Here is a 57,671-nt window from a genome sequence, read left to right on the forward strand (position 1 = left end):
GTTGGACCGCATCGTAATAACCGAGAAGGTATTCCGTAATGCACGCTTCGAGGAGGTGTTAAATTATATTTTAAAAGGTACAGACATACAGTCCAAGAAAGTCTCTGGAGGGATTGTCCTTGTTAGAAATGCAGGTAAACAAACATCATATCCGCTGAAACTACAGATTCTGAATGTAGACCATCAACCAATAGCTGGTGCTTCAGTGCAAGTACTCCAGATGGAGCAGAGTAACTTGACTAATGCAAAGGGGGAAGTAACGATTAAACTGCCTGCCGGTGAATATCAGCTCATGATAACACATGTTGGATATGAGAAAAGAGAGCTCCACCAGGTAAAGCTGGACGGAAACAATACGGCCGTACGACAGGTGGTCTTAAAAGGAAACAATAATGCGCTGGATGAGGTCGTGGTGACGGCACTTGGGATCAAACGTCAGGACCGTTCCCTAGGCTATGCTGTCGGCAAGATCAAGGGCGAGGATCTCAACCGTGTTAACAATGATAATTTCTTAGTGGGTATGGCTGGTAAGGTTCCGGGAGTCTCGATCAGTTCGACAGGGCCAACAGGCTCGACGGTCAATATGGTCATTCGCGGTGCGTCTTCCTTAAGCACCGACAATCAACCTCTTTTTGTGGTGGATGGGGTACCATTAATGAATAGTTTGAACAACATTGGGCAGATCGGGGATGACAATAAAGTCGATTATGGTAATGCAATTGCCAATATCAATCCCGAAGATATCGAGAATATCTCCATATTAAAGGGACCAAGCGCCGCTGCGCTTTATGGTTCCAGAGCTGGAAATGGTGTCGTGTTGATAACGACCAAGACCGGAAAGAATGCAGAAAAAATGACCATTGCAGTCAATAGCAACACCGTATTTGATATCCCCTATAAATTTATCGACCTGCACAATAAATTCGCAAGTGGCACCATGCCCTGGAGACCTGGAGACCAGCCCGGAAATTTAATCATCGAAGAGGAATCGAGTGCGATGGTTGGGCCTGCTTTGGATAAAGGATATAAAGCTGTTCAATGGAATAGCCCACTTGATGCAGAGGGTAAACCGATCCCAACGGAATTGAAATCATATCCAAACAACATCAAGAATTTTGTACAAACGGGTATCACAAGCTCCAACGGTATTTCGCTGAGTAACCGCAGCGAAAGATTAGATTATCGTTTCTCGTACTCTAACATGGCAAATAAAGGAATTATTCCCAATTCGGACCTTTTTCGAAATACATTGAATATCAATTCGACTATGCGGCTTCGGAATAGCCTCACTTTGGGCCTTTCATTGGATGCCAGTAGAAATAATTCAAATAACAGACCTGCTGGAAACCGCGGCACGAATCCCATTCAGGCAGCCTATGAAGTCGCGCCGCATATCAATATTCTCGAACTAAAGGATTATTGGCTCCCCGGACAGGAACAAATACAACAGCGTTCGCAGTCAATAGGCAATCATAACAATCCCTATTTTCTGGCCTATGGTGTTACAAATGCTTTTACTCGTGACCGGGTATTTGGCAATCTGCGGTTGGATTGGACGATTAAACGAGATTGGACAGCGATGTTGCGGTATGCCACAGATGTTTATTGGGAAAATAGGGAAACAAAAATCCCATATAGTTACACCAACGAACCCCGAGGTGCCTACGGTATAGTCAATCTGATGAATATGGAACAGAATATTGATTTTCTTACCACTTATACACGGAAAGAGGGCGATTTCAATGCGACAGGTTCACTGGGAGGCAATTTGCGCTACAACCGTGCTAAGTCTGTTCAAAACACATCAAAAAATGGTGCCGGGCTGATCACGCCGGGACTATATACCTTGGCGAACATCAGTCCGCTGAATCTGGACTTTTATAGTTCAATCTCAGAAAGAGCGATAAACAGTATATATGGATTGGTGAATCTAAGTTACAGGGATATGGTTTATCTGGACCTAACGGGGCGTAACGATTGGTCAAGTACACTTCCGATAGACAATCGGTCCTATTTTTATCCTTCGGCGTCTTTAAGTATATTGGCCAATCAGGTGTTGAAGTTGCCCAAAACCTTCAATTTGATGAAATTGAGGGGTGGGATTGCACGCGTCGGAAACGATACCTATCCCTATAACCTGTCCAATGTACTGGTCAATCCAGGAAGTTGGGGGGATGTTCTGCAGCTGACGCGTTCCGGAGCACTTTTGGTGCCGAACCTGAAGCCCGAGATCGCGACCTCGTATGAGATGGGTCTGGATCTCGGCTTGTGGAATAATCGCTTAAAATTTGAAGGAACCTATTACAAGCTGGAGAATAAGAACCAGATTATCCCCACGACACTCCCGAGCTCAAGTGGGTTCAATTCCAAAAATATCAATGCTGGACTATTGAGCAGCCGTGGCATCGAACTAGCCCTTTCGGGAGGACCTATTGCCAAGGAACATTGGTCTTGGGATCTCGGTATCAACTGGCACCGCAACCGTACCCGTATCGATGAGTTATCCGAAGGTGTAGAGTTCTATACCTTCTGGACCGACGGAAGAGGGGGAGCGCGCACCTATGTTGGTGAAGAAATTGGCGATTTATACGATTCAAAACTGGTGACTGTCGAAGATCAGTCCTCACCATATTACGGATTTCCTATACTGAACAAAAATGGTTCTTGGCAGGCTGTCCGAATCAATAATAGCAGGAATAAGATCGGGAACTTTAATCCGGATTTTACCATGGGGCTGCAATCCAGCTTACGGTATAAGAAGTGGACTATGAACATTGCTGCAGATATGCGTTTTGGTGGTAAGTTCATGTCGCAAACTTATCGGTATTTTGAATCTAACCTGACCACACAACGTTTTCTTGATCAGTTGATCAACCCCAACGGAATGACGGGGGAGACGCTTCGGAATTATTTGATAGACAATAATTTGGTGCGTGTACAAGGAAATCGTTATCCGATTGTTGGTGGGCCGGGTGAAGCCTATGGCGGCTATCCTGTTAATGTAGGCGGTGTCACTGGAAATTTTGGCGTATTTAATCCCGGGGTTATTGCCCAATACGATGATAAGGGGAACATCACAGGATATACTGAAAACTTAGGCGCTGAGGGGACTAAGTATATTGCATACTCCGATAATTATCCCTGGGACTTTATGAATGCGGCGACATTCGATGCATCTTTTATTAAGCTTCGAGAGCTTTCTTTCAGCTATGACATATCGGGGAAATGGTTGAGCCGTCTCGGTATCGCACAAGGAAGCCTGGGTATCTATACACGCAACCTGATCTTATGGACCAAAGCAAAAGTGGGGATAGATCCAGAAATGGCTTTCCAACCAGAAACGGGCATTGGATTTAAACAAGGGATTGAGCGCTATAACGTCACCCCTTGGTCAATGCCGATAGGATTTAAAATAAATGCGACATTTTAATATTTGTAACAACGATGAAAAATCAGCTGAAAACATTAACGAAAATGATCATTGCTCTGGGGATGATCCTCAATATTTCTGCTTGTAAAGACTTGACAGAGCTCAATATTAATCCGAATGGAGTGAGTGAAGAGGATGCAAATCCCAATCTGCTATTGCCAACGATCCTGACAGGGACCGCAAAAAAATACAATGAATTAAGTTTCTCCGATCTTGGAGGAGTGATTCAGCATACACAATTCGACGCCTGGTTCAACGCGCACAATGATTATGAATGGACCGGGGGGATTTTGAGCTGGGATAGCTATTATGGCTATCTCCGGGATAACGAATTAATGCGTAACCGTGCCGAGAAATTAGGACTGGATTTTCATCAGGGTGTTGGCCTGGTGATGCGTGCTTACCTGTTTGGATTGATCACGGATTTATGGGGCGATGCACCCTATACAGATGCGTTGAAAGCAGAACTTGGGGATACAAAATATAATTTCCCAAAATACGATAGCCAGGAAGTGATCTACAAAGGGATTATCGAAGAACTAAAACAGGCAAATGAATTGCTGTCACGACCGGATGCATCCTATGAAGTATTGGCAGGTGCTGATGTGTACTTTGGTGGTAAAGCCTCCAAATGGCGCCGTTTTGCCAATTCCTTAGCCCTGCGGTATTATATGCGTATTTCGGAGAAGGCGAATGCTTTTGCCAAGCATGGGGTTGAAAACATAGTGGCCAACCCCGATAAGTTTCCGCTAATCAGCAACCCTGCAGATGAGGTACTGATGGATTTTGCTGGGAATAACGCGGCTGACTCCTGGCCATCCAATACTGTATATGATGCCAGTGGAAGCAATTTCAGGAGGATGAAAATGTGTGCGACACTTGTTGACCGACTTCAGGAATTAAGCGACCCACGGCTGGCTGTGTGGGCAAAGAAGGTAGAGATACCAATCGAAGTAAGCAATACCGTACCTGCTGGTACTGATAAAATCGTCAATGGTGTCCGTATCGTGTCACCGGATGTGGTTAAGGGGATATCTATTGATACAGACAAGGACTATGTCGGTTTACCAGCAAGTGGATCGAAAAATCCATCGGCCTACAATTTGAATCCGACACCGGGACAGACTTCCATTAATCCACATGTTTCTTACCTCAATGAAATTTATCGTTCGGCCAAAGGAAGCTTGCTCAAAGCAAGGTTGTTAACTGCCGCTGAAGTGGAGTTTATCTTGGCAGAGGCGGCTTGGAAGGGTTGGGCTCTGCCGGAGACGGCGCGTGCATATTATGAACGTGGTATTCAAGCCTCGCTGACAAGCTGGGGAAAGGCTGCGGATTACGTAGATTATATCCGCCAAAAGGGCGTAACATTTGAAAATACACAGGTACAGATTATGGAGCAAAAATGGATTGCAAGTTGGTCTACCGGTGCACAAGCCTGGTTTGATTATCGGCGAACCGGTTATCCGAGGTTGAAAGCTGGTCCAGCGGCAATTCGGACACAGCTTCCGGTACGTGTACCCTATATGCAGACAGAGATGAGCGTGAATCAAAAGAATGCTGAAGAGGCATTACGTCGCATAGAGAAAACAGCCTATTCACAGGCCGATAACGAAAATAGTGCCTGGTCTAAACCTTGGCTATTGCAAGGAACGGGCAAACCTTGGTAAAATAATACATAGATTAAAATAGAAATCCAATGAAAATAAACTCTCTTTTTTTTGTAATAGCGTTATGCTGTTCCGTGGCGCAGAGCCGGGCTCAATCAGAAGCTGTAAGCAAACAGCCGGATCGGATTATGTTGACCTGGTCAGATGATCCTAGCAGTACACAGTCGGTCTCTTGGCGGGCAACTGCTGCCGGAGATAAAATAATAGGGCAGATTGCCGAAGAACAAAGCCGTCCCGATTTTGAAACACAGGTACAGACGGTTGTGGGGATACGCCAATATCTGGCGCGCGGCGAACAGCAGGATGCCTACAATCAAGTAAACTTTACAAATCTGAAACCTGGAACCACCTATACCTATCGTGTCGGCGATGGTACATACTGGAGCCCCTGGAATCAATTTCGAACGGCAGGAAAATCGGGAGATTTTTCTTTTATCTACCTGGGCGATGCACAGAATGACTTACGTTCGCGCTGGTCAAGGACGATCCGGCGTGCTTTTCAGCAGGAATCAAACGCGCGATTTATTGTTCACGCGGGTGATCTGATCAATCGTTCGAATACAGATGAAGAATGGGGGGAATGGTATGAGGGGGGAGGTTTTATTCATCAAATGATACCCGCTATCCCTACTCCCGGAAATCATGAATATCGACGAGACTCAACCGGAAGCCTAGTTTTGGATCCGCATTGGAAGGTGCAGTTTAACCTTCCTAAAAATGGGCCTGTTGGTTTGCAGGATGCCGTCTACTACTTAGACTATCAGGATTTAAGGATTGTTTCACTGAATTCCCAATTAATTATGTTGGATTCGTTGGCAGCTAATAAGCAAGAAAAGTGGTTGGAGAGTGTGCTGGCTTCTTCTACGAAAAAATGGAATATCGTCGTGATGCATCATCCTGTATATTCTACGGCAAAAAAACGTGATAATACGATCTTAAGGGAACGATTCAAACCTATTTTGGAGAAATATGGTGTTGATTTAGTTCTGCAAGGCCATGATCACACCTATGCACGTGGCAGTCTTGGAAGAAAACGACCTGTATACCTGCTCTCAGTAGCCGGACCGAAGATGTATGAATCCGATTCTGATCGATGGATGGATGTTGCTACAGCACAAACACAACTATATCAAGTGATAAAACTAACGACAGATAGACTCTATTTTGCCAGTTACAAGCTCAATGGACAATTGTTTGACTCGTTTGAACTGTCAAAAAAATAAAAAAAATATCTGTCTACTGATGAAAAAGATGCTATTTTCTAGAATATTACTGAGTGTAATAATAAGTTCTACCGCAAGTGTATATGGTCAATCGATCGAGTTATTAAAAAAGCTGGATCAAAAAAGTTTGCATATTGTAGCACATCGTGGAGCACACCTGGAGCAGCCAGAAAACTCGATCGCTGCTATTGAAGAAGCCATCAAGCAAGGAGCTTCGGTGGTTGAGCTTGATGTGAGAGCGACCAAAGATGGCGTACTCGTGCTTATGCATGATAAAACCCTAAACCGAACCACGACTGGAGAAGGCGAGGTAGCTCAATACACCTTCGCGCAAATTCAACAGCTGTACTTACGTGAAAAGGCCAACGGCAAAGCTTCAGAGCAGATGATACCGACACTAACAGAAGCTTTACGGATAGCCAAGGGTAAAATAATTGTTGATCTGGACTTTAAGGAAGAACGAAAAGAGTTCATTAAGAAAACCTATAATCTCGTCGAAAAAGAAGAAATGGAAGATCAGGTGTTGTTTTTTCTGTACGATTATAAAGATATGCCTAGGATTTACAAACTCAATCCGCGGGTGACACTCTTTCCACGGGCACGCAGCATGAAGGATTTAAATGCGATTCTACAGATGAAGATAACATCAATCATCCATCTTGATGAGTCGTTTAAGGACATCGAAAAGCTTAATTCCATGCGGCAGCAAGGTGTTTATTTCTGGATGAATAGTCTGGGTGAATATGACGATAAAGCTGCACGGGAAGGAAAAGATGTGTATCGGTCTTTTTTAACGGAATATCCTTTTGTACGGTTAATTCAGACGGATTATCCCAGTCTTTGGCAAGAAGTAATTAAAGGACAATAACGTATTTTTATTTTCTTGGTTGAAAATTAAGTTATTTGTAGTGGTCTTATAAATTTTCAAGACAATCGGATTACGGTTGACAAATAAGTAGTATATTTCCTATAACACTTGAGAAGAAAGACGGCTTGCCGTCTTTCTATTTTGGATAGATACGTTTAATTTTTCCGCATCATAGTCGTATTTTGCAGGTCCGCCATCCGTAAAAGAAATGCTTTCATTGCTTAGTTGACTATGGAAAAGGTTTTGGAAGTGAATTTTACCTTGATTATTGCTGCTAAATCGTTAATTTAGTGTTTTGAAACCGGTTGCATTGATGGTGTGATGCAAAAAATACAGGTCTCGTAAAATACAAAAAATGGAGAAAATAATAATCTACTTATGAAAGTCCGCATATTACTTTTTACAGCAATCGCAACATTGCTTTCGCCAAAAGTTCAAGCCCAAAAAGTTCCTTATAAAGATAGCACATTGCCTACCGAACAACGAGTCAAAGATCTTTTAGGGCGGATGACCGTGGAAGAGAAGGTCGGGCAGCTGAGCAAATTGCTTGGATGGGATATGTATGAGAAAAGGGGCAAGTATGTTGGCGTTAGCGATAAATTAAAGAAAGCGGTAAAGGAACAACATATTGGATTATTGTGGGCAACGTTGCGTGCCGATCCCTGGACGCAAAAAACATTAATTAACGGTCTTAATCCTGTAGAAGCCGCCCGTGCAACTAATGCTATTCAAAGATATATGTTGGATAGCACCCGGTTGGGTATTCCACTACTGCTGTCTGAGGAAGCTCCGCATGGACACATGGCCATAGGTGCTACAGTATTTTCGACCGCGATAGGACAAGCGAGTACCTGGAATCCGGATCTGATTCAACGCATGGCATCTACAATTGCGCAAGAAACCTATGCCGTGGGGGGTAAAAATGGTTATGGTCCCGTTTTAGATCTAGCGCGGGATCCCCGCTGGTCTCGAACAGAGGAAACATATGGCGAAGATCCTTATCTGATTGGACAGATGGGAAGTGCCATGATCCGCGGTTTTCAGGGTGAAAAGCTGGGACAACAAGATAAAATCATTGGTACATTGAAGCATTTTGTTGCTTATGCGGCACCTGATGGTGGACATAATGGTGAGTCTGTATCGTTTGGTGAACGGAGTTTAAGGCAGTATTTTCTACCGCCTTTCGAACGGGCTGTTAAAGCCGGAGCGGGCTCGGTCATGACTGCCTATAATAGTATTGATGGTATACCTTGCTCGGCAAACCCGTGGTTGTTGAAGGATATCCTCCGGAAAGACTGGGGATTCTCGGGATTTGTGGTTTCAGATCTATTGAGTATCTCAGGTCTGAACGGTGGGCATGCTACAGCAGCGACAGGAGAAGAAGCTGCTTCACAAAGTATACATGCCGGATTGGACGTTGATCTGAGTGGCTCGGGATATGGCCCTAATCTTTTGAAAGCCGTACAGCAGGGGATGGTGGAGTCTGCAGTATTGGATACTGCAGTGGCCCGTGTATTACGTATGAAATTTAATCTGGAACTCTTTGACCGTCCCTTTGTGGATGAAAAACTTGTTGCTCAAAAAGTAGCGACAGCGCAAAATCGAGCTGTAGCGCGAGAAGTTGCCCGAGAGTCTATTGTTTTGCTAAAAAATGAGCAAGATATTTTGCCGTTAAGCAAATCCTTAAAACGTATTGCGGTGATCGGACCAAATGCAGACAATGCCTATAACCAACTGGGGGATTATACTGCGCCACAGGCAGAGGGGAAGGTTCAGACAGTGTTGACCGGTATTCGTGCAGCCCTGGGCAAAGGAACGCAAGTTGATTATATAAAAGGTTGTGCTATCCGTGATACAGCAAATTCTGATATCTCTGCTGCGGTAGCAGCAGCACGAAAAGCGGACGTTGTGATCTTGGTGCTTGGCGGCTCTAGCGCCCGGGATTTCAAAACCTCCTACCAAGCGACGGGTGCGGCGAACGTTGACCCCAATACGGTCAGTGATATGGAGAGTGGGGAAGGGTTTGATCGTGTCTCTTTGGATATGATGGGCCATCAATTAAAACTGATGAAAGCAATCCAGGCGACCGGAAAACCTGTTGTGCTAGTGACTATTATGGGAAGGCCACTTAATCTGAACTGGGCTGCGGAACATATTCCCGCAATTGTGAACGCCTGGTATCCCGGACAGGAGGGCGGATTGGCCATTGCTGATGTTCTGTTTGGCGATTATAATCCTGCTGGTCGTTTACCGATTTCTATTCCGCGCTCCGTGGGGCAGCTTCCTGTACATTACAATCATACAAAACCGAAACATCACGATTATGTGGAGATGTCTGCCAAACCTTTGTACGCTTTTGGTTATGGATTAAGTTACAGTAAATTTAACTATAGCAACCTACAGGTCGGACTGACCGAAGGCGCAGATGATTTTGTGTGTACAGTTTCCTTTGATGTCGAAAATAAGGGTAGAGTGGTCGGCGATGAAGTGGCACAGTTATACGTTGTCGATGAGGTTAGTTCGGTAGTAACGCCCATTATGCAGTTGAAACGATTCGAACGTAAACCTATTGCTGCCGGAAAGAAAGAGACTTATACCTTCCAATTGAATAAAGAAGACCTCAAGCTTTGGAATGCTAATAATGCATGGAAAACAGAGAATGGGAAATTCAAGTTGCTGATTGGCGCATCATCCGACGATATTCGATTGAAAGGGGAGATGGAGCTAAAGAAGGATTATTAGCCGCATTATTTGTGGCGAGGGAATAAATCTTCTGTCAGTAGTATTTTGCGCTGTGGGTGGGAGATCTTGCTGCCTGTAACAGACGGCCATCGAAATAAAAAAGTCCCCCGNNCGGGGGACTTTTTTATTTCGACACCTGGCAAAATGACACAAACCAGTGTCGGAACGATTTCCCCTCGTTGGGAAATGGAAATTCCACTTGCCGAAGTATCCTCGACCAAGGCCGAATCTATTTTTCCATGTGACGGAATCAACGTATTGCACCGCGAACTCATACAGCCGGAGTGCAGAACCGTGCTTTTGTTATCCCGAACAATTATTTAACGACTATATGTTTGATATTTTTCCTATTCCAAGTATAGGTGATATGTATTAAACCACTGTTATCTTGTATAATTGTGGGGTAAGAATACTCGTCGCCCTTGACCCCGTTTTCAAGTACAAGAGCGTCTTTCCATTGTAGACCATTTTTGGAGATAGCGACACGGAGCTTTGTACGGCCTTCCCACCAATCTTTCCCTGCTATAGCCGGATTGTAAACGATCATAAACAAACCATTTTTCAATCGAATGGCATCGGTTGCCGAATTCGGATTGAGCAAGTTGGTGGCCTGCCACGGCTCCCAGGTGTTGCCTTGGTCGGAAGAAAAAGCACTCATTACCTTATTTTCTTTACTGCGACAAAGTACTTGAATCCGTCCATTTGAATGTTGGACAATGCTTGGTTGAATTACCTGGATGCTGGTGTCTGGACGTATTTTACTGATGGACCACGTTTTACCCTGATCGCGACTGATTTCTACATGTGCTTTCCAGATTTCGTCTTTTGATTCGGTACTGGAAGGCGAAAGCAGTAATCCATCGCCTAGACTGAGTGGCTTGTTTTTGATTGGTCCCAATATACCCTCAGGTAGTTGTTGAGCAGTAGACCAATGATGACCTTTATCAAGTGAGTATTTAAAATAGCCTTTCCATTCGCGTGGATTAGGACCAATTTTGTAAAATAAATATAGGGTATCATGCTGTGGGGATTGATATAGCACGGGATTCCAGGTTGGATAGCGCTTATCTGGAAGGATCCCATCTGCGATTTGAACTGGGGGCTGCCATTGTCCATTGGCATAGTACGAACTCCATATTACTACATCAGGATTGGATTCATGAGAGCCGCCAAACCAACAGGCCAACAAGCTATCTTTGCCGATGGATTGAATGGTCGAAGCATGGCATTGTTTGAAGTTGACCTGTCCTTCTTGGAAGATCCGCTGTGAAGAGCGGATTCGTGGACTGTAACTTGTACATGAATAAAATATTGCGGGCAACAAAGTTAGAAATAGGGCTATCTGTTTCATTCGGATAGGATAAGCTATTAAGGTCAAACGATATTTTCTATTGATATTATTGAGTTATTCTGGCAAGCATTGAGGCTGTAGATTGGCGTAGCTTAATTTGCTAGCTTGTCTACCGTCAGTGAACAACCGTGAGAACCCGACGTCGATACCTCATGATAGGAGAACAAAAAAGCAGCGGAACTAAGTCCAGCTGCTTTTTTATTATTTGCTTTGCAATTGGATTGCGGTAGCATAGTTGAATCTTGTACCCGGACTTCTCAAGGTGATCTGATTGTCATGTTGCGACCAATCCAAACGACCTTTATGGCCCAAAATTGTGATTTTTTTTACCTTAAAATTGTCTGGAACCTGAAAGACATATTCATTCGGTTGTTGATATTTATCTCCTTCAGAGAGATGAAATACATTGACGATTTTACTGTCCTTACTTCTGGTATAATAGTAATCACCTTGGTGATAAGGAGCAATGGTACGTGTCGCATACACAGCATTCTGATTGATTTTCATCCAAGCAGCCAATTCGTTTAAACGGTCATATGCTGCTTGATCGTAATCCCCTTTTGGGCCGGGGGCGATATTGAGTAAATAGTTACCACCTCGAGCGATAATCTTGACGAGGGTTTCGACGATTTTCTTGGTTGGCTTATAATTATCGTTGGGGACATAGCTAAACGAGTCACCCATGGTAATACAGCTTTCCCAGGGAATGTCCAAGGGATGTTCGGGTATGGCCTGTTCCGGTGTTACATAATTTTCCCAGTTACCAGGAACTGTACGGTCTACGACAATGATTCCGGGCTGATTTTTTCGGGCCATTCCACCGATGCGATCCATGTCAATATCTTGTTCAACTTTGATGGTTCGTTGCCAGTCAACAGATTGATCGATCGTTTTGAATGGACGTACCCAACCACCGTCTAACCATAAGATATCGACCTTGCCATATTCGGACGTAAGTTCATTAATTTGGTTATAGGTATAGTTTTTGAACTTCTCCCAGCGCTCGGGGTGCTTTTGGGGATCGTAGTTTACATTGCGATCTTTTGGTGGGAAATAATTCCACCAGTAATAATCTGTATGCCAATCTGGTTTGGAGAAATATGCGCCGATTTTGAACCCGTCATTGCGAAAGGTATTGAAGATTTCCTTGGTGACGTTTGCCTTTGGATTGGAAGAGAAAGGTGTTTTGGTAGAAGTGATCTTATAATCCGATTCTTTGGTGTCAAACATGGCGAAACCATCGTGATGTTTGGTCGTAAAGACGACATACTTCATTCCGGCTGCTTTCGCGGCATCGGCCCATTTTTGCGGGTTAAAATCCGTGGGGTTGAATGTTGTTTGTAGATTTTCGTAGTTCTTTACGTATTCGTTGTAAGTTGCGCCATGTTCAGCTTTGCGTTGTGTCCAGCCTTCATCTTCCGGACATAAGCTCCAGCTTTCTACGATTCCCCACTGACTATAAGTTCCCCAATGCATGAAAAGACCAAATTTCATGTCTTGCCATTGTTCCAGATTTTCAACCACCAATGGATCGGTAGGTTTCTGATAACCACCAGACACGTTGTGTGCCTGTCCTAAGGCCAAAGTTGAGGTTGTCGCTAGCAATGCGGTTGATATAATAGTTGTCAGTTTTTGCATGTATAAATATAATGAAAATGAGAATAAGAAAGCCACTCGGGAGTGGCTTTCTGTCGGTAGTTGTAGTGTCGATTAATTAACGTCCCAGAATAGCTTTATGTTGGGGCTATCCTGATCTTTAACTTCGTTATAATTTGCTGTGTTATAAGTTGCCTCTGTTTGTGGCAATGTTAACTTAAATGGTATTGTTCTTTGTCTGTCTGAATTGAGTGTTGGAATTGTAAATTTAGGATAATCCAAACGCCTTTGTTCTGACCAGTTCTCTACGGCTTGGAACAAGTTGAAGTGTAACCACTTTTGGGTAGCGATTAACTGGATTTTACTGCTCGCGCCATCCCAGTTGACTGCTTTGACAAAGTTTTCGATGCTTGTTGCGGTCGGTTTGCTTGGACCCGCTACAAGCTGCTCGTCACTTTTTGTTGATATATCGTAGTACAAGTTTACTGATTCTCTTAAACCATTTTCAAATGCCTTTTTTGCTTCAGCATCATTACCCTTTTTGTTGTAATATTCTGCTAGCAGAAAGTTAACCTGTGACGCGCTGATCAAGATCCCAGGAAGGTATTTATTACGTGACAATGTATGTCTATTGTAGAAACTTAATGTTCCTCCACGGGCTAAGTTTGACTGTTCATTTTCGCCTAAACTCTGGTCTAAACCAATATATTTTCCAGCCGATTTTTCACCTTTTTCAAATAAGATAGGTAAACGAGGATCTGTTGTTGCAACCATGGCATCAATCATTGGTTTACTACCGAAGTTTGCATACCAGCCATCTGTTTCAAATGCACCTTTTATATCTTCCGATTTAATATCAGAGTTGATATTAAAAATATCAAGTTGTGCATTGTCTGCGTTAGTAAGTATTAAAGGATTTGTGTCCTGGGCTTCAATGATGCTTGCAATTTCGGTTTGTGCTCTCGCTGCAAATTGGCTGCTTGTGGATACACGAGTCAGCATTCTTAACCGAAGGGAGTTACAATACTTCTTCCATAGCTCCATGTCGCCATTATTGATCAGGTCCTGTGTTCTGAAAGCTCCCGTAAAAGTGGCGGGAATTTTAATTTCATACAGCTCTGCACTAATAGACTTTAATTCGTCTAACATGGTTGTGTAGATATCCGTTGCTTTATCATATTTAGGATAAGAAATAGTATAGTCTCCATTATTGGTGTTTAATAGCCCCGCCTGCGTCCAGGGAATATCGCCAACGAGGTCTACCATTTGTTGCGTCTGATCATAGAATATAACCTTTGCTGCAAGGAGCATGACTCTTTTTTCAGTCTTCTCGTTTTCGGTCTGACTTTCGAACAACCTTAGAAACTCCTTATATTGGGCCAAGCCAGCATAATATTTATTCCAACGCTCTTCAATAGCCGCAGAACCGGGTACCAATTGATTGGCTTGATTGATCGAACCGAGGTTTTGAATGTAAAGATTGATTGTTGGTCTTAACGTTATAAAATAATTGCCATATGTGGGTATAATTAATGCTCTAAAATCATAGATCATGCCAGTGAACTGTTTCTCAATTGATGTTTGAGCCGCCTTTGAAGGATCATTGTAGTACTCACCAAAAGAGCTTTTTTTACAGGATATTATTGTCAATAAGGTGGCTATAGTAAGCCCCATAAATAAAACTGATTTTTTCATTTTCATAAAATTAGAAGCTAGCACGTAGCATTAAACCATAAGTTCTCGTTGCAGGTGAAGTCCCTGCATTCGATACGCTGTTAATCCAGTTAGATCCACCTGTCATTTGTTCAGGATCCAGGTCTTTGATAGATCTATAGATAAAGAATAGGTTACGCCCAAAAGCAGATAACTGGATGTTTTTAGCTTTTAGTTTATTGGCAACAGATGCAGGCAAACGGTAACCAATCGATATCTCCCGCATTTTTACGTAATTGTTCTTTTTGACATAAAGCTCATAACGGGATTGCGAATATTGCGGTCCGCCCCAGTTATAGGTGTTTGCATAATAAGTTGCTTGGGAGATAACGTTTGTATTCGAAGAACCGTCAGCCAATACACCATCTAGAAGCATCCCGTCGTGATAAACTGTTTCGCCATTTGGCCCAGTGGTCTCATTTGTAGCAATACCAACGGTACTACCATTAGCATTCTTAGCTTGGTAGTAACTCATTCCACCGTGCTCTGTATCCATATTATTTAGACTTTCTTCAAGTAGACCACGACTAATCATCCAGTTAGTACCTGTAGGCATAACACTACCGCCAAGCCGGAAATCCATTAGCACATCTAAAGAAAAGTTTTTGTACGAAAAGTTATTGATCAAACCGCCAACAGCTTTCGGCAATGCATTTCCAGCCTTTATCCATTTGTCACCATCTATTTCATAAAGTCCATTTGAGGAAACTACACGGTTGCCATTTTCGTCCATTTTGGTTGGTCTAACCATGATATCGCCCATGGACTGGCCGACATTGGCTACAAGTTGTGCAGCGTTACCATCATAGTCTCTGAGAAGAAGTGTGGAAGCATTGCCCGGAAGAGAAACAACCTTATTATTGTTCATCGAAAAATTAAGCGTTGAGCTCCATTTAAAATTCTCCTTTTGTATCGGTGTTCCATTGATGGCAAATTCCCAACCGGTGTTTCGCAAGGAGCCAACATTGGCGAGTATCGAATTTGAACCGCTTGAAATAGGTAGGGTATAGTTAATGATTTGATCTTTTACTAAACCATTGTAGTATGTCACATCTAAACCTAGACGACCGTTGAGCATTCTGGTTTCTAAACCAAATTCAATCTCATTTTTCGTTTCGGGTTTGATATCTATATTACCAAAACCAGTTGTAGGAAGTGTCGAATAAATAACGGAAGCACCGTTTGTAACCTGTGGGCCCAATGTTTTTACCGTATAGGCAAGGGCGCTTTTATAAATGTCAGGATAACTGCCCACAATACCCCAAGAAGCTCTCAATTTAGCATAATTGAAGAATTCAGGTAATTTAACAGCATCGGATAAGATAAAACTTGAGTTGACTGAAGGGTAGTAAAGCACATTGTTGTCGGGATTCATTGTGGAAATCCGTTCACGACGTATCGTACCCTCCACATTCCAAAATTGTTTCAGGTTAAAATTCAATGTTCCAAAAACAGCATCGCGCAACATATAGTTCCGATAATTGTAACGGTCGTTTCTTATCGGTTGGTTTAATGAAGCGTTGACATCATACCAGTCGCGTACTGTCAAACCACCACTGGTTTCATTTTGGACGTAAGTGTCCTGTGAACGAGTAGCTGTGTAACCGGCAACCACGCCAACCTTAATATCTTCATTGATATTTTTATTATAAGTTGCTAAAAAGTCCGTGTAATAAATATTTGCGTTTTGGTTCCCAAGCGAAAATCCTCCCGAATTTCCGAAAGCCAAAGGAATTTCATTTGGCTGTCTGCTTTCAGTCCGTTGTGATGTGACATCTGCTGATACACGGCCTCGTAGTGACAAGTCATCAGTGATGCTCCATGTTGCTGTATATGATCCGATCAAGCGATTCGAATATTCGTCATATTGTTTTGCTTTCGTATCCCAAAGGAAGCCCAAGACATCGCCACGGTATCCAAAGTAACGGATATCCTCATTTGGAGTGAGTGATTGTGTATTTGGATCTTTAATAACATATTTATAGCCCAAACTTGTTTTGTATTTGTTTAAATACCATTCTGGATTATCAAATGTAGAAATCATACCACCGGTATTATTGATCAATCGGTCTGTCAGAAAAGGCCTATTGTGCGTGTGCTGATTGACGAAATTGACAACTACATCATTTTTAAATTTTTTCCAAAGGGTGAAGCTGGCATTGAGATTGGCAACATTCTTTTTATTATATGAATCCAGCGCCGTCATCTGGTTGTCCTGACGTGTTAGCGAGAACCGTATATTTGAATTCTCGGAAGTATTGCCGATCGCTAGGTTGAATATGCTGTTGTTAGGATTGTTAAAAAATTTGTTATACGAGTTTTGTGCCGAATAGGGTCTAACTTGTCCATCCCATGAAATAATATCTTTACCGTCAAATTTTGGACCGAAGTTCAGGCTGGTATTCATCACGCCACGAGTAATCCCATTGATTTTATCTTCATCACCATAGTAAAAAAATAAATCATCCGCCTGTTTAACATCATTATACGCTTTGGAGTATCCCGGTCCGCGGACATCTTGAAATCGGGGTAGATAAGCAATTTGATCATGGGTATATGTTGCATTAAAATCAACGGAGAAACCTTTGCCGGCCTTCCCTGATTTTGTGGTAACCAAGACAACCCCGTTCATTGCTTCCGATCCATATAAGGCGGCAGCCGATGCACCTTTAAGGATACTGATATTTTCGATATCTTCCGGATTTAAATCCTCCAGACCATTACCTCTGGCACGCTGATCACCCCAGTAATCGGAATTGTTAAACGATGTTTGACGCATTGGTACCCCATCTATAATAACAAGTGGCTGGGAGTTTCCCGTGATTGAATTCGTTCCGCGGATATTGATATTGATACCTGAGGTAGCGCCACCTGGAGCAGCAGAGATGCGCACACCGGGTGCTTTACCATATAATGCTCCAGCAAAGTTGGGAGACCCTGTTTTTGTTAATTCTTTCGAATCTACCGTACTCATGGCATAGCCAAGTTCTTTTGGAGCTCTCTTAATACCCATGGCTGTAACGACAACCTCTTCTAAAGCAGAAGCATCTTCAGTCAATTTAATATTAATTGTTTTAGTTGCTCCAACGACAATCTCTTGAGGTTTGTATCCGACGATGGATACGCGTAACGTTTCGCCCTGTGAGGCTTGAATTGTAAAAGATCCATTTGCTGTGGTTTGGGTACCTCTTGTCGTGCCTTTGATGGAAATCGTAGCACCAGAGATCGGTCCCTTTGCATCTGAAACTATTCCAGTAATGCTCTGCTGCGCATAGAGCGATGTAGCACTGAATAGTGTACATAAGGCCAGTCCCGCAGTTCTTTTGTAAAATAGACTCATGTTTTAGGTATTTGTGTAAAATATTAGTTTATTATGCGTTCGATAAATTTTTCTATTACTAAGGCAGTAGTTCCCACTTGTTGAGCATTCTTATGTAGAGCGGAGATACTAAGTGTCGTTTTTTTAGCAATTTTTGGAATGCAATATTCATTGACAGCAACCTGGATATGCGGTGCCAGAATTTGACCTATCTCTGCTCCTCGACCACTGATGATAATTCGATGTGGATTAAGAATATGAATAAGTGTAGATATTCCTTTTCCTAATAAGTATCCGATTTTTCCAATATTATTAATAGCTACTTGATCCCCAATATGTATGGCCTCTATCAGCGCCTCGACCTTGTTGATATGTTCTTTTTCTAGTTTTCCGTATATGGAGTATTCTCCCTTTTTGATGTCTCTTTGGATATTTCGAATGGCTGCGCTAATGGATGCTTCGACTTCGAGGCACCCTCTTTTTCCGCAAGAACACAAGGTCAACGTATCGGAAAGCGGAATATGACTAAATTCACCAGCATATCCCGATGTTCCCTTAAATATGTCATCGTTGATCAGGATGCCGAGCCCAACACCCCAATTTAGATTGATGACAAGTGAATGATGAGACTCCTGTGCCGCACCGAATTTTTTTTCAGCCCATGCGACACAACGAGAGTCATTGTCAATTACAACAGGGATATTAAACTTAAGTTCGATTTGCTCTCGCAAATTGTATAAAGGAGCCCCTTCGCTGTAGGATTCATTTAGTCCAGTTTCGGAGTTGACGAATCCAGGCATGCTAATTCCAATGCCTATGACTAGATGTGTTTCGATTTGCGCTGAGGCTATAAAATTGACAATTGAATCAATTATCGATTCGGATGCTTTATGATCTCTTAGATCAATAGGAATGTTGTTTTCTGTGTATAAGACCTCTGCTTTTAAATTGGATGAAGCAATGGAGGTGTAGAACTGGTCGATGGCAATGCTTATGACGATATGATTTAAATCTTCGTTTAATGTATATTGAATAGCTTTTCTTCCTCCCGTGGAAGCCGCATACCCGTTCTCTACAATAATATCTTTTTTAAGTAAACCATTTATTTGTTTCGTAACAGAAGGAATACTTCGAGATAATGAATTTGCTATTTCTGCAATCGGTTGCATTGGACGGTAATACAAATTCCTTAAAATATCGACAATCATAAATTAGTTCAAGTTCAGTAAAGTTATTATTCGATTCTATGAGTTTAAATTGATATTTTTTAATATCAAAGTTAGTTTGTGCAATTTTGATCTAAACTAATATTGTTACATCAGATTCGATCATTGATTAAATAAAGATATATAGTATTTGTATTAAGTTCAAAATTCTTTTTAAATTTTTTAAAAAGAATTAATAAAAGCATATGATAAATAGATAAGATTGCGGTTTTTATAGCGAAATCGAGAAATGTATTTGTAACAGTTATATGATAAAGTATGTGATTTGGTGTAGTTCCAAACCATATGACGGCGTTCGGTTATGGTTTAACGATAATGGAATTTATGTGTCTTCGGCACAAACTGATCTTTTCAGAAATGTGCGTTCAATGATTATTCTTTATAATTATTATTTTTCAGAATAATTTTCAATTTTGGTAAGTACGAATTTGTAATTTTGAGAGAGTTTCATTAGTTAGGATCCAAATAAAAAGGAGGTACATTTGCACCTCCTTTTTATTTGGACTACTTGTGAGAAATGTTTATTTCTGCTTTGCCCACCACAATGGTGTTAAAACTTTATCAGAACCTCCCAAAAGAGAGATAGCTTGCTGATACTTGTCAGGGGAAGCTTCTCTGAAAGAAGAAGGATAGTTTAATCGTTGCGGGAAGAATTTGATACTACTAGTCATCATATTATTTGCATTCAGATCTGGCAAGTTCGGTAATGCATTTTCAATTGCTGGATTTTCAAAAAATGGTAATCCCAAACGTCTTTGATCATTCCATGATTCAAGTGGTAACCATGGTAAATTAGCAATAAATTTTTGTGTAATAATTTTTGTTAATAAATCATTGCGTACCGAACCATTTTTATATAACGTGTTGACAGGATATTTTATGCTAACTGTTCCGGGAGCATTAGTATATCCATCAATATAATTCATGCTATGGTTATTACCTGGTTCGGTTGTATGAGTGAATTTTACCGAAGTTCCAACACGATTATAGTTTTCTGAATTTAAATAATTGCTAGCAAATGCACCTACACCCCAGTAATCAAAACTAGCTTTTATACCATTTTCATACGCTTGTTGAGCGCTTGTACCTGTTGACCATCCTCTTACAGCAGCTTCAGCCAGAAGGAAGTATGATTCCCAGTTAGCGAAGAATATTCTACTACTTGTACTTGCTCTAAATTGTTGACTTAATGCTGGAACTTTTCCTACTAAAGTTGAACGTAGCCTATTATTCGTTCCTTTGGCGCCCCAGTCCCCTAGAGAAAAAGCATTCCACGTATATTTTGTGTTTACTTTTATTTGATTAGATCCGTTCACCAAAACTTCTTCCTGTGTTTTCGCGTCATCAGTCCAAGATGGATATAAAGAATAATTGGAATTACTTAAATCTCCTGGAATATAAAATGCTTTGTATGCGCGTGGGTCAATTTTATTAGGAAGTCCATCTAACCAATATCCTGCTGAAGGATCATTTGTTTGTGTAGTGAAATGATTAGAATAGCGTTTGCCAATATAATTTTCGTCTTTAATAGAAGATTTTAGATCCGAGGCAACTAATTGATCAGATTTTATTCCTCCTAAGCCAATATAAAGATTGTTTAAAGTAGCAGATAATGTCTGCGCATTCCATTCTCTGCTCATTACTCCAGACAATGGATCCCATCCTGTTTTTTCTGCAACAGTAAAATTATCCGCAGCAGTTGCAATATATTTATTTGTTGTAGCAGCAGCTTCAAATTCAGCTTTTGCTTTCGCAGCATCTACTTCCGACAAACGCATTGCTAGTCGCATACGCATAGAGTTTGCATATTTGATCCAGCTATCGTATTTAAATCCATATGCTCTGTCAAATTTTAAGACATCTTCAGGTATTTTTACATTCGGGTCAATTTTTGAAATAGCATCTTTTAACTCATCGAATAAATAATAATAAACATCTTTAACAGGTTTGTAATCAGGATTTACGCCTTCGGCATAATCAATTGGAACTGGGCCAAAGTTATCACTTAGTTCGCTGATAAGATAAGCTCTCCATATTCTCGATATTTGAAGGATATTGTTCGTGTAATCTTTTGCTGATCCAGCTTTGATTTCGTCATTGGCAATTTGAATTCCTTTACTTGCATTTTTAATCCATTCTGCTGAATATCTGTAATATTCTTTCGACCAGTCGTCATTCACCGTTCCCAATGCGAGTCCGTTTGTCATATGTTGTCTTCCCGCTGTTTTCCAATCCAACACAAATATTCGTTCTGCTATGTTTGGATCTTGCTGGGCTCCTGTTAGCGAGTTATTGAAAAAATACTCAATTTTAACTTGTGTTTCATTTGCCTTTAAGGGGTCAATATTTATTTCTTCAAATTTTGAACAAGAAGAAAATGTGATAGATCCAAATAATATGGCTATTCCTATTTTTGATTTAAAATTTTTCATTTTTTTAATGTTTAAAAACCTAATGTTACGTTAAAGAAAAATGATCTTGAAGTTGGTGTGGAGAAATTTTCAAAACCTGTCGCATTCGAATTAATCGCAAATACTGATTCTGGATCGACGCCGTTTGCATAGCTTTTTATCATCCAGACGTTATTTGCTGTCACACTAATCTTTGCACGTTGTATAATACTATTTTTTAGTATTGTACTTGGGAAATTGTAACTTAAACTTAGGTTTCTTAATCTAATATTAGTAGCATCATATACATTGGCTTCGCCGATACCAAAGTTTCCAGATGTTGTACCAACTTGATTCCAATATAACTGTTGAGTTGTTTCTACAGTATTTTTTGCATAGCCAGTCCCCGAGCTAACCACACCGTCAACTAACAACTTATCACGTTGGCCATTAGGAGCAGTTACTTCTGCACTACCATTTACTTGCAGGTTCAGGTTTGTCCCCGAGTAGAATTCACCGCCAAATCTTCCATCAACTAAAAAACTCAAACCAAAATTTTTATAGGCAAAGCTGTTTGTCCATCCCACAAGAGCCTTTGGCGCTTGGTTTCCTAATTTTACCATTTGACCATTGGATTGTGGGAGACCATTGCCGCTTAGAAGTAACTGCCCATTATATTCGCTGTTAGCGTCCTCAACCCGAAGAAATTTTGTGCCATAGATGTCCCCATATAAACTTCCCTTTACAGCTCGGACTGCAATATTGTCATAGGATCCTAATGGATAAATATCACTCGCAGCGCTTAAATCAATTATTTTATTTCTATTGTTTGAAAAATTAATGCTTGAGGTCCAGCTGAATCCTTCTCTATTATCAAATATACGACCATCTAAAACAACTTCAATACCGGAGTTTTGGATATTTCCAGCATTGATTTTTTCAAATTCATAGCCACTGAAAGGATCAGCGGGTATATTAATAATTTGATTGGTTGCATTGTTTTTGTACCATGCAAAATCAATTCCCATTCTACTTTGGAAAAATCGAGCATCAAAACCAAATTCTATAGTTTTAATCAATTCGCTTAAGATGCCTGGATTGAATTTAGTGTTTGGCATTCCAGCAGTGGTATTACCGTTAGGATCTTTTCCGATATTAAACACATTGTATAACTGGAATGAACTTAAATCATTACCTACTTGCGCATATGATCCTCTTATTTTGGCAAAACTTAACCATGATGGTAGTTGTCCCCCATTTTTGGTGACCATGTCCGAAATAACTAATGATGTACTGACAGATGGATAGAAAAATGATCTGTTGTTATTTCCTAATGTAGAAGACCAATCATTTCTTCCGGTAAAGTTAATAAACCAATAATTGTCATAGTTTATTTCTCCATTGGCATAAAGAGAATTGATCTGTTTAGTGGCTAGGGATTGGTTTACCACTGGATTTGAAATGCTATTTTGGATGTAGAATAGATTCGGAACTTCCAAATTTCCAGCATTTGCGTCTAATCCAGTTGATTTTTGTTTCATTATTTGCCCAAATAGAGACAATGCTCCACCCCATTTGCCAACTAAATTGTCTTTTTTAGCATTTAAAGCCAAAGTAAAATTGTTCTCAAAAAAAGTGTTTTTACCTAAACCATATTGCCCTGTTGCGCTTATCGGACTTCCTGCATAGGTTTTATTTTCATAATTAGTTGTATATTGATCTCTTCCTAACCTCGCTTCAGCATTTAACCAATCATTGAATTTGTATTGAATGCTTCCATTCATTAAGAAGCGATCACGGATATCTTGATTTAATTTATACTTTGCCAGCCAGTAAGGATTGATAGAATTTGTTGTGCCATACCAATTCATATTGCCCTGCGCATCTATTGGGTTTTTGAAATCTAAGATATTTATTGAACGTGGCATCGTAAATAATGTACTATACATATTTGATGTATTATCGCCTGATGCTGGTCTATTTTTCGCATTGGTATTCATGTATTGTACCTTTACGTCTGTTGTCCAACGATCATCAGGACCAAAAGATGTATTTACTTTGGTCATTAAATTCAGACGTTCTAAGGAAGATCCGGGGATCTTACTTTGATCGTTTAGATAGGTCGCCGAAGTATAGATATTGGTTTTGTTGAATTGTTGTTGGAAAGTTAAATTTTGAGTGTGATTGACACCTGTTTTGAAAAAGTTACCAATATTGTCGTAAGCTTGACTAGTTAGTCTTTCACCCCAATTTTCTGTGCTTGTAGGATTATTGACACCGTCTTTCCCCTGTCCATAGGTGCTTTGCAGCTTTGGCGTCATAAATAGAGTCTCCAGTCCTAATGTTGAGGAGTATGATATACCGGCTCCTTTTTGAGCTTTCCCAGATTTTGTTGTAATAATAATTGCGCCATTACCAGCTCTTGAACCATAAAGAGCTGAGGCTGCCCCGCCCTTAAGGACAGACATACTTTCGATATCTTCTGGATTGATGTCGCCTAAACCGCCTCCCATATCCGTTCCAGGATTCCACATGTCATTATTTGTCTGTCCAATACCATTGGTTGCACCAAGGAAATTGTTTAATGGTACACCATCAACTATAATAAGAGGCTGATTATCCCCTGTTAAGGAATTATTTCCTCTAAGTGTTATTTTTGTCGAGGAAGCTGGACCAGCGGATCCTTTAATTACCTGTAGACCGGATACTTTTCCCGCTAATCCGTTGGCAACATTATTTTCTTTTGCATCAACTAATTGATCCCCCTTGACATCTTGAAAAGAATAACCCAATGTTTTCTTTTCTCTTTTTATACCCATCGCTGTGACAACAACTTCTCCTAAAGTAGCTTCATCAGTTGTTAAAGCAACATTAATCGTTTTAGTTGTGGTGACCACAATTTCTTGGGATTTGTAGCCTATTAGTGAAATGCGTATTATTTCACCTTGAGCAGCTTGAATGTTAAATTTTCCATCTGCTCCTGATTGGGTAGCTCGAGTTGTCCCTTTTACTGAGACAGTGGCACCCGATAATGGCCCCTTGGCATCTGAAACTGTTCCAGAAATGCCTTGCTGTGCAAAAAGCGAGGTGGCACTGAAGAGAGTGCACAACGCTAATCCAGCTGTTTTTTTGTAGAATAGACTCATTGTTTAGTGTTTATTTATTAATAATTATTTAGTTAGGATTTTGCCGATATAGTTTTCTACTACAATAGCAGCAGTACCCTTTATTTGCGCATTTTTATTTAGGTTAGACATTTGGATTTGCGTAGTTTTCGCTATTTCGGGTATACAAAATTCATTGATTGCAATTTGAATTTGTGGATTCAAAATACGTCCTAATTCAGCGCCCCTACCACTGACGACAATCTGTTTAGGATTTAAAATGTGAATTAAAGTTGAAATTCCCTTACCCAACATATACCCTATTTTTCCAATATTATTAATGGCTATTTGGTCTCCCACATTACTTGATTCAATCAAAGCATCTATTTTGTTAAGCTTGCTCTTGACAAATGTGCTGTAAATTGAATATTCATTTTTTTCGATGTCGTTTTCTGTATTTCGAATAGCTGCATTTAACGAAGCTTCTACTTCTAGGCAGCCTCGTTTACCGCAAGAACAAAGCGTATTGTTATCAGAGAGCGGAATATGGCTAAATTCCCCTGCAAAACCCGATTCTCCTTTAAATATAGCTCCATTGATGATAATTCCTAACCCAACCCCCCAATTAAGGTTAATGATCAACGAGTTTTCAATGTTTTTTGCCAAACCGAATTCCTTTTCTGCTAGTGCTATGCAACGCGAATCATTTTCGATTACTGTAGCAATCTTGTACTTTTTCTCTATGTTGTTTTTTATCTTGTAGAGTGGGTGAGTAATAGGATAGGACTCATTAACTCCGAGTTCCGAATTGACAAATCCGGGCATGCTGAGACCAATTCCAATAAGCCTGTCAAGGATTATGTGGGAGGAAGCTAAGATTCTTTCAATTTCTGATAGAAGTAAATCGGAAGAGTGACTAGATTGTAATTCCAACGGAATATCTCTATGCTCAGCAATCGTATTTTGAATCACATCTGTCAATGTAAACGTGGAAAAATATTGATCAGCGGAAATAGTTAATATATAGAAATTTAGTGATGGGTTCAATGCAAACTGGATAGGGCGTCTTCCTCCTGTAGATTCAGCAAATCCACATTCGATAATAATTTTTTCCTCCAAAAGCCGATTGATAACCTTTGTAATTGAGGGAGTGCTCTTTGCTAGTTTCCTTACTAATTCTGCTATAGATAGAGCGGTATCAAAATAGAGGTTTTTTAAGATTTCTTTTTCCATTGGTATTTGAAACGTTCATAAAGTTGGTTAAACTTTTGTTAAAGATATATTAAAAAAAAATTAAGTTCAAAAAACTTTTTAAAATTATTTAATAAGTATGCGTTTTTTTAATGTAAAGCGAGTTAAACTGGCAACTATTGTAACAATTGTTTGTAATAAGGTTTTCTTATTATTGTTATTAACTAAATGCGCCGGGCGCCAAGAACTATTGGATTTTTTGCTTATTGTTGATCCGGGAAAAAATACTCTTTTGTTTCGAGATTGGTACTTTTTCACTATTATTGGCGCAATTTTTAAAATAAAAAAGATCCCCATTTTGGCCTAGACCAAAATGGGGATCTTTTTTACAGGTTATCTGTATAAGGTGCCGATTTTTAATTACAAAATCAAGCTACTCAATAAAAAGGCGGCTCCGACGGTTACGATAACGGCGACAAAACCGGGTAGTAAAAAACTATGATTTATTACAAATTTTCCAATTTTGGTGCTTCCAGTCCGATCAAAGTCCATTGCTGCTACTAATGTTGGGTAGCCTGGTAGTAGAAAATCTCCATTCACAGCCGGGAACATGGCTAGTAAATGTGGGCTAGAAATCCCAAGTGCGATACCTATAGGCATCATTGTTCTCGTGGTCGCAGCTTGGCTAAAGGTGAGTGCCCCCATCAGAAATAACGCAAAAGCAAAAGTCCAAGGATGTGATGCAACGATATCACGAAAGGTGTGTTCTATCAGTGCTTCATTTGAAGCCATAAATGTCGAGCTCATCCAAACTACTCCCAAAACAGAGACGACCGCTGTGGCCATTGAGGTAAATAAACTTGCTTTTGCAACCTCAAGTGCTGGAGTTTTGGTCGCTAATAAAATACAGGCTGAGGCGGTCAACGTGATCATGATAATAAGTGTTGTGAGGTTGATCTGGCCGCTCGAAGTAACGCTGAAACCAGCTTCGCCGCCCACATGTGGGATAATCGCCGGAAAGGCACCAAAAAGAATAATGAGTAGAATGGCAGCTCCAAAAATCGCAACAGCTGTTTTTGCTCCTGGCTTTAAGTTTGAAATACCCTCGCTATTTTTTAAGGGAGGTCCATCAATGGAGTTCGCAAAAATGGGATCTTTCATTTTCTCCAAAAATTCGGGATCTTCATTCAGTTCTATCCCTCGTTTACGTACAAATAATGCACTTGCAAGAATACCAATCAGACAAGAAGGGATACAAACGAGCATGATATCTATTGCGGCTGAAGAATAGGCCAGAACAGCGGCTAACGAGGCGGTAGCAGCACTCATGGGGCTTCCGGTAAGCGATAAATGTGAAGCAATAACGGAAACAGTTAATGGTCTTTCTGGACGGATTCTTTTCTTAGCTGATACTTCGGAAATAATCGGAAGTAAGGAATATACAATATGGGCTGTTCCTGCAAAAAGACATAGAAAATAAGTTGTAAAAGGGGCTATGAAGGTAATATGATTGGGGTTCTTACGGATGATCTGCTCTGCAAGTGCTACTAAATACTGTAAACCGCCAGCTGCCTGTAGTGTGGCAGCTGTGGTTACAATTGCCAGAATAATCAATAATACAGCAACTGGGGGATCGGTGGGCGGCATTTTGAAGACAAAAACAAAAATCATCAATCCGACCATTCCCATAATACCCAGTCCAATGCCTTTCATCCTAGATCCAATAAGGATCATTACCAATAGGATAATAAATTCAACAATGATCATTTTGTAATGAATTTAGGGTCGATGAGATTATCAATTGAATAGATCTCATCCCATTTGGACTGACTAATCAATTTACGTTCATTAACCACAATATCATGGATGGATCTGCCTGTTTTTAAAGCTTCTTTAGCAATAGAAGAACATTCTTCATAACCTAGGATTGGATTTAATTGCGTCACAATCCCAATACTGTTCATGACCAACTGCATGCTATGTTCGCGGTTTGCAGTAATGCCTTTTATACATTTTTCTCCCAGTGCGGCACAGGCTTTACTTAAATATTCTAGCGATGTAAATAATGCAAAACCAATGACAGGTTCCATAACATTTAGCTGCAATTGTCCAGCTTCGGCAGCCATGGTGACCGTCAGGTCTGCACCGATTACATAAAAGCAGGTCTGATTCATCAGTTCTGGCATTACGGGGTTAACTTTACCGGGCATAATCGAAGATCCTGGCTGCATGGCCGGAAGGTTAATTTCGTTAAAGCCACAGCGTGGGCCACTACTCAGCAGACGGAGATCGTTACTAATTTTGCTTAATTTGATCGCACTTCGCTTTAGCGCGCCACTAAGTTGTACAAAAGCTCCCGTATCGTAAGTTGCTTCAATTAGATCTGCCGCGAGGATCACAGGGATACCACTTATTTCAGCAAGGTGTTTTACGCAGAGTTCGGAATAGCCTTCGGGGGCATTTACTCCAGTTCCGATTGCCGTAGCGCCCATATTCACCTCTAAAATCAACTTTTCTGCTTCTCGCAGACGCATTACATCCTCACCGATAGTAGTTGCAAAGGCGTTAAACTCTTGGCCAAGAGTCATTGGTACAGCATCCTGCAATTGGGTACGGCCCATTTTCAACACATCTTTGAATTCTTTTCCCTTGTCATAAAAGATATGCTGTAATTGTTCCAGTGAATCAGCAAAGGCATCAATTTTTAAATAAATTGCCATCCGAAACGCTGTGGGGTAAGCATCATTCGTGCTTTGTGACAAGTTTACATCGTTATTAGGATGCAAATGTTGATAATCACCCTTGGCATAGCCCATATGCTCAAGGCCAAGATTAGCAATTACTTCATTGGCGTTCATATTTGTAGAAGTACCCGCACCACCTTGTATCATATCGCTGATAAACTGATCAGTAAATTCGCCAGCAATTAAGCGGTCACAGGCATAAATGATTGCATCTGCTTTTTCAGTACTCAATATTCCTAAATCTCTGTTTGTCATGGCTGCAGCTTTTTTTACATAACCAAAGGCTTTGATAAAAAGCGGTTCATTCCCGATAGGAATACCGGTAATGTCAAAATTTTCTTTGGCACGGGCTGTTTGTACGCCATAGTAACAGTTGTCATTAATTTCTTTTTCTCCAAGAAAATCATGTTCAATGCGCGTTTTATTCATAATGTACGTTTTAAGGATTTAATTTATCAATCGGTATTTGTTTGTCAACGATAAGGGAGATCATGCCGTCGCCCGTAACATTCACAACTGTTCTTAACATATCTAAAGGCCTATCAATCGCAACAATCAGAGCTATCGCTGCAGGATTTACATTGATGGCTTCTAATACAATAATTAAAGTCATAATGCCTGCCCCAGGAACTGCTGCTGCGCCAAAACCAGCAAGTGCAGCAGTAAATATAAGAGTGATCTGCGTTGAGAAATCTAAGTGGTGGCCTGTTACTTGCACAATAAATATAGCTGCAACAGTCTGATATAATGTAGTGCCATCCATATTAATTGTTGCGCCAACAGGAATTGTAAAATTGCTGACCTCGGGCCTGATTTTTAGTCCTTCCTGGACACATTTTAGTGTTACAGGTAACGATGCTGCGGCCGAACTCGTTGAAAAGGCAATCAATTGTGCGGGAATCATCGCTCTAATGAAAGTCAAAGGTGATGTCCCTCCCAAATACTTTACGAGAACCGGATAAATGACATATAATAATAAAAATAAACCAAGGCCAATGATTACCGTAAGGCCATAAACACCCAGTGCTATAAAAATGTCTGATGATGGGGCCTCCACGATAAGTAATGTCATTAAAGAGAAAACCCCGAATGGGGTCACATACATGATCATACCCACAATTCTTAAAATAATTTCATTACAATCGTCAAAGAATTGCTTCACGACAGATTTTCGTTTATCCGTAATGATGAGTAGTGCTGATCCGAATAATAGAGCGAAAAAAATGACCTGCAACATGTTTGCATTTGAAGATGCAGCGTCGAAGATATTATCGGGTACGATATTAACCAATGGAGAAAGTGGGCCGCTATAGACAGTATTGGTATGTTCGATTTCATTGTCAGAGCTTGACGTATAGTCCGTGATTAGTTTGGTTCGGGTGTCCTCGGAGACGAATAGGCCTGGTCGAATAAGGTTGACGACTATTAAGCCTACCGCTATGGCAATAAATGTGGTAATTATGTACCAGATAAAAGTACGCTTTCCAATTTTTGAAAAACTTCCCATATCTTTCAAGTCAGAGATACCTTTAACGAGCGAAGTGAAGATAAGCGGAACTGCGATTAATTTTAAGGAGTTCATAAACATGATACCCCAAGGTTTAATCCAGTTTATAGCAAAAGACTTTCCTTCTGCTCCAAATTGAACTATTAGTGCTCCCGAAAGTATTCCGAATCCTATTCCGATAATGATTTTCCAATGGTCAGCTATTTTTCTCATTTTTTATGATGATTGAAATAAGAATTGGGAGTTTTCGGACTCCATAGAGGATATTTGAGTGATTCTTTTATACCGTACTCATTTGCTCTGCGAAGCGGTCGTACGATATAAAAGAGTCAGTTGGATTTTAAAACTCAAAGAAATACTGTTGCAATTGTTTCTTATCTGTGGTTTGAGTTAAGCCGAGCATCAGTAGAATACGGGCTTTTTGTGGGCTAAGGTCGTCAGCAACAATTGTTCCTAGTTTGGCATCATCTGTTTCGTCCAATAATGTTACCCGGCCACTGATAATTCGTGAAGCACGTACAACAGTGATTCCATTCTTTACAGCTTCGCTTACGGCGGCTGTATTAGCTTTGTTCAGATTCCCATTACCCAATCCTGCCGTAATAATTCCCTTTACCTTGGCAGCTGCATAAGCATTTATTCCTGTTGCAGGAGCATCTGCAAACAATTCCACCACGGCTACTTCAGGAAGTGAGGTCAATCCAGTTATATCAAAAGGAGTACTTTTATTTGTCTTACGTAATTGAGTTTGGTACATGACAACCTCTCCATCGTATACCTGACCAATAGGTCCAGAATTTGGCGCAGAAAAAGCGCTGACATGTGTTGTGCTGGTTTTAGCAACGTCCCGCGGCGAAAAGATGTTTTCGCTAAATGCCAATAACACGCCGCTATGAGCAGTTTCTTTGGCAGCTGCAACCACAACAGCATCATAAAGGTTTTTGGGTCCATCAGCACTCATGGCTGTAGCAGGGCGCATTGATCCGGTAACTACGACAGGTTTATCGTAACGTACTGTTAGGGACAGGAAATATGCAGTTTCTTCTTGTGTATCGGTACCGTGAGTAATGACTATACCATCAGCTTCGTTGTTTTTAAAAATTTCATTGATACGTCTATTAAGTTTCACCCATATGTCTACAGACATATCTTGGCTACCTACATTAGCAATCTGCTCTCCCGTAATTTCTGCGACTTTCTCTATTCCGGGAACAGCCGCAATCAGATCACCAATAGGTAATTCTCCCGCGGTATAAGCAGATCGATTTGCTGACGCTCCTTGACCGGCTATGGTACCACCTGTAGCTAATATTTTTATTCTTGGAAGCCGTTGTGCGTTTACGGTGAAGGTGGTCAATACGGCCACTAAAAACGATAGAATTACTTTCATCATAAGAATAATAATTTGATAATATTTAAAATTGAATTATTATATAAGCTTTTGGCAAAAAAATTATATAATAATATTGGATAATAACAACAGTGAGTTTTTTTGTTTGCGTTATATTTTTGATTGAGATCAAAATAAATTTAGACAGTAAAAATTTGATATTGGATAGAAATTAGGTTTTAGAATTCCTGTTTATGCCATTATTATAAATATTGTGCATAAAAATGAATTCGTTAATACCTATATTTACGAGCTAATCACTTAATTTATGATGAAACAACGCTATTATTCCTTGGATGTGTTTCGTGGAGCGACTGTGGCGCTGATGATTATGGTAAATAATCCCGGAACCTGGGCGCATATGTTCGCGCCGCTGAAACATGCAGCCTGGCATGGTTGCTCACCAACGGACTTGGTTTTTCCATTTTTTCTATTTGCTGTGGGGAATGCCATGTCCTTTGTGGTCCCTCGATTGCAAGAAGCTGGTCCCGCAGTTTTCTGGAAAAAAGTACTTAAACGTACTATCTTAATATTTGCCATAGGACTTTTTATTAATTGGTGGCCTTTTATTAAATGGGAGGGGGCAGAACTCGTTTTTAAACAATGGGTTGACCCTAACGACCCAAGTCGTGGGATTCGTATCCTTGGCGTATTGCAACGTATTGCCATCGCGTATTGTTTTGCATCTATAATAGCATATTATTTTAAAGAGAAAGCGATTATTTGGATTTGCACTAGTATTTTATTGCTGTATTGGGGTATTTGTGCGATGGCTGGGGGAGCTGATCCATATAGTTTAGCAGGATGGTTTGGAACTAAATATGACATCGCTATTCTGGGGCTGCCGCATGTTTATAAGGGAGAGGGCGTACCTTTTGACCCCGAAGGATTGATGAGTACCTTACCAGCAATAGTGCAGGTCGTGTTTGGTTATTTGGTGGGTGTATTTATCAAAAAGCAAGGCCAGGTAGATTGGCTATGGTCTAAAGTATCTGCTTCAAACGAGCCTCATTTTAAGTTGTTGTCTGGGATGTTTGTTACAGGTTTTATGCTTTTGGTTTTGGCTTGGATCTGGGCACTCGGTTTTCCGATCAATAAAAAGATCTGGACAAGTTCGTATGTCCTTTATACAACAGGGCTTGCTACAATGACTCTTGGCGGTATGATCTGGTTTATCGAAGTGCAGGGCGTCAAAAATAAATTGACTCAATTTTTTGATGTTTTTGGCAAGAATCCTTTGTTTATATTTGTGTTGAGTGGAATTTTACCACGTTTGTTGGGATTATTCCGCATCCAGGATGGATTAAAGGAGGATGGATCACAGAAATATATAGATGCCTTCGGTTGGTTTTACAAATATGTCTGTGCCGAAGTACCTGGTATCCCTGAAGTTGGTTCTTTTGTGTATTCGCTGTGCTTTCTGACACTCATGTGGGTGATTTGTTACTGGCTTGACAAGAAGAAAATATATGTAAAAGTGTAGTGGAATTGAATAAGTTAGGAGCGAAATTTGTTCATCTCAAAAAAAACACTACCTTTGCAGGCAATTAATAAATTTTTTAACGCTTTAATATTATTCAAGAGATGTATTTAAGTAAAGAATACAAAGCTGATATCTTCGCAGAATTTGCTGGATCAGCTACAAACACAGGATCTACAGAAGGTCAAGTTGCTTTATTCACCAAGAGAATTGCTCACTTAACTGAGCACTTGAAAAAGAACAGAAAAGATTTCGGTACACAACGTGCCCTACAAATGTTAGTAGGTAAACGTCGTTCATTATTAGCTTATCTTTACAAAAAAGATATTAACCGTTACCGTGCGATCATTAAAGGTCTGGGTCTACGTGATATTATCAAATAAGCTTTTGTACAAAGGTTTTTAGGAAAGCCATCCAGATTTTGGATGGCTTTTTTTATGAAATATCTCGTCTTAGGCATTATAAATATATGATAGTGTCATTAATAGCTATAGTCACACCTTTATCTTCCCCAAGTGCAGGCTGTCTGTATTACCTCCACCATAGCTCTCTACAAAAAATATATACACTTCATAAGTCGCTTCCTTTCTATGCTCTGGAATATTAACGTCTTGTTTGCCAGATATTAAGCTATTTTTCGAGTCGTTCATCAAAAGTGGATATTCAACCCCATTATCCGCTGGGTTATATAGGAGTAAGAAGGAATCGTAAGACCTTGTGTCAAATTTTTTCTCTAGATAGGTGTCATATTCCCAAGTAACCTGAAGCACGCCGTTTTCTTGATCGAAATCCATCGTGTAGGAAGTGATGGGATTGGGGCTTCCTTTGGCAATCATAAATTTCTGCCAGTCAACCACAAAACCGTCTCCTTCCTGGATAAGTGCTTCGTTCAAATTATAAGACATAGCGACATCGTATGCCCGCCTTGGATAGCTATACGCCTTATAACCTATCTTGATGATCGAATTTAACAGGCTAATATGCGACCGCACAATCTTGAAGCGTGTTCTACTGAGCAGCTGTTCAGGCGTAGGCGCTCGTTTTTTAACGCGCGGGAGAGAACGCACATAATTTCCTGTTTTCGTTAACACAAACACAACGGAACCTGCCTTCCCAGAAACAGTTCCATTAACGCCATTTTTGATGATTGCCATAACTAACTGATTATAATGTGGATAGTTAAGATAGGCATTAAAGCCGAAATATCCTAATACCAGATTATACCTAATAACAATTTTCAATCAATTTTTAGACAGTAATCAGTCATTGGTTATTCAGTCTATACTGAGTTATCACTGAGCAAATACTGAACGAGCACTGAACAAGTACTGTGAAAAGTCCTAATTTGATCACTAGTTGATCCTAATGCTGTCCCCTAAAAATTAAAAGAGGAAAAAAGGGAAGGTGCTACGCTTGTGTAACGAAAATACCCAAATTTAAAATCACAATTTCTGGCTTGATAAGTTAATCTGTTGGTAGGGTTAACCTCCAGCTGATCTAAGCATTATTAAAAGTACCCAAGGCCCAGTCTTTTCTGAATGGGCCGTTGTTATTCGGAAAATGTTCAAAAAATAGCACATATAAAAGCACGCGAAGGTGCTTTTTTTTAGCAAATTTTCAAAGAATGACGACAGTTGCATAACCTCCCTGTGGCCTTAGTATTGGCTTTACGTATTTAGCTAACCGTTAATTGCATTAATCTTAATATTTTAATTTACCTTTGTGCTGAAATCTAACGTATTTAAAATATAGGCCCGCTGCCAACAAGATGAAAAGCGTGTCAAAAACAAGATTAAATGAATTACAACGAAATTAAAACAACCATCGATATGGGTAATGGCACCCAGATCGAATTGTCTACAGGAAAATTGGCAAAACAGGCTGATGGAGCTGTAGTATTAAAACAAGGTGATACGATGTTGCTAGCAACCGTCGTTTCTGCCAAAGAAGCTAAATCCGGTGTTGATTTTTTACCACTTTCAGTAGATTATCAAGAAAAATATGCGGCTACTGGCCGTATCCCAGGTGGTTTCTTACGCCGTGAGGCTAGGTTATCAGACTATGAAGTATTGATTTCTCGTTTGGTAGACCGTGCATTACGTCCATTATTCCCTGAAAACTATCACGCAGATACACAAGTTGCCATCAGCTTGATTTCTGCAGATAAAGATATTATGCCTGATGCTTTGGCAGGCTTAGCGGCATCTGCTGCAATTGCAGTATCTGATATTCCTTTCAATGGTCCTATCTCAGAAGTTCGTGTAGCGAAAATTGATGGTCAATTGGTCATCAACCCAAAATTATCAGAGCTTGAAAATGCAACTTTAGAATTTATCGTTGCCGGTTCCGCGCAGGATATCGGTATGGTCGAGGGTGAAGCGAAAGAAATTTCGGAAGCTGAAATGGTTGAAGCAATCGCTTTTGCTCACGAAGCAATCAAAAAGCAAGTGGCTGCTCAGGTAGAATTAGCTAATTTAGTTGGTAAAACAGTAAAACGTGAATATAATCACGAACCTGAAAACCTTGAATTGAGAGATTCCATTTTTGCTGCAACTTATGATAAAGTATACGCAATTGCAAAATCGGCTTCTGCAAAACATGAGCGTTCGGAGAACTTTGCAAAAATTGCGGAAGAATTCAGAGCGACAATGCCTGAGGAGTTGGATGATGATACCGCATTCTTATTCAAAAAATATTTCCATGATGTTCAGTATGATGCTGTCCGTAATCTGGTTTTGGATGAAGGTATGCGTTTGGATGGCCGTGATGTGCGTACCGTACGTCCGATCTGGTCTGAAGTGGATTATTTGCCAGCGGCACACGGTTCGGCCGTATTCACTCGTGGTGAAACACAGTCATTGACTTCGGTTACTTTAGGCGCTAAAGACGACGAGCAAATGATTGATGGTGCTTTTATCAACGGTTATAACAAATTTATCCTTCACTATAACTTCCCTGCGTTCTCTACAGGTGAAGTAAGACCAAATAGAGGTCCTGGCCGTCGTGAAGTTGGTCACGGTAACCTGGCGATGCGTTCATTGAAACAGGTTTTGCCTGCAGATAGTGAAAATCCTTATACAATCCGTGTAGTTTCCGATATTTTGGAATCTAATGGTTCGTCTTCTATGGCAACAGTATGTGCCGGTACATTGGCTCTTTTGGACGCTGGTGTGAAATTAAAAGCTCCAGTATCTGGTATCGCAATGGGATTGATCTCTGATGAGAAAACTGGTAAATATGCCATTTTATCAGATATCTTGGGTGATGAAGACCACTTAGGTGATATGGACTTTAAGGTAACTGGTACTGAAAAAGGTATCGTGGCTTGTCAGATGGACTTAAAAATCAACGGTTTGAAATGGGAAGTGTTGACACAAGCTTTAGACCAAGCTAAAGAAGCACGTTTGCATATCTTAGGTGAAATGAAGAAAACTATTTCTGCACCTCGTGAAGACTACAAACCACATGCGCCGCGTATCGTTCAATTGTTGATCGATAAAGAGTTTATTGGTGCTGTAATCGGCCCTGGTGGCAAAATTATCCAAGAAATGCAACGTGAGACTGGTGCGACAATCTCCATTGAAGAAGTTGACAATAAAGGTGTTGTTCAGGTATTCGCTGATAACAAAGCTGCGATTGATGATGCTGTTGGCCGTATCAAAGCGATTGCTTCTAAACCTGAAATTGGTGAAACTTATGAGGGTAAAGTAAAATCTATTATGCCATTTGGTGCATTCGTAGAGATTATGCCGGGTAAAGATGGTTTATTGCACATCTCTGAAATCGATTGGAAACGTCTTGAAACAATGGACGGTATCTTCAAAGAAGGTGATAGAGTGACGGTTAAATTATTGGATATTGACAAACAAGGTAAAATGAAACTTTCTCGTAAAGCTTTATTGCCTCGTCCTCCAAAAGAAGATAAACCAAAACAAGATAAGCCAAATGGCGAAGCTCCAGTAGCTGGTGCCGGTCAAGAATAAGCTTGTTCTTTAACTAAATATAGAAAAGCCCGCTGAATAGCGGGCTTTTTTTGTGCACTAAATTTGATTAACTTGGTGCTATACTTTTAATTATGGTCCGAATATATTGTTTTCTATTTTTGTCGGTATTATATCGGCCGGTTGTGGCGCAGGTACCAAAAAATGCTGATACAAGCCATATCTATACGGCCGTGGATATTTTTCTTGCCCCGAAGGAGGGAATGAATAACTTTGAGATCCGTTGGCTAAACTATCTAAACGAAGCTAAGCGGGAAGGCCGGTTGGACAAAGCGATCCATGCTGATCATATATTTGAGGTACTCGTCACAAAAAACGGGGCCCTAATGGACAGGGGAAACGGTTCTAAAGATCTCGTTCTACTTGATTTTCTAAGAATGCAAAAAAGATGGAGTCCGGGGATTCAATCGGGACGCCCGATATGTTATCTTTTGAAACTCAAAGTTCCGAAAGAGTTGTTTGATAAGGTAAAGATGGAAGAGCTGGCTGTTCGTGATGATTTGGTCAAGCAGGAACTTCTTAGGTAGATAAAGTATTTGTCTGGGCAGCTGCAAAAATCGAAAATAATACTATTTTAGTGTCGAATCCAATGATTGATAAACCATTCGCCGTGCGATTCGTCTGGAAAAATTTTTCGCGCCCCAATTTGTATAATCGAGACGAGTTGCCTGCACCCTTTCCGGACAGAGGATTGGGACCATTAGGTATGATAATCGTAGGTATAAACCGTAAATTTTAAAGTATGATAAATTTAAGAATTTCAAGAAGTAACTTATGGGCACTAATGATTTTAACCTGTGTTGTTATACCTATTCAGCTGCGTGGGCAGACGATGGATGAAATGTGGGATAATCGTTCCTCAGAGAAGGAAAATAGCAATATTCAATGGTTTAAAGATGCTAAGTTTGGACTGTTTATCCATTGGGGGCTGTACTCGCATTTAGGGGGAGAGTGGAATGGGAAACGTTATTATGGCAGTGGTGAATGGATTATGAACCAGGCTAAAATTCCGGTAAAATCATATGAGGAAGCGGCGCGATCTTTTAATCCTGTAAATTTCAATGCTGAGGAATGGGCGCAGCTGGCAAAAGATGCTGGAATAAAATATGTGGTGATCACGGCCAAACATCATGAAGGATTTGCCATGTATGATTCAAAAGTAAGTAGATTCGACATTGTTGATGCGACACCTTACAAAAAGGATCCGATGAAGGCGCTTGCCAAGGCTGTTGGCAAACAAGGTATCCCCTTTGGTTTTTATTATTCGCAATTTCAGGATTGGCACGATCCCAATGGAGGTAAAAATACTTGGGATTTTGATGAAACAAAAAAAGACTATCAAAAATATTATCGGGAAAAAGCCGTTCCTCAGCTTAAAGAGCTTATGACGAATTACGGCCCCTTGGGAATTGTATGGTTCGATACGCCCGGTGGAATGACAAAACAAGAGACACAGCTGTTTGTGGAGGGATTACGTTCATTACAACCGAAAAGTTTATTTAGCAGCAGAGTGGGGCATGGCTTGGGGGATTATAAGGATTACGGTGACTCGGAGATGCCAGCTCAACCTATGGGAGGAGCCTGGGAGTCGATCTACACGCATAATGACTCCTGGGGATATATCAGACATGATCTGAACTTTAAGACTCCCGATATCATCGTTCATCTGTTGGCCGAAGCGGCATCAAAAGGGGGCAACCTGATGTTGAATGTGGGACCGGATGGCACGGGGCGTATTCCAGAATACTCAACTAAATTTTTACGCGAAACGGGAAAATGGTTGAAAGAGAATGGGGAGAGTATTTATGGTACCACGCAAGGTCTTATCCCGCAACAGCCCTGGGGAGTGAGCACTTCTAAACCTGGAAAACAGTTTCTACATGTTTGGAATAGACCCTTGAATGGCAAATTATTGGTGCCAGAAATGGATGTCCATGTTACGAAAGCCTATGCTTTGGTCGGAGGGCAGCCCGTAAAATGGGAAAAGAAAGGAAAGGACATTGTGATTGACCTGCCGACTTTGGCCCCAGATGCCATCAATACAGTATTTGTCGTAGAATATAGTGGGCCTTCACCTCGCTATGATGCGAAGGCGCCCATTATTGTCTCCAACCAATTTAAAGAAAACATCATCTATGCGGCAGCGGCTCAAACAAAAGGAAATGCCAGGATAGAAAACTTAACTTATAGTCATTATTATGGTGATTGGAAGCATACCACTTGTGTGGTGGGGATCAAAGATAACAGTACTGATCAAGCTGTATTTCATGTTCGGGTAGTGGAGCCCGGAGATTATCAAGTTGTGCTTGAATATGCCTGTGAGCCGGGAAATGCAAATCAGGAAGGGGTATTGCTGATAGATGGTCAGGAGTTTTTCTTTCGGACACTGCGCACTTCAAATTTCGATAAAAAATATCCCCTACCTTTTATCAGGCACACGGTAGCGACATTATCATTCGATCAGGTTGGAGCGTATGAGTTAAAGATCAAACCACTGATGGGAAAAGAAGAATTATTCAAACTTAAGGCGGTCCAGGTCAACCCCGTAACTTGGTAAATTGACCATTTACATCGAAGGCAATCGTTTTATTGGACTCAATCATGTTATAAAAAAGAAAGNNCTTTCTTTTTTATAACATGATAACACCTTTTATTTTCGCTACTTCTTTGTAGAAGTAAATGACTTGATCTGCATCTTTTACATTTAGACTGACCGTAATCGAGGTGTATTTACCTGTCTTGGAATCCTTGAAATCAAATCGTGCATCCGTATCATCAAATACGCGTTGAATCTGATTGAAATGATCCTGATCTTTCGGTAAGATAAACTTATAGGTATAGTCTTTTGGGAAGGTTTCCAAGTCTTCTAATCTTTCTTTGAAAGTATCATAGAAGTCTTTTGGATTTTCGCCCCCATCAGGGATGTCTTGTATGTTGATGTTTTTGTAATCTGCCATTTTTTGTTCTCCTTAAATTTATATAATAAGGTATTAACAAATATTAATCCATGAATGTTTTGCTGACAATTTTTCAGTTAATTATTGTCAACGCTAGCTGGTCTATCTGCTTTGTTCTTGCCAAAATTTTTATTTGGTGTCGCACTCATTTCAATTTCCATTTGACCGCCTTGCAATAACTGTGCATGCGTAATAAAAGTCTTTGTATAAGGCTTTCCATCTAACTTAATGGATTTGATGTATTGGTTTGCTTTGCCTTGGTTTTTAACGTTAATTGCTAGGGTTTTACCATTTGGTAAATTAACGTTAGCATGTTCCATCATCGGTGAACCAAATACATAAACTCCACTCATCGCATTCAACGGGTAGAACCCCATTGCTGAAAAGACGTACCATGCGCTCATTTGCCCGACGTCATCATTCCCACAGAGCCCCGCTGGAGTATTTGTGTAAAACTCAGTCATCGCTTTACGCGCTAACGCTGCACCTTTCCATGGCTGTCCTGCGTACGCATACAAATAAGGGATATGGTGATTGGGTTCGTTGCCTTGCGCATATTGCCCGATCAATCCCGAGATATCTGGTGAAGCTTCGCCGCCCAAATCCGAGGACATTGTTGTAAAGTAGTCCAATTTTTTCAAAAATTGCTGTTCACCACCAAAAAGATTGATCAAGCCTGTCACATCCTGCGGTACCAACCAAGTGTATTGCCATGCATTACCTTCACAGTAATCATTTTCACGGTGCTTAGCCATTAGCGGATCAAAAGGGCGGCGGAAGTCGCCATTAGCTTTTCTGCCGACAAAGTGGCCAACTTCTTTATCAAAGTATTGCTCGTAAAGCTTATAGCGTTTTTTGAAATAGGCAGCGTCTTCGATTTTACCAAGTTTCTCTGCTATTTTATAAGCACCAAAATCAGCGATGGCATATTCCAGTGCCCAAGCGACCGATTCGTTCGGCATGCTGTCAATAGGGATATAGGTCAGGTCACGTGCGTATTTTAGGCCGTGATCATTGCCCATTGCTGTGGTCTTGACAGCTTCCCATACTAAAGGATAATCTTTCTCGTCAATGATTCCTTTTAAGAATGCATCGGCAATCACCGGAATAGCTGGCAGGCCAACCATTGTATTGGTTTCATTACCCTGCAGATGCCACATCGGTAATTTCCCCTGCTGTTGATAGATGGCAAGCATTGTCTTGATAAAATCCTGATTGATCTTACGGTCCTCAAGGATGGTCATCAAAGGATGAAGCCCGCGATAGGTGTCCCATAAGGAGAATACGGTGTGATTGACAAAATCTTGTTTTTCGTATACTTGTTTATCGGTACCCATATAATCCCCATTTGCATCGTTGAAAATCGTGGGCGCGAAGTAAGTATGGTATAGCGCTGTGTAAAAGATTGTTTTGGTATCCTTATCTGCTTCAAACTGGATCTTGTTTAAGGTCTTGTTCCAGCGTAGATCTGCCTCTTGTTTTACTTTTTCAAAATTCCAGCCCGCAATCTCGGCATTGATGTTATTTAACGCATTGGTAGAGCTAACTGGCGAAATACCAACTTTCAGTTCAATATTTTTATTTTTAGCTGCATCGAAGAAAAGCGCCGCTTTGATTGCTTGTCCCTTGAACGTGGTCTGACCAAGTTTTTCTTCTTTGCCATCAAAAAATCGAACTTTCTGAATAGGCTGCGAAGTTCTTATGGCGAAGTATAGTTTTTGATCAGTTGCCCAACCGGTAGAAAAGCGGTAACCAACGAACGTGGAATCGTTTATTTGTTTAATATAGGTATCTGTCGGTTTATCCCAGTTGATATGATAGCCCAGATCCACCAAAATATGTGCATTGTCTGTTTTTTCGTAACGATATTGATGATAACCGACACGTTCCGTTGCTGTTAGATTCGCCTGGACCTTATAGTCATCCAGATACACACTGTAGAATCCGGGTTTAGCGATTTCATTTTCTTTTTTGAAAGATGAACCATAGCCCGTATTCATTTTGTTGAATTCTGCTGGCGTTAATTGCAGTTTGCCATTCGCCGGAACAATCATAAGATCATTTAGATCGCCAATACCTGTTCCACTCAGATGCGTATGTGTAAAACCTAATATTTCCTGACTTTTGTAATTATATCCACTGCACCAATCCCAACCATTGAATTTGTCCCAAACCTGTGGTATCTGAGTTGGTCCAAGCTGTACTGCACCTAAAGGTACATTGGCTCCGACAAAGACGTGTCCGTGGTCCGCTGAGCCAATAAAGGGATTGACATATTGTGTTAAATTTTGTTGAGCTTGAACGCAAAATGGTAAAATTAGCGTGCCCAACACTGTTGTGATAAGTTTATTTCCTGTCATAGGTGTTGTATTCGGGTGTTTGAAACTGCCTAAAATTAGTAAATAAAACCTTTTAGCGCAATTTTATTATTATTTTAGTAAATTGTCGTTAAATTTTTTACTTTAGTAATCTTCGAAATAAAAACTTAACAAACCTACTCTACATGAAGAAACGTATTCTGATCAGTGATATCGCAAAGGCATTGGGAATTTCTGTAACTACAGTCTCCTTTATTTTGAATGACAAGGCGAAAGAGAAGCGTATCAGTGAAGCGCTGACCAAGCGCGTATTGGATTATGTCAAGAAAGTAGGATATAAGCCGAATGAATTGGCGAAAAGCTTGCGCACCGGAAAAACCAAGATTTTGGGGCTGATTATCGAAGATATCTCGAACCCATTTTTTGGAAATATCGCCCGTCTGATCGAAAGCAAGGTCTACGAGCAGGGATACCGCATTATCTATTGTAGCACAAATAACGATGTAGACAAGGCGAGGGAGTTAATTCAGATGTTTTACGACCGTCAGGTCGATGGCTTTATTATTACACCATCAGATGGTTTGGAAGATACTGTTAAGCAATTGCAGCAAAGTAATATACCTGTTGTACTCTTTGACCGCTATTTTCCAGGATTGGAAACGGACTATGTCGGGGCGGACAATTTTCAGGGAGCTTTTGATGCCACCGACCATCTGTGTCAGCAAGGATATAAACGTATTGGCTTTGTTTCCTTATATTCGGACCAGACGCAGATGAAAGAACGCTCAGACGGTTATCTGAAGGCAATGGATAACAATAAGCAACAAAGCTTCATTCAGAAAATTCAGATGGATGCATCGGATGAGGAGGCAATGGACTCCCTGAAAGATTTTATCTGTGAGAATCGCTTGGATGCTGTGCTATTTTCAACTAATTATCTGGCAATTTCTGGTTTGAAAGCATCAAAGAAATATAATTTTGTTATGCCTGCTATGATTGCCTTCGATGATCATACTGTTTTTAAATTGCTGGAGCCTTCCATCACTGTTGTCTCTCAACCGATCAAGGAGATCGCAGAAAATCTGATTAATATACTTTTGCTTCGGCTGCAGGGCAAAATAAAAGCAACACGTAAGATGGTGTTGCCTTGTGAATTGAAAATTCGTGAGTCGACTAAAGCAAAGGTTACGCTATAGTATCCGCAACGAATTTCATCGAAATCGAGTTGACGCAATGGCGTGTGTTTTTCGCTGTGAAGCCTTCTCCGAGAAAAACATGCCCCAGATGCGCACCACATTCACTGCAGAGTATTTCTGTACGACGACCATCCGCATCCGTAATTCTAGTAATAGCGCCAGGGATCTCGTCGTCAAAGCTCGGCCATCCACAGCCAGATTCGAATTTTGATTCCGAACGGTACAGTGGACTGTCGCAACGCCTACAAATGTAGGTTCCTTTCACTTTATTGTCCAAAAGTGCTCCCGTAAAAGGACGCTCCGTCCCTTTGTGTACAATCACATATTCCTCTTCTTTGCTTAACGGGTTGTGTTTTTTATTCGTTTCCATTTTGTTTTCTGTTTGTGTTCTTCTTCCTGACAGCTAAAGCTGCGAGCAGGATGCTGTTACGTTAGCGATAGTATCGGATTTTGATCCCCATAAAGTTACGGAATTAATATCAAATAGTGTTTTTTCTGACCTTAAATAGGCTTGATATTCAGGTATTTTAAATTGTCATAGTAATGTCTTATATTTGATTGAATGTCGTAATGAAAAGTTGTAGCAAAAGAACTACTTTTTACTATAATAGTGATTTCACGGTGGTTTAAACGCAATTGTTTAGAATGATTATAAATTGATATTAAAGGTCACAAAATTGTCAGCGATTTATTAATAAATCATACTTTTGTGGCATTGTTAAGGGGGTAGTGGCTCCTTTAACCATGGGATTTAATTTTTTACATTCACAAATAAATAGTATAAAGTGCTAAATATGAGAACTATCTCATCCGTTTTGGGAAGCCTTGCGAGGGTGGTGTCAACGAGTTTGATGCTATTATTTGCCGTTACGACGTTGCATGCGCAAGATGTCAAGGAAGGTGAAAAAATCTTCAAATCTAAGTGTACATCCTGTCACGCCATTGACAGAAAAGTAGTTGGTCCTGCATTGAAAGGAGTTCCAGATACAAAATCTGAAGAATGGTTGATTAAATGGATTCGCAACTCTCAAGCTCTAATTGCTTCTGGTGATGCCGAAGCGGTTAAAATCTTTGAAGAGTACAACAAGTCTGTGATGACTTCTTTTACGGATTTATCTGATGATCAGATTAAATCGGTAATTGCGTTTATCAAGGATGCTTCAGTTGAGAAACCGAAAGATGCTGCTACAAGTGGCGCAGCTGCAAAGGATGATAACGCGTCTATGTTCATGATTTTGGGCTTGATCGCAGTTGTTGTTTTAGCGGTTGTAGTGATCGTGGTGTTGAACCGTGTGATCCGTACCTTAGAAAATGTAATTGCTAAGAATCAGGAAGCTATTGCTGCGCAACAAGAACCTGAAGACAATCAACGTTTTGTGAAGTTTGCAAAGGCATTCGTTAAAAACAAAAAATTGGTTGGATTCACCGTGTTGATGCTTGTTGCTTTGTTAGCAGTAGGTGGTTGGAAAACGATGTGGAACGTAGGTGTTCACGAAGGTTACAAACCTGTTCAGCCTATTAAGTTCTCACACCAAATCCACGCTGGTGTAAATAAAATTGAGTGTCAATACTGTCACGGTGGTGCATTTAAATCTAAAAATGCTTCTATTCCATCGGCTAACGTCTGTATGAACTGTCACAATACAATTACAGCTTCTGAGCATTATGATGGCGAGATCTCTCCAGAAATCGCGAAGATCTACCGTGCGCTAGATTGGAATCCTGAGACACGTACTTATGGAAATAATCCAAAACCAATTCAATGGGTTCGTATTCATAACTTGCCTGATTTCGCTTACTTCAATCACTCACAACACGTTGTGGTAGCAGGAGTAGAGTGTCAGACTTGTCACGGTCCGATCCAGAATATGGAAGAAGTATACCAATACTCACCATTGACAATGAAGTGGTGTGTGGATTGTCACAAAAAGACGGATATCAAATCAGATAATAAATATTATGAAGATTTGATCAAGGCACACGAAAGAATTAAGAAAGGTGAGAAAATGACTGCAGCCATGATCGGTGGTCTTGAGTGTGGTAAATGTCACTATTAATAATTATTTGAAATACGCAATCTTATATACAGCTTAAATGGATAGCAATAAAAAATATTGGAAAGGTTTGGAAGAGTTAAATCAAACTCCTGCTTTCGTTGAGGGAAGCAAGGGTGAGTTTGCCGAATCTATTCCTGTAGAAGATGTATTAAATGAAGCTGGCTTGAGTACTAAAACTCCTCGCCGTGACTTCTTGAAAGCATTAGGTTTTGGTTTGGGTGCTGTTTCTTTAGCGGCTTGTAACCGTACTCCTGTGCATAAGGCAGTTCCTTATTTGATTAAGCCTGAAGAAATAACGCCAGGTATTCCTAACTACTATGCTTCGACATTCAATGGTCAGAGTATCTTGGTTAAAACGCGTGAAGGTCGTCCAATCAATGTTGAGCCTAACCCGAACGCAATTGGTTTGAACCAAGGTTTGGATTCAACTACCGCTGCTTCAGTATTGGATTTATACGATGAGTCTAAATTGAAACAGGCACAATTGAAAGGTCAAGATGTAGAGTGGTCTAAATTGGATGGGGAAGTTGTTAAAGCATTAACTGCAGCTGCATCTTCTGGTAAACAAATTACGATCGTTTCGAATACAGTAAACAGTCCTTCAACCTTGGCAGCAATCGCTGCTTTCGCAACGAAATTCCCTACAGTTAACCACGTACAATACGATGCCGTTTCTTACAGCGGTATTATCGAGGCAAATAAAGCTTCTTTTGGTAGAGCTGTAGTTCCTTCATACAATTTTGATAAAGCAAATATTATTGTTTCAGTTGCTGCTGATTTCTTAGGAACTTGGTTGGCAGGTGAAGAACATACACAACAATACGCTAAAAACCGTGACTACAAATCATTGAAAAATGGAAAAATGTCACGTCACGTACAATTTGAATCCGGTCTTTCGATGACGGGTACAAATGCGGATGCACGTATCGCTATCAAACCTTCAGAAGAAGGCGCAACTTTAATCGCTTTATATAATGCAATCACTGGTCAATCACTGGCTGGTGCGACTGCAAACAAAAAAGCACAAAAAGGTGTAGCATTAGCTGCAAAAGAATTGGTGAACAGCAAAGGCGCAGCTGTTGTTGTTGCTGGTTCAAATGATGTGAATGTTCAGGTATTGGTCAATGCAATCAACGTTGCATTGGGCGCTTACGGTACAATCATTGATTTAGATAACTACTCTAAACAATATCAAGGTTCTGATTCATCATTCCAAGCATTCTTGGCAGCTGCTAAGGGTGGACAGGTAGGTGCTGCGTTCTTCTTGAACAGCAACCCTGTTTACGACTACTTCAAAGCAGAGGATGTAAAAGCCGCATTGAAACAAATTCCTTTTACCTTATCATTCGCGCAACGTGCTGATGAGACTGCTTCGGAATTGACAGCGATCGCTCCTGCAAGTACTTTCTTAGAGTCTTGGGGTGACGCAAATCCGAAGGAAGGTTTGTATTCAATCGTTCAACCAACAATCAATCCTGTCTTCCAAACGCGTCAAGTTGAACAAAGCTTGTTGACTTGGGCAGGAAACACAACGGATATGTACAACTTCGTTAAGAACTTGTGGTCTACACAAATCTTAGCTGGTTCTACAAAAACTTGGGATGCTGTATTGCAAACTGGTTTTGAATATAAAGGTGCTAAAGCTGCGACTGCTCCTGCCTTTACAGGAAATGCCGCTGCTGCCGCTTCAGCAATCGAAGCTTCGAGCAAATCAATCACTGGTGAGTTTGAATTGAAACTTTACGAACCTTCTGCTCTTCGCGATGGTCGTTACGCAAACAACGCTTACTTACAGGAATTGCCTGATCCAGTATCTAAAGTAACTTGGGACAACTATGCTGCCCTAAATCCAAAAGATGCTGAAAAACTAGGCTTAGGTGAAGATGGTAAAGTAACTGTAAAAGCAAATGGTGTTGAATTGGAATTGCCTGTTGTACAACAACCAGGTCAAGCACAAGGAACCATTTCAATTGCTGTAGGTTACGGTCGTACTAAAGTTGGTAAAGCAGGTAATGAAGTTGGTAAAAACGCATTCCCATTTGCTTCTATTATCAACGGTACTGTTCAAGGTGTTGCAAAAGCAACTGTAGCGAAAGCTTCTGGAACTTACCAATTGGCACAAACACAAACACACCACACAATCGAAGGTCGTAACGTGATTCGTGAGACTACGTTTGCGAAATATTTGAAAGATCCTAACTCTGAGGCGGGACGCTTTACAGATAATCACAAAACGTACGATTTGTGGAACAAATATGAGCAACCAGGTCACAAATGGGTGATGGCGATCGACTTGAACGCATGTACAGGTTGTGGTGCTTGTATCGTTGCTTGTAACGTAGAGAATAACATCCCTGTTGTAGGTCGTGATGAGGTTCGTCGTCGTCGTGAGATGCACTGGTTACGTATTGACCGTTACTATACAATCGAAGGTAAAGATCAAGATCTTACAAAAGAGAAAGAAATTGCGAAAGCTTCAGCTGAATTAGATTTCGAAGATATCACTGTTGTTCACCAACCAATGTTGTGTCAGCACTGTGGTCACGCACCTTGTGAAACGGTATGTCCGGTATTGGCAACAGTACACTCTTCAGAAGGTCTGAACCATATGGCTTACAACCGTTGTTTCGGAACACGTTACTGTGCGAACAACTGTCCGTTCAAAGTACGTCGTTTCAACTGGTTCGCATACTGGAATGATTCACGTTTTGACAACTACTTGAACAATGAGTTCACACAATTGGTCTTGAATCCAGATGTAGTGACACGTTCACGTGGGGTAATGGAAAAATGTTCAATGTGTATCCAACGTATCCAAGCAGGTAAATTGCAAGCTAAGATCGAAAATCGCAAAGTGAAAGATGGCGATATCCAAATGGCTTGTCAACAAGCATGTTCGGCAAATGCAATCATCTTTGGTGACGCGAATGATCCAGAATCAGAAGTATCCAAAGCATTGCGCAACGAGCGTGTTTATTACGTACTTGAGGAAATCAATGTTCAACCGGGTATCGGTTATATGACAAAAGTTAGAAACACTTTTGAGGCGTAATCTTGTACAATATTTGAAATAAAATTACTATGTCATCGCATAACGAATCAATATTAAGAGAACCATTAATGACCGGTAAAGACATCACGTATGCAAAAATTACGGATGATATCTTACTACCGGTTGAAAATAAACCTAATAAAGCATGGTGGATTGGTTTTACCGTTGCTGTATTGGGAGCTTTATTATGGGTAGTTAGCGTTAGTTATACCTTTTGGACAGGTATCGGCGCTTGGGGTCTGAATAAAACTGTAGGCTGGGCTTGGGATATCACCGACTTCGTATGGTGGGTTGGTATCGGTCACGCGGGTACGTTGATTTCAGCTGTATTATTAATTTTCCGTCAGAACTGGCGTAACTCAATCAACCGTTCCGCAGAGGCGATGACGATCTTTGCGGTAATCTGTGCGGCTACTTACGTTGTCGCTCACATGGGTCGTCCTTGGTTGGCTTATTGGATTTTCCCACTTCCAAATCAATTTGGATCACTTTGGGTAAACTTCAACTCTCCATTGGTATGGGATGCGTTTGCGATCTCAACATACTTCACCGTATCCTTAGTATTTTGGTACTGTGGTTTGTTGCCAGATATCGCGACTATCCGTGACCGTGCTACTGGATTAAAACAAAAGATTTATTCTGTATTATCATTCGGTTGGAATGGTTCAGTTAAGACTTGGCAACGTTTTGAAATCGTGTCATTGATCTTGGCGGGTATTTCAACACCGCTGGTACTTTCTGTACACACCATCGTATCCATGGACTTTGCAACTTCGGTTATTCCTGGATGGCACACGACGATCTTCCCCCCATATTTCGTGGCAGGTGCGATCTTCTCGGGTTTTGCGATGGTACAGACTTTATTGTTGATCTTACGTAAAGTAATGAACTTTGAAAACTACATCACGATGTTCCACATTGAGTCGATGAATATCATCATCATGACAACAGGTTCTATCGTGGGTGTAGCTTACTTAACAGAGTTGTTCATCGCGATGTACTCTCGTTCAGAATACGAAATGTATGCTTTCGAGAACCGTATGTTGGGTCCATATGCATGGGCATACTGGTCGATGATGACTTGTAACGTAATTTCTCCACAGTTATTCTGGTTCAAAAAAATCCGTACAAGTATTCCGATCTCATGGATCTTATCTATCGTGGTAAATATCGGTATGTGGTTTGAGCGTTTCGTAATTATCGTGACTTCATTGCACCGTGATTACTTGCCTTCATCTTGGGCAATGTTCTACCCAACTTGGACAGACGTGGGTATCTTTGTAGGTTCAATTGGATTATTCTTTACGTTATTCTTGTTGTTCTTACGTTTCTTGCCAGGTATAGCAATTGCCGAAGTTAAATTGTTGTTGAAATCATCATCATTACAACATAAAACTAAATTGGCTCAGGAAGGTGCATTCCCTGAAGAGCAAGTTAAGTACTTCCAAGAATCATTGGAGAAATATGATTCAGTGACAGAAGAAGAGATTAAAGAATTATCAGTTAGAAAATAATCAGCAATGAGCAATACAAAATATATATTAGGTAGTTTTGCGGATCCAGATGACATGATGCATGGGATCGACAAATTGCAAGCAAACAATATAAGTATTTATGACTGCTTTACTCCGATGCCTATCCACGGTATCGAAGCGAAGTTAGGTGTGAAACCTTCTCGCTTGCCTATCGCAGCATTTTGCTTTGGAGCATTGGGAACGACATTAGGGTTTAGTTTATTGTATTATACCATGGTATACGATTGGCCAATGAATATTGGTGGTAAACCATCTTTTGCAATGCCAAACTTTGTTCCTGTAACATTTGAGGTTACCATCTTATTGTGTGCTTTGGGTATGGTTGCGACATTTTTCTTCCGTAACCACCTGTTTCCAGGACGTGCACCACGTGTGATGGACTTGCGCGCGACAGATGATCGTTTCATCCTTGCAGTAGATGCCAAAGAAAATGCAGATCACGCTTTGATCGATAGTTTATTGAAAGAAGCTGGTGCTGTTGAAGTTAAGTACAATGATAGAAAATATGTTAGCTATGAATAAGAAGAATTTACTTGGAACTGTATGCGCAGCTGTAGCATTAACAGCACTTGTTTCTTCTTGTGGTGATAAAACAACTCGTAGTACAGGTTTGGAATTTTCCCGTAACATGTACGATCCGCTTGCGTTCAATCCGGATCAACCTAACGCGAATTTTGCTGATGGAAAAACAGCGCAAACTCCGCCAAAGGGTACAGATCCAATTGGATTCACTCGTTTCGAGTATGCCAATACATTAGAGGAGTACGAACGTGCGGGACGGGAAGTTAAAAATCCTTTGGTTGTCAATGCAGAAAACCTTGAAAAAGGAAAAGCATTGTTCACCACTTACTGTTCGGTATGTCACGGACCAGAAGGTAAAGGGGATGGACCACTGACGAAAGATCGTAGTGTAACTGATTCTAGAGGTACCCGTCAATTAGAGAACTTTCCGCCGCCACCGTCTTATCATAGAACAGATGCGGCAAACTCTTCGAGAGGTGGTTTGATGGCTGACTTGACAGATGGTAAAATCTACCATACGATTTATTACGGACACAACTCCATGGGATCGCATGCATCGCAATTGTCTCCAGAAGAGAGATGGAAAGTTGTTATGTATGTTCACGAATTACAAAAGAAATAATCTAACATCAGATATATAAATGGGAACTCACAGTCATCATCACGATTATAATTTCAACGAGCGATACGAGTTTGCTGGCAAAGCTAAATTGTACAGTATTATCGCTGTTGTACTAGGCGTAGCTGCTGTAGCTTTCGGGTTGCTTTCGGGCGATCACGTAACTGTAGAGCGTACTTACGCCAACTTGTTATTGATGGGTTATTACTTTACATGTGTATGCGCAGCTGGAGCATTCTTCGTTGCCTTGCAATATGTAACACAGTCTGCATGGTCTGCAGGTCTGGTACGTATACCTCAGGCTATGGCAGGTGTTTTACCAATTGCATCCTTGATCTTATTAGTTATAGTGGGCTTAGGTCTGACTACACATAACTTGTATCATCACTGGCATGCAGATGGTCTACTAGACCCTAATCACGCAAATTATGACCCTATTATCGAAGGAAAATCAGCTTACTTAAATGTACCTTTCTTTTTGACTCGTCAAATCGTATTCATGGGTATCTATAGTATTTTTGCTGTTGTCCTTGCGAAACTTTCTTATAAAGAGGATTTAGAAGGCGGTTTGACATCTTACAAAAAGTCATTCAAATTGTCTGCAATCTTTTTGGTTATTTTTGGCTTTACTACACCAATCTGGTCTTTTGATACCATCATGTCCTTAGAAGCACACTGGTTTTCTACCATGTTCGGATGGTATAACTTCGCAGCAATGTGGGTAAGTGGCTTATGTGCCATTACCGTAATCGTTGTTGTCTTGAAGAAAGCAGGTTATATGAGCTGGGTAAACGAAAATCATTTACACGATTTGGGTAAATTGATGTTCGGTTTCTCGATCTTCTGGACTTACGTTTGGTTTGCGCAATTCATGTTGATTTGGTATTCAAACATTCCTGAAGAAACAGTTTATTTCTACAAACGTTGGGAGCCTGAATACAAACCTTGGTTTTGGTTGAGTATTATCATTAACTTTGTGGCACCATTGTTACTATTAGTAGATCGCGATGCTAAACGTAAGCAAAACGTCATGTTGTTCGTAGCGATTCTATTGTTGGCTGGTCACTGGCTTGATTACTATATCATGGTTATGCCTGGTACTGTTGCTGAACATAGAGGATTTGGTATCATTGAAATCGGAACTGCACTTGGTTTCTTAGGTTTGTTCATCTTTTTAGTGATGAGTAAATTGAGCAAACAAGCATTGGTGCCTAAAAATCATCCTTTCTTGGATGAGAGTTTACATCACCAAATATAGTTTCACTTTTAAAGGAAGGTTACGTAAAAACGTTATAAAAGAAATGAGCTTTAAATTAAATAATAGATTCAAATCCATCTCGGGTTTTGTGCTTGCACTAGGGCTGCTTTTTGCAAATCCTATTCTTGCAAGTCAACAAGATACAGTAGCATCTGATTCTGCTAAAGCGGCGACTACAGCGGTAGCTGCCCCTGCAGCAACGGATTCGGTTGCAAAAGATACAACAGCGGCAGCAGGTACTGCTGCTGTTGCATCTGCTAGCTCTACTACAGAAGCTAGCGCAGCTGCTCCTGCTGTTGAAGAAGTGAAGCAAATAGACCCTCAGGTTTATAAAAACTTCACGTATTATGTGTTATTGTTTTTAGTCGTTTGTACAATTGTTGCTGTGATTGGCAAGGTACTTTCGATTTATGAATTGACACGAAAAATGAATGGTAGATACAATCCATTTGCGAATAACACATTCCAATCGGTATTGTTCTTTATCTTCTTGGTTGTATTTCTTTACGGTGTTTATTGGACATACGTACATTGGGGAGCAGCTTATTGGCGTTCGGCAGTAACAGAACATGGTGCACGCATTGATACCATGTTTATCATCACAACGGCAATTACAACATTTGTATTGGTGATTACACATATCTTGTTAATGACTTTTACATTTTTGTACCGTATGCGTGCAAAACGTCAAGCGTACTATTATCCACATAACAACGCCATTGAGAAACTTTGGACAATCGTTCCGGCAGTAGTCTTGACAGTATTGGTATTATTTGGCTTCTTTACATGGAGATCAATTACAAATATTCCTGAGGATCTCCAAAAATCTGCATTACAAGTTGAAGTATTGGGCGAGCAATTCCAATGGCAGGTTCGTTATCCTGGTACCGACGGTATCATTGGTAAACGTAATTACAAAATGACGACACCTACGAATCCTTATGGTATCGACTTTAATGATAAAAATTCTTGGGATGATATTCAAGGTTCTGAAATTTGGTTGCCAGTAAACAAGCCAGTTCGTTTCCACATCGTTTCAAAAGATATTATTCACTCTTTCTTTATTCCAGATTTCCGTGTTCAGATCAATGCGGTACCCGGAATGACCAACTATTTCCAATTCACGCCTACTGTGACAACAGAAGAGATGCGTGATCGTTTGGGAGACTATAATTATGATTTCGTGATGTTGTGTAACAAGATCTGTGGATCTGGTCACTACAACATGCAAAAGAAAGTTGTTGTTGTTACTGAGGCACAATATAAAGAGTGGTTAGCTAAGCAAAATAAATATTTTACTGAGGATCTGCAAAAGGAATTCAGTAATAAAACAGCTAACGTAAAAAAGGATAGCGTACAAGTTACAGCATCTTTGAACTAATTAAGAATTTTTGAATATAAAATCGAATATGTCAAGTACAGTAATATCGCATAGCGCTGAACATCACGATTCGCACGGACATCATCATGAGGAATCATTCATCAGAAAGTATATCTTTTCTGGTGACCACAAGATGATTGCCAAGCAATTCTTGATCACTGGTATCATCATGGCAGTTTTTGCGATGCTTTTATCAGTATTATTCCGTATCCAATTAGCTTGGCCGGATAAAGAATTCCCTATATTAGAAGTATTCTTGGGTAAATGGGCTGAAGGTGGCCGTATTAAGCCGGAGTTTTTCCTTTCCTTGGTGACCATTCACGGTACCGTCATGGTATTCTTCGTGTTGACAGCAGGTCTATCGGGTACATTCAGTAACTTATTAATTCCATATCAAATCGGTGCGCGCGATATGGCGTCGCCTTTTATGAATATGTTATCTTACTGGTTGTTTTTCATCGCGTCAGTTATCATGGTTGCTTCTTTCTTTGTGGAGAGTGGGCCTGCTTCTGCCGGTTGGACAATCTACCCACCATTATCAGCTGTACCAACGGCAATCGCTGGATCTGCAACTGGTATGACTTTATGGTTGGTGAGTATGGTTCTATTCGTTGCTTCGCAGTTGATCGGTGGTATCAATTATGTAAGTACGATCTTGAACATGCGTACAAAAGGTATGGACCTTTGGAAAATGCCATTGACAATCTGGGCGTTTTTCTTAACTGCAATCGTGGGTATGTTGTCATTCCCAGTATTGGTATCGGCAGTTGTTCTTTTGATTTTTGACCGTGCCGCTGGTACGTCATTCTATTTGTCTGACTTGGTCGTGCAAGGACAAATTTTACCGAACGAAGGTGGTTCTCCAATTTTGTTCCAGCACTTGTTCTGGTTCTTGGGTCACCCTGAGGTATATATCGTTGTTATGCCGGCTTTAGGTTTGACTTCTGAGGTTATTGCAACAAACTCACGTAAACCAATCTTCGGTTATCACGCCATGGTTTACTCTTTGATCGGTATTACTGTATTGTCCTTTATCGTATGGGGTCACCATATGTTTGTGACAGGTATGAATCCTTTCTTAGGTGGTGTGTTTATGATCACAACGTTGATTATCGCCGTTCCTTCGGCTGTTAAGGCATTTAACTACCTTGCAACATTATGGAAAGGTAATATCCGCTTTACACCAGCAATGATGTTTGCTATCGGTTTGGTATCTTTCTTTATCTCTGGTGGTTTGACAGGATTGTTCTTGGGTAATGCTGCATTGGATATCAATCTACACGATACATATTTTGTCGTAGCCCACTTCCACTTGGTAATGGGATCGGCTTCCATCTTTGGTATGCTTTGTGGTGTTTACCACTGGTACCCTAAGATGTTTGGCCGTATGATGAACACAAAATTGGGTTATTTACACTTTTGGTTGACTTTTATCGGTGCTTACCTGGTATTCTTCCCAATGCACTTTATGGGTATTGATGGTGTACCACGTCGTTACTATGCATTTACGGAGTTTGCCTTCATGGCAAAATGGGTTTCTGTGAATCAATTGGTTACTTGGGCTGCGATCATTGCTGCTTTGGGTCAGGTTGCTTTCTTGTGGAATTTCTTTTACTCGATTTTCTTCGGTAAGAAAGCGCCACAAAATCCTTGGCATTCGAATACTTTGGAATGGACTACTCCGGTAGAGCATATCCATGGTAACTGGCCAGGCGAAATTCCGACAGTACACCGTTGGCCTTACGATTACAGTAAGCCAGGTCACGATGAGGATTTCATTCCTCAAGATGTTCCTTTCTCCCAAACAATGAGCTCGAATTTGCCTCATGATTTTGAAGGGGATGAGGAAGCTGAGCGTATCCAAGCAGAATGGAATGCTCAAAATGGTAGAAAAGACTAATAAAATTTAATGGAATGGAGTAGGACGAGTCCTACTCTATTTTATACAAGTTTGTATTTTAAGAGGTAGGGGTAGTATTATGTTTCCAGCAGCTGAAAAGCGATTTATAAAGACCAATTTTATTACGATTATCGTATTATTCATGGTCATTATTGCTGGAGGTGTTGTACGGAGTACAGGTTCAGGCATGGGATGTCCAGATTGGCCAAAATGTTTTAACCGTATTATTCCACCCACAGATATTTCCCAGCTACCACAGGGATACGAACAACATTATATTGAGGGAAGAGCAAAAAAAAATGAGCGTTTCGCCAAAATTGTAGAATTTTTTGGGGATAAGGAAATGGCTTACAAGCTCCGTACTGATAAAAGTATCTTGCAGCATGAGGATTTTAATGTTGCGAAGACTTGGACGGAGTACATCAATCGTTTGGTAGGCGTTATTTCCGGATTTTGTTTATTGTTTACTGCAATTTATTCCTTTACATATATAAAATCAAAAAGTTCAATCGTTGTTTGGTCAGTGGTTAATCTTTTTGTTGTGGTCATTCAAGCATGGTTAGGTTCGATCGTCGTATCAACCAATTTGATGCCTTGGATTATTACAGTACATATGCTTTTAGCATTGGTAATTGTGTGTATCAGTATATATACATATTTTAAAGCAGTTACCTTACGTGATAAGACTATATTGGTTAATCGTTCTTTAGGCATTTTGAAAGGTCTGGCGTTAATTTCAATTTTATTGATGCTAACGCAAGTGATCGTCGGAACGGGGGTTCGGGAGGAGGTAGATCTATTGACTGATTCCAACATTGCCCGCGCCGATTTTATAACAGCTATTGGCCAACAATTTGAAGTGCATCGATGGTTGGCATATTGTTCTTTGATTTTAGTTATTGTATTATTCTTTTTGGTCCGCACAAGTTTCAATACGGGATCTAAGCAATTTAAATTTGCTTTGATCGCATTGATCCTCGTGGGTATCCAAATGCTATCAGGAATTATCTTAGCTCGATTTGCAATACCTGCATTTGCGCAGACGACACACCTGGTTGTTGGGACACTTTTATTTGGTGCCCAATTTTATCTGTTGTTGCTGTTGACTAAGCAAAGGCATTAATTTTGAAATTCGGGATGTTTATGTTTAAAAGTTCGTGTTTGAATACACTGGTAGTAGGAGGTCTCTTTTAATTATGAAAGAATTTATTTCAGATTTCAATAAGCTCGTTAAGTTAAGACTTACCTTGACGGTGGTATTTTCCGCGTCAATTGCTTTTCTGATAGGATCAAAACAACAGGGTGAAATTTTCTGGGTCAATTGGTTATTATTGACCGTAGGTGGTTTTCTGGTCACAGGTTCTGCCAATGGTTTTAATGAGATCATCGAAAAAGATCTGGATAAGTTGATGAAACGTACAGAGGATAGACCGCTACCTTCGGGTCGGATGACAACAGGGCAAGCTTTGGTATTGAGTGTGTTTATGGGCATATTGGGTACTTTGGTATTGGTCCGCTTAAATTTTGTCGCTGGCTTATTGTCGGTTTTTTGTATCCTTCTTTATGCATTCATTTATACACCTTTAAAAAGAAAGTCACCGATAGCCGTTTTTGTAGGGGCATTTCCTGGCGCATTTCCACCATTAATTGGTTATTATGCTGCTTTTTCACAGGATGACCTGGCCTATTATAGTGGACATAACGAAGCCGCAATTATTATTATTCCCTTCGTGTTGTTTGCTATTCAGTTTTTATGGCAGTTCCCACATTTTTGGGCAATTGCTTGGGTCGTCGATGACGATTATAAATTGGCTGGTTTTAGGTTGTTGCCAACCACAAAAAGGGATAAGATATCAGCCTTTATGGTATTCATTTCAGGATTGTTAATGGTTCCTGCAGGATTTATACCTTATTATTTTGGCTTTGGTGGAATT

At 40.5% G+C, this 57,671-nt stretch carries 38 protein-coding genes (2 of these 38 running past the window's edge); 22 read left to right on the top strand and 16 right to left on the bottom strand.

Annotated features, from left to right (window positions below):
- The 6 genes from B4A24_RS17120 to B4A24_RS17145 all read left to right on the top strand — a co-directional run.
- A protein-coding gene (locus B4A24_RS17120; protein WP_293946281.1) for a SusC/RagA family TonB-linked outer membrane protein crosses the window boundary here: on the top strand, positions 1 to 3,430 show its 3' portion. It extends 224 nt beyond the left edge of the window; only the last 3,430 of its 3,654 coding nucleotides appear in the window; its start codon lies off the left edge, out of view; the stop codon is at positions 3,428 to 3,430.
- A 14-nt stretch (positions 3,431 to 3,444) separates the two neighbouring features.
- Positions 3,445 to 5,097 carry a SusD/RagB family nutrient-binding outer membrane lipoprotein gene (locus tag B4A24_RS17125; protein WP_293946282.1) on the top strand — a complete coding sequence of 551 codons (1,653 nt, stop codon included), beginning with the start codon at positions 3,445 to 3,447 and terminating at the stop codon, positions 5,095 to 5,097.
- A gap of 29 nt (positions 5,098 to 5,126) precedes the next feature.
- Entirely contained in the window at positions 5,127 to 6,320 is a 1,194-nt protein-coding gene (locus tag B4A24_RS17130; RefSeq protein ID WP_293946283.1) for a purple acid phosphatase family protein, read from the top strand.
- Positions 6,321 to 6,339: 19 nt separating this feature from the next.
- On the top strand, positions 6,340 to 7,188 hold the full coding sequence (locus tag B4A24_RS17135) for a glycerophosphodiester phosphodiesterase family protein (protein WP_293946284.1): 849 nt from the start codon (positions 6,340 to 6,342) through the stop codon (positions 7,186 to 7,188).
- A gap of 378 nt (positions 7,189 to 7,566) precedes the next feature.
- Positions 7,567 to 9,930 carry a glycoside hydrolase family 3 N-terminal domain-containing protein gene (locus tag B4A24_RS17140; RefSeq protein WP_293946285.1) on the top strand — a complete coding sequence of 788 codons (2,364 nt, stop codon included), beginning with the start codon at positions 7,567 to 7,569 and terminating at the stop codon, positions 9,928 to 9,930.
- 144 nt (positions 9,931 to 10,074) lie between these two features.
- Positions 10,075 to 10,254: a hypothetical protein gene (locus tag B4A24_RS17145; RefSeq protein ID WP_293946286.1), complete on the top strand. Its 180-nt coding sequence runs from the start codon at positions 10,075 to 10,077 to the stop codon at positions 10,252 to 10,254.
- On the opposite strand, the gene B4A24_RS17150 is transcribed toward B4A24_RS17145, so the two are convergent.
- The 12 genes from B4A24_RS17150 to B4A24_RS17205 form a co-directional block, all read right to left on the bottom strand.
- Complete coding sequence (locus tag B4A24_RS17150; RefSeq protein WP_293946287.1) at positions 10,247 to 11,281, bottom strand: sialidase family protein; 1,035 nt, start codon at positions 11,279 to 11,281, stop codon at positions 10,247 to 10,249. The genes B4A24_RS17145 and B4A24_RS17150 overlap by 8 nt on opposite strands.
- A 201-nt stretch (positions 11,282 to 11,482) precedes the next feature.
- Positions 11,483 to 12,919: an alpha-L-fucosidase gene (locus tag B4A24_RS17155; protein ID WP_293946288.1), complete on the bottom strand. Its 1,437-nt coding sequence runs from the start codon at positions 12,917 to 12,919 to the stop codon at positions 11,483 to 11,485.
- 72 nt (positions 12,920 to 12,991) lie between these two features.
- Positions 12,992 to 14,572: a SusD/RagB family nutrient-binding outer membrane lipoprotein gene (locus B4A24_RS17160; RefSeq protein WP_293946289.1), complete on the bottom strand. Its 1,581-nt coding sequence runs from the start codon at positions 14,570 to 14,572 to the stop codon at positions 12,992 to 12,994.
- 10 nt (positions 14,573 to 14,582) lie between these two features.
- On the bottom strand, positions 14,583 to 17,930 hold the full coding sequence (locus B4A24_RS17165) for a SusC/RagA family TonB-linked outer membrane protein (protein WP_293946290.1): 3,348 nt from the start codon (positions 17,928 to 17,930) through the stop codon (positions 14,583 to 14,585).
- A 23-nt stretch (positions 17,931 to 17,953) separates the two neighbouring features.
- Entirely contained in the window at positions 17,954 to 19,078 is a 1,125-nt protein-coding gene (locus B4A24_RS17170; protein WP_349681739.1) for an ROK family protein, read from the bottom strand.
- A 578-nt stretch (positions 19,079 to 19,656) separates the two neighbouring features.
- Positions 19,657 to 21,567: a SusD/RagB family nutrient-binding outer membrane lipoprotein gene (locus tag B4A24_RS17175; protein ID WP_293946292.1), complete on the bottom strand. Its 1,911-nt coding sequence runs from the start codon at positions 21,565 to 21,567 to the stop codon at positions 19,657 to 19,659.
- A gap of 11 nt (positions 21,568 to 21,578) precedes the next feature.
- Positions 21,579 to 24,671, bottom strand: a complete 3,093-nt coding sequence (locus B4A24_RS17180) for a SusC/RagA family TonB-linked outer membrane protein (protein ID WP_293946293.1) — start codon at positions 24,669 to 24,671, stop codon at positions 21,579 to 21,581.
- Between the two features lie 24 nt (positions 24,672 to 24,695).
- Entirely contained in the window at positions 24,696 to 25,862 is a 1,167-nt protein-coding gene (locus B4A24_RS17185; RefSeq protein ID WP_293946294.1) for an ROK family protein, read from the bottom strand.
- A gap of 378 nt (positions 25,863 to 26,240) precedes the next feature.
- Positions 26,241 to 27,587: an anaerobic C4-dicarboxylate transporter gene (locus B4A24_RS17190; protein ID WP_293946295.1), complete on the bottom strand. Its 1,347-nt coding sequence runs from the start codon at positions 27,585 to 27,587 to the stop codon at positions 26,241 to 26,243.
- On the bottom strand, positions 27,584 to 28,996 hold the full coding sequence (aspA, locus tag B4A24_RS17195; RefSeq protein WP_349681740.1) for an aspartate ammonia-lyase: 1,413 nt from the start codon (positions 28,994 to 28,996) through the stop codon (positions 27,584 to 27,586). Before aspA ends, B4A24_RS17190 begins: the two co-directional genes overlap by 4 nt.
- Positions 28,997 to 29,003: 7 nt before the next feature.
- Complete coding sequence (locus tag B4A24_RS17200) at positions 29,004 to 30,284, bottom strand: dicarboxylate/amino acid:cation symporter (RefSeq protein ID WP_293946297.1); 1,281 nt, start codon at positions 30,282 to 30,284, stop codon at positions 29,004 to 29,006.
- 127 nt (positions 30,285 to 30,411) lie between these two features.
- Positions 30,412 to 31,464, bottom strand: a complete 1,053-nt coding sequence (locus B4A24_RS17205) for a type II asparaginase (RefSeq protein WP_293946298.1) — start codon at positions 31,462 to 31,464, stop codon at positions 30,412 to 30,414.
- 265 nt (positions 31,465 to 31,729) lie between these two features.
- On the opposite strand from B4A24_RS17205, the gene B4A24_RS17210 reads away from it, so the two are divergent.
- A complete protein-coding gene (locus B4A24_RS17210) occupies positions 31,730 to 32,944 on the top strand; it encodes an acyltransferase family protein (protein ID WP_293946299.1) in 1,215 nt (404 codons plus the stop codon).
- Between the two features lie 101 nt (positions 32,945 to 33,045).
- Positions 33,046 to 33,324, top strand: coding sequence for a 30S ribosomal protein S15 (gene rpsO / locus B4A24_RS17215; protein ID WP_046674145.1), 279 nt, complete (start codon positions 33,046 to 33,048; stop codon positions 33,322 to 33,324).
- Positions 33,325 to 33,435: 111 nt separating this feature from the next.
- Here the strand turns inward: rpsO and B4A24_RS17220 are convergent, their stop codons facing one another.
- Positions 33,436 to 34,095: a DUF6266 family protein gene (locus B4A24_RS17220; RefSeq protein WP_293946300.1), complete on the bottom strand. Its 660-nt coding sequence runs from the start codon at positions 34,093 to 34,095 to the stop codon at positions 33,436 to 33,438.
- A gap of 642 nt (positions 34,096 to 34,737) precedes the next feature.
- Between B4A24_RS17220 and pnp the strand changes: the two genes are divergently transcribed.
- The 3 genes from pnp (at position 34,738) to B4A24_RS17235 (ending at position 39,499) form a co-directional block, all read left to right on the top strand.
- The gene (gene pnp / locus B4A24_RS17225; protein ID WP_293946301.1) at positions 34,738 to 36,924 is read left to right on the top strand and encodes a polyribonucleotide nucleotidyltransferase; all 2,187 of its coding nucleotides are present in this window, start codon (positions 34,738 to 34,740) and stop codon (positions 36,922 to 36,924) included.
- Positions 36,925 to 37,016: 92 nt separating this feature from the next.
- On the top strand, positions 37,017 to 37,469 hold the full coding sequence (locus B4A24_RS17230; protein ID WP_293946302.1) for a hypothetical protein: 453 nt from the start codon (positions 37,017 to 37,019) through the stop codon (positions 37,467 to 37,469).
- Between the two features lie 215 nt (positions 37,470 to 37,684).
- Entirely contained in the window at positions 37,685 to 39,499 is a 1,815-nt protein-coding gene (locus tag B4A24_RS17235) for an alpha-L-fucosidase (RefSeq protein ID WP_293946303.1), read from the top strand.
- Positions 39,500 to 39,572: 73 nt separating this feature from the next.
- Here the strand turns inward: B4A24_RS17235 and B4A24_RS17240 are convergent, their stop codons facing one another.
- Both B4A24_RS17240 and B4A24_RS17245 read right to left on the bottom strand, forming a co-directional pair.
- Complete coding sequence (locus tag B4A24_RS17240; protein ID WP_293946304.1) at positions 39,573 to 39,899, bottom strand: DUF493 domain-containing protein; 327 nt, start codon at positions 39,897 to 39,899, stop codon at positions 39,573 to 39,575.
- A 77-nt stretch (positions 39,900 to 39,976) separates the two neighbouring features.
- Positions 39,977 to 42,259, bottom strand: a complete 2,283-nt coding sequence (locus B4A24_RS17245; RefSeq protein ID WP_293946305.1) for a GH92 family glycosyl hydrolase — start codon at positions 42,257 to 42,259, stop codon at positions 39,977 to 39,979.
- A gap of 143 nt (positions 42,260 to 42,402) precedes the next feature.
- Between B4A24_RS17245 and B4A24_RS17250 the strand changes: the two genes are divergently transcribed.
- Complete coding sequence (locus B4A24_RS17250) at positions 42,403 to 43,413, top strand: LacI family DNA-binding transcriptional regulator (protein WP_293946306.1); 1,011 nt, start codon at positions 42,403 to 42,405, stop codon at positions 43,411 to 43,413.
- Here the strand turns inward: B4A24_RS17250 and B4A24_RS17255 are convergent.
- Positions 43,403 to 43,816: a methionine-R-sulfoxide reductase gene (locus B4A24_RS17255; RefSeq protein WP_293946436.1), complete on the bottom strand. Its 414-nt coding sequence runs from the start codon at positions 43,814 to 43,816 to the stop codon at positions 43,403 to 43,405. The two genes, B4A24_RS17250 and B4A24_RS17255, sit on opposite strands and share 11 nt — an antisense overlap.
- A gap of 391 nt (positions 43,817 to 44,207) precedes the next feature.
- Between B4A24_RS17255 and B4A24_RS17260 the strand changes: the two genes are divergently transcribed.
- The 10 genes from B4A24_RS17260 to cyoE form a co-directional block, all read left to right on the top strand.
- A complete protein-coding gene (locus B4A24_RS17260) occupies positions 44,208 to 45,470 on the top strand; it encodes a cytochrome c3 family protein (protein WP_108635999.1) in 1,263 nt (420 codons plus the stop codon).
- A gap of 37 nt (positions 45,471 to 45,507) precedes the next feature.
- The gene (locus B4A24_RS17265; protein WP_293946307.1) at positions 45,508 to 48,522 is read left to right on the top strand and encodes a TAT-variant-translocated molybdopterin oxidoreductase; all 3,015 of its coding nucleotides are present in this window, start codon (positions 45,508 to 45,510) and stop codon (positions 48,520 to 48,522) included.
- A gap of 29 nt (positions 48,523 to 48,551) precedes the next feature.
- On the top strand, positions 48,552 to 50,036 hold the full coding sequence (gene nrfD / locus B4A24_RS17270; RefSeq protein ID WP_046674137.1) for an NrfD/PsrC family molybdoenzyme membrane anchor subunit: 1,485 nt from the start codon (positions 48,552 to 48,554) through the stop codon (positions 50,034 to 50,036).
- A gap of 6 nt (positions 50,037 to 50,042) precedes the next feature.
- Entirely contained in the window at positions 50,043 to 50,579 is a 537-nt protein-coding gene (locus B4A24_RS17275) for a DUF3341 domain-containing protein (RefSeq protein ID WP_104385006.1), read from the top strand.
- Positions 50,563 to 51,201 (top strand): c-type cytochrome, encoded by a 639-nt coding sequence (locus tag B4A24_RS17280; protein ID WP_409456468.1) that lies wholly within the window; start codon positions 50,563 to 50,565, stop codon positions 51,199 to 51,201. The genes B4A24_RS17275 and B4A24_RS17280 overlap by 17 nt, the downstream gene beginning before the upstream one ends.
- A gap of 19 nt (positions 51,202 to 51,220) precedes the next feature.
- Positions 51,221 to 52,456: a quinol:cytochrome C oxidoreductase gene (locus B4A24_RS17285; RefSeq protein WP_293946309.1), complete on the top strand. Its 1,236-nt coding sequence runs from the start codon at positions 51,221 to 51,223 to the stop codon at positions 52,454 to 52,456.
- Between the two features lie 43 nt (positions 52,457 to 52,499).
- Complete coding sequence (locus B4A24_RS17290) at positions 52,500 to 53,837, top strand: cytochrome c oxidase subunit II (protein WP_293946310.1); 1,338 nt, start codon at positions 52,500 to 52,502, stop codon at positions 53,835 to 53,837.
- Between the two features lie 28 nt (positions 53,838 to 53,865).
- On the top strand, positions 53,866 to 55,737 hold the full coding sequence (locus tag B4A24_RS17295; protein ID WP_293946311.1) for a cytochrome c oxidase subunit I: 1,872 nt from the start codon (positions 53,866 to 53,868) through the stop codon (positions 55,735 to 55,737).
- A gap of 79 nt (positions 55,738 to 55,816) precedes the next feature.
- A complete protein-coding gene (locus tag B4A24_RS17300) occupies positions 55,817 to 56,860 on the top strand; it encodes a COX15/CtaA family protein (RefSeq protein WP_293946312.1) in 1,044 nt (347 codons plus the stop codon).
- 73 nt (positions 56,861 to 56,933) lie between these two features.
- A protein-coding gene (gene cyoE, locus B4A24_RS17305; protein ID WP_172393694.1) for a heme o synthase crosses the window boundary here: on the top strand, positions 56,934 to 57,671 show its 5' portion. Its footprint extends 168 nt past the window's final position; the window shows 738 of its 906 coding nt (coding positions 1–738); the start codon lies at positions 56,934 to 56,936; its stop codon lies off the right edge, out of view.

Origin of the sequence: Sphingobacterium sp. UBA7249, assembly GCF_002472835.1 — a bacterium.
Lineage (GTDB): Bacteria > Bacteroidota > Bacteroidia > Sphingobacteriales > Sphingobacteriaceae > Sphingobacterium > Sphingobacterium prati.

Coding starts and splice junctions, on each gene's coding strand:
- pnp (WP_293946301.1), top strand. CDS start 34,738: ATGAATTACAACGAAATTAAAACAACCATCGATATGGGTAATGGCACC.
- rpsO (WP_046674145.1), top strand. CDS start 33,046: ATGTATTTAAGTAAAGAATACAAAGCTGATATCTTCGCAGAATTTGCT.
- B4A24_RS17230 (WP_293946302.1), top strand. CDS start 37,017: ATGGTCCGAATATATTGTTTTCTATTTTTGTCGGTATTATATCGGCCG.
- B4A24_RS17265 (WP_293946307.1), top strand. CDS start 45,508: ATGGATAGCAATAAAAAATATTGGAAAGGTTTGGAAGAGTTAAATCAA.
- B4A24_RS17125 (WP_293946282.1), top strand. CDS start 3,445: ATGAAAAATCAGCTGAAAACATTAACGAAAATGATCATTGCTCTGGGG.
- B4A24_RS17300 (WP_293946312.1), top strand. CDS start 55,817: ATGTTTCCAGCAGCTGAAAAGCGATTTATAAAGACCAATTTTATTACG.
- B4A24_RS17275 (WP_104385006.1), top strand. CDS start 50,043: ATGAGCAATACAAAATATATATTAGGTAGTTTTGCGGATCCAGATGAC.
- B4A24_RS17205 (WP_293946298.1), bottom strand. CDS start 31,464: ATGATGAAAGTAATTCTATCGTTTTTAGTGGCCGTATTGACCACCTTC.
- B4A24_RS17180 (WP_293946293.1), bottom strand. CDS start 24,671: ATGAGTCTATTCTACAAAAAAACAGCTGGATTAGCGTTGTGCACTCTC.
- B4A24_RS17235 (WP_293946303.1), top strand. CDS start 37,685: ATGATAAATTTAAGAATTTCAAGAAGTAACTTATGGGCACTAATGATT.
- B4A24_RS17250 (WP_293946306.1), top strand. CDS start 42,403: ATGAAGAAACGTATTCTGATCAGTGATATCGCAAAGGCATTGGGAATT.
- B4A24_RS17135 (WP_293946284.1), top strand. CDS start 6,340: ATGAAAAAGATGCTATTTTCTAGAATATTACTGAGTGTAATAATAAGT.
- B4A24_RS17290 (WP_293946310.1), top strand. CDS start 52,500: ATGAGCTTTAAATTAAATAATAGATTCAAATCCATCTCGGGTTTTGTG.
- B4A24_RS17150 (WP_293946287.1), bottom strand. CDS start 11,281: ATGAAACAGATAGCCCTATTTCTAACTTTGTTGCCCGCAATATTTTAT.
- B4A24_RS17210 (WP_293946299.1), top strand. CDS start 31,730: ATGATGAAACAACGCTATTATTCCTTGGATGTGTTTCGTGGAGCGACT.
- B4A24_RS17190 (WP_293946295.1), bottom strand. CDS start 27,587: ATGATCATTGTTGAATTTATTATCCTATTGGTAATGATCCTTATTGGA.
- B4A24_RS17185 (WP_293946294.1), bottom strand. CDS start 25,862: ATGGAAAAAGAAATCTTAAAAAACCTCTATTTTGATACCGCTCTATCT.
- B4A24_RS17140 (WP_293946285.1), top strand. CDS start 7,567: ATGAAAGTCCGCATATTACTTTTTACAGCAATCGCAACATTGCTTTCG.
- B4A24_RS17175 (WP_293946292.1), bottom strand. CDS start 21,567: ATGAAAAATTTTAAATCAAAAATAGGAATAGCCATATTATTTGGATCT.
- B4A24_RS17130 (WP_293946283.1), top strand. CDS start 5,127: ATGAAAATAAACTCTCTTTTTTTTGTAATAGCGTTATGCTGTTCCGTG.
- B4A24_RS17260 (WP_108635999.1), top strand. CDS start 44,208: ATGAGAACTATCTCATCCGTTTTGGGAAGCCTTGCGAGGGTGGTGTCA.
- B4A24_RS17165 (WP_293946290.1), bottom strand. CDS start 17,930: ATGAGTCTATTTTACAAAAGAACTGCGGGACTGGCCTTATGTACACTA.
- B4A24_RS17240 (WP_293946304.1), bottom strand. CDS start 39,899: ATGGCAGATTACAAAAACATCAACATACAAGACATCCCTGATGGGGGC.
- nrfD (WP_046674137.1), top strand. CDS start 48,552: ATGTCATCGCATAACGAATCAATATTAAGAGAACCATTAATGACCGGT.
- B4A24_RS17285 (WP_293946309.1), top strand. CDS start 51,221: ATGGGAACTCACAGTCATCATCACGATTATAATTTCAACGAGCGATAC.
- B4A24_RS17245 (WP_293946305.1), bottom strand. CDS start 42,259: ATGACAGGAAATAAACTTATCACAACAGTGTTGGGCACGCTAATTTTA.
- B4A24_RS17295 (WP_293946311.1), top strand. CDS start 53,866: ATGTCAAGTACAGTAATATCGCATAGCGCTGAACATCACGATTCGCAC.
- B4A24_RS17170 (WP_349681739.1), bottom strand. CDS start 19,078: ATGCAACCGATTGCAGAAATAGCAAATTCATTATCTCGAAGTATTCCT.
- B4A24_RS17160 (WP_293946289.1), bottom strand. CDS start 14,572: ATGAAAAAATCAGTTTTATTTATGGGGCTTACTATAGCCACCTTATTG.
- B4A24_RS17155 (WP_293946288.1), bottom strand. CDS start 12,919: ATGCAAAAACTGACAACTATTATATCAACCGCATTGCTAGCGACAACC.
- B4A24_RS17200 (WP_293946297.1), bottom strand. CDS start 30,284: ATGAGAAAAATAGCTGACCATTGGAAAATCATTATCGGAATAGGATTC.
- B4A24_RS17220 (WP_293946300.1), bottom strand. CDS start 34,095: ATGGCAATCATCAAAAATGGCGTTAATGGAACTGTTTCTGGGAAGGCA.
- B4A24_RS17280 (WP_409456468.1), top strand. CDS start 50,563: ATGTTAGCTATGAATAAGAAGAATTTACTTGGAACTGTATGCGCAGCT.
- B4A24_RS17145 (WP_293946286.1), top strand. CDS start 10,075: ATGACACAAACCAGTGTCGGAACGATTTCCCCTCGTTGGGAAATGGAA.